The sequence below is a fragment of the Cryobacterium glaciale genome (genome assembly GCF_004402535.1).
In the GTDB taxonomy this organism is placed as follows: domain Bacteria; phylum Actinomycetota; class Actinomycetes; order Actinomycetales; family Microbacteriaceae; genus Cryobacterium; species Cryobacterium glaciale.
In genome coordinates this window covers 346029-403573 of sequence record NZ_SOEY01000006.1, presented here as the reverse complement: position 1 = coordinate 403573, position 57545 = coordinate 346029, and the positions used below count along the sequence as shown (strand labels likewise).

51 protein-coding genes, 2 tRNA genes and 3 pseudogenes (2 of these 56 cut by a window edge) are annotated in these 57545 nt (G+C 65.8%); 28 read left to right on the top strand and 28 right to left on the bottom strand.

Annotated elements, in window-relative coordinates:
* On the top strand, positions 1-68 hold the final stretch of the coding sequence (locus tag E3O06_RS03650; RefSeq protein ID WP_134501611.1) for an FMN-dependent NADH-azoreductase. 580 nt of this gene lie to the left of the window's left edge; only the last 68 of its 648 coding nucleotides appear in the window; its start codon lies off the left edge, out of view; its stop codon occupies positions 66-68.
* A gap of 668 nt (positions 69-736) precedes the next feature.
* On the opposite strand, the gene E3O06_RS03645 is transcribed toward E3O06_RS03650, so the two are convergent.
* The gene (locus tag E3O06_RS03645; protein WP_241979849.1) at positions 737-1339 is read right to left on the bottom strand and encodes a tyrosine-type recombinase/integrase; all 603 of its coding nucleotides are present in this window, start codon (positions 1337-1339) and stop codon (positions 737-739) included.
* A gap of 330 nt (positions 1340-1669) precedes the next feature.
* Here E3O06_RS03645 and E3O06_RS03640 point away from each other — a divergent pair, with 330 nt between their 5' ends.
* Positions 1670-2212 carry a hypothetical protein gene (locus tag E3O06_RS03640; protein WP_134501609.1) on the top strand — a complete coding sequence of 181 codons (543 nt, stop codon included), beginning with the start codon at positions 1670-1672 and terminating at the stop codon, positions 2210-2212.
* A 49-nt stretch (positions 2213-2261) separates the two neighbouring features.
* Here the strand turns inward: E3O06_RS03640 and E3O06_RS17885 are convergent, their stop codons facing one another.
* The 4 genes from E3O06_RS17885 to E3O06_RS03625 form a co-directional block, all read right to left on the bottom strand.
* Positions 2262-2636, bottom strand: coding sequence for a dihydrofolate reductase family protein (locus E3O06_RS17885; RefSeq protein WP_241979842.1), 375 nt, complete (start codon positions 2634-2636; stop codon positions 2262-2264).
* Positions 2636-2887 carry a dihydrofolate reductase family protein gene (locus E3O06_RS17880; RefSeq protein WP_241979841.1) on the bottom strand — a complete coding sequence of 84 codons (252 nt, stop codon included), beginning with the start codon at positions 2885-2887 and terminating at the stop codon, positions 2636-2638. The genes E3O06_RS17885 and E3O06_RS17880 overlap by 1 nt, the downstream gene beginning before the upstream one ends.
* Before the next feature lie 11 nt (positions 2888-2898).
* Positions 2899-3609: a class I SAM-dependent methyltransferase gene (locus tag E3O06_RS03630; RefSeq protein ID WP_134501608.1), complete on the bottom strand. Its 711-nt coding sequence runs from the start codon at positions 3607-3609 to the stop codon at positions 2899-2901.
* A 128-nt stretch (positions 3610-3737) separates the two neighbouring features.
* Entirely contained in the window at positions 3738-4208 is a 471-nt protein-coding gene (locus E3O06_RS03625; protein ID WP_241979840.1) for an anthrone oxygenase family protein, read from the bottom strand.
* A 283-nt stretch (positions 4209-4491) separates the two neighbouring features.
* Between E3O06_RS03625 and E3O06_RS03620 the strand changes: the two genes are divergently transcribed.
* On the top strand, positions 4492-5133 hold the full coding sequence (locus E3O06_RS03620) for a DNA-3-methyladenine glycosylase (protein WP_134501607.1): 642 nt from the start codon (positions 4492-4494) through the stop codon (positions 5131-5133).
* A gap of 12 nt (positions 5134-5145) precedes the next feature.
* Here E3O06_RS03620 and E3O06_RS03615 read toward each other — a convergent pair whose 3' ends face one another.
* From E3O06_RS03615 to E3O06_RS03605, 3 genes are all read right to left on the bottom strand, one after another.
* A complete protein-coding gene (locus tag E3O06_RS03615; protein ID WP_241979839.1) occupies positions 5146-5664 on the bottom strand; it encodes a DUF488 domain-containing protein in 519 nt (172 codons plus the stop codon).
* A gap of 67 nt (positions 5665-5731) precedes the next feature.
* On the bottom strand, positions 5732-6787 hold the full coding sequence (locus E3O06_RS03610) for an LLM class flavin-dependent oxidoreductase (RefSeq protein ID WP_134501605.1): 1056 nt from the start codon (positions 6785-6787) through the stop codon (positions 5732-5734).
* Between the two features lie 14 nt (positions 6788-6801).
* Positions 6802-7464 (bottom strand): NADPH-dependent F420 reductase, encoded by a 663-nt coding sequence (locus E3O06_RS03605; protein ID WP_134501604.1) that lies wholly within the window; start codon positions 7462-7464, stop codon positions 6802-6804.
* Positions 7465-7555: 91 nt separating this feature from the next.
* Here E3O06_RS03605 and E3O06_RS03600 point away from each other — a divergent pair, with 91 nt between their 5' ends.
* Positions 7556-8053 carry a MarR family winged helix-turn-helix transcriptional regulator gene (locus tag E3O06_RS03600; protein ID WP_166788084.1) on the top strand — a complete coding sequence of 166 codons (498 nt, stop codon included), beginning with the start codon at positions 7556-7558 and terminating at the stop codon, positions 8051-8053.
* A gap of 36 nt (positions 8054-8089) precedes the next feature.
* Here E3O06_RS03600 and E3O06_RS03595 read toward each other — a convergent pair.
* From E3O06_RS03595 to pepN, 6 genes and pseudogenes are all read right to left on the bottom strand, one after another.
* Positions 8090-8596: pseudogene (locus tag E3O06_RS03595) on the bottom strand (DUF1731 domain-containing protein); the annotation flags it as partial.
* A gap of 7 nt (positions 8597-8603) precedes the next feature.
* Positions 8604-8705 (bottom strand): annotated as a pseudogene (locus E3O06_RS03590) (mycothiol transferase); the annotation flags it as partial.
* Between the two features lie 143 nt (positions 8706-8848).
* Positions 8849-11701, bottom strand: coding sequence for a cation-translocating P-type ATPase (locus tag E3O06_RS03585; RefSeq protein ID WP_134501601.1), 2853 nt, complete (start codon positions 11699-11701; stop codon positions 8849-8851).
* 85 nt (positions 11702-11786) lie between these two features.
* Positions 11787-12194, bottom strand: a complete 408-nt coding sequence (locus E3O06_RS03580) for a globin (protein ID WP_134501687.1) — start codon at positions 12192-12194, stop codon at positions 11787-11789.
* Between the two features lie 83 nt (positions 12195-12277).
* Positions 12278-13408 carry a mechanosensitive ion channel family protein gene (locus tag E3O06_RS03575; RefSeq protein WP_134501600.1) on the bottom strand — a complete coding sequence of 377 codons (1131 nt, stop codon included), beginning with the start codon at positions 13406-13408 and terminating at the stop codon, positions 12278-12280.
* A gap of 212 nt (positions 13409-13620) precedes the next feature.
* Entirely contained in the window at positions 13621-16167 is a 2547-nt protein-coding gene (gene pepN, locus E3O06_RS03570) for an aminopeptidase N (protein ID WP_134501599.1), read from the bottom strand.
* A gap of 91 nt (positions 16168-16258) precedes the next feature.
* On the opposite strand from pepN, the gene E3O06_RS03565 reads away from it, so the two are divergent.
* From E3O06_RS03565 to E3O06_RS18235, 3 genes and pseudogenes are all read left to right on the top strand, one after another.
* The gene (locus tag E3O06_RS03565; RefSeq protein WP_198415770.1) at positions 16259-16840 is read left to right on the top strand and encodes a DUF2332 family protein; all 582 of its coding nucleotides are present in this window, start codon (positions 16259-16261) and stop codon (positions 16838-16840) included.
* A 74-nt stretch (positions 16841-16914) separates the two neighbouring features.
* A pseudogene (locus E3O06_RS18355) lies at positions 16915-16986 on the top strand (hypothetical protein); the annotation flags it as partial.
* 202 nt (positions 16987-17188) lie between these two features.
* Entirely contained in the window at positions 17189-17311 is a 123-nt protein-coding gene (locus tag E3O06_RS18235; RefSeq protein WP_277612237.1) for a hypothetical protein, read from the top strand.
* A 292-nt stretch (positions 17312-17603) separates the two neighbouring features.
* Here the strand turns inward: E3O06_RS18235 and E3O06_RS03550 are convergent, their stop codons facing one another.
* Together E3O06_RS03550 and E3O06_RS03545 are read right to left on the bottom strand one after the other, a co-directional pair.
* Positions 17604-19166, bottom strand: a complete 1563-nt coding sequence (locus E3O06_RS03550; RefSeq protein ID WP_134501597.1) for an SDR family oxidoreductase — start codon at positions 19164-19166, stop codon at positions 17604-17606.
* Positions 19167-19281: 115 nt separating this feature from the next.
* Positions 19282-20847 carry an MFS transporter gene (locus E3O06_RS03545; protein WP_134501596.1) on the bottom strand — a complete coding sequence of 522 codons (1566 nt, stop codon included), beginning with the start codon at positions 20845-20847 and terminating at the stop codon, positions 19282-19284.
* Between the two features lie 160 nt (positions 20848-21007).
* Between E3O06_RS03545 and E3O06_RS03540 the strand changes: the two genes are divergently transcribed.
* Genes E3O06_RS03540 through E3O06_RS03525 form a run of 4 tightly spaced genes read left to right on the top strand, consistent with a single transcriptional unit; the run spans position 21008 to position 24793 of the window.
* Complete coding sequence (locus E3O06_RS03540) at positions 21008-21649, top strand: mycothiol-dependent nitroreductase Rv2466c family protein (RefSeq protein WP_134501595.1); 642 nt, start codon at positions 21008-21010, stop codon at positions 21647-21649.
* Between the two features lie 13 nt (positions 21650-21662).
* Positions 21663-22154 carry a ribose-5-phosphate isomerase gene (locus tag E3O06_RS03535; protein WP_134501594.1) on the top strand — a complete coding sequence of 164 codons (492 nt, stop codon included), beginning with the start codon at positions 21663-21665 and terminating at the stop codon, positions 22152-22154.
* Positions 22155-22160: 6 nt separating this feature from the next.
* Positions 22161-23156 carry an Fpg/Nei family DNA glycosylase gene (locus E3O06_RS03530; protein ID WP_134501593.1) on the top strand — a complete coding sequence of 332 codons (996 nt, stop codon included), beginning with the start codon at positions 22161-22163 and terminating at the stop codon, positions 23154-23156.
* Positions 23157-23206: 50 nt separating this feature from the next.
* The gene (locus tag E3O06_RS03525) at positions 23207-24793 is read left to right on the top strand and encodes a multicopper oxidase family protein (RefSeq protein ID WP_134501592.1); all 1587 of its coding nucleotides are present in this window, start codon (positions 23207-23209) and stop codon (positions 24791-24793) included.
* A gap of 125 nt (positions 24794-24918) precedes the next feature.
* On the opposite strand, the gene E3O06_RS03520 is transcribed toward E3O06_RS03525, so the two are convergent.
* Positions 24919-24989, bottom strand: a tRNA-Gly gene (locus tag E3O06_RS03520).
* A 185-nt stretch (positions 24990-25174) separates the two neighbouring features.
* Between E3O06_RS03520 and E3O06_RS03515 the strand changes: the two genes are divergently transcribed.
* The 6 genes from E3O06_RS03515 (at position 25175) to E3O06_RS03490 (ending at position 30881) form a co-directional block, all read left to right on the top strand.
* Positions 25175-25248 (top strand) — tRNA-Pro (locus E3O06_RS03515).
* A 43-nt stretch (positions 25249-25291) separates the two neighbouring features.
* Positions 25292-26719 (top strand): trigger factor, encoded by a 1428-nt coding sequence (gene tig / locus E3O06_RS03510; protein ID WP_166788082.1) that lies wholly within the window; start codon positions 25292-25294, stop codon positions 26717-26719.
* 164 nt (positions 26720-26883) lie between these two features.
* Positions 26884-27486, top strand: a complete 603-nt coding sequence (locus E3O06_RS03505) for an ATP-dependent Clp protease proteolytic subunit (protein ID WP_092110813.1) — start codon at positions 26884-26886, stop codon at positions 27484-27486.
* 27 nt (positions 27487-27513) lie between these two features.
* A complete protein-coding gene (locus E3O06_RS03500) occupies positions 27514-28212 on the top strand; it encodes an ATP-dependent Clp protease proteolytic subunit (protein ID WP_134501591.1) in 699 nt (232 codons plus the stop codon).
* 133 nt (positions 28213-28345) lie between these two features.
* Positions 28346-29623, top strand: coding sequence for an ATP-dependent Clp protease ATP-binding subunit ClpX (clpX, locus tag E3O06_RS03495; RefSeq protein WP_134501590.1), 1278 nt, complete (start codon positions 28346-28348; stop codon positions 29621-29623).
* Between the two features lie 49 nt (positions 29624-29672).
* Positions 29673-30881: a benzoate/H(+) symporter BenE family transporter gene (locus E3O06_RS03490; protein WP_134501589.1), complete on the top strand. Its 1209-nt coding sequence runs from the start codon at positions 29673-29675 to the stop codon at positions 30879-30881.
* On the opposite strand, the gene E3O06_RS03485 is transcribed toward E3O06_RS03490, so the two are convergent.
* Both E3O06_RS03485 and E3O06_RS03480 read right to left on the bottom strand, forming a co-directional pair.
* The gene (locus E3O06_RS03485; protein ID WP_134501588.1) at positions 30878-31579 is read right to left on the bottom strand and encodes a hypothetical protein; all 702 of its coding nucleotides are present in this window, start codon (positions 31577-31579) and stop codon (positions 30878-30880) included. The two genes, E3O06_RS03490 and E3O06_RS03485, sit on opposite strands and share 4 nt — an antisense overlap.
* Positions 31580-31721: 142 nt before the next feature.
* A complete protein-coding gene (locus E3O06_RS03480) occupies positions 31722-33785 on the bottom strand; it encodes a M3 family metallopeptidase (protein ID WP_134501587.1) in 2064 nt (687 codons plus the stop codon).
* A 50-nt stretch (positions 33786-33835) separates the two neighbouring features.
* Between E3O06_RS03480 and E3O06_RS03475 the strand changes: the two genes are divergently transcribed.
* Positions 33836-34669 (top strand): methyltransferase domain-containing protein, encoded by an 834-nt coding sequence (locus E3O06_RS03475; RefSeq protein ID WP_134501586.1) that lies wholly within the window; start codon positions 33836-33838, stop codon positions 34667-34669.
* Between the two features lie 37 nt (positions 34670-34706).
* On the opposite strand, the gene E3O06_RS03470 is transcribed toward E3O06_RS03475, so the two are convergent.
* The 7 genes from E3O06_RS03470 to E3O06_RS03440 form a co-directional block, all read right to left on the bottom strand.
* Positions 34707-34976 (bottom strand): hypothetical protein, encoded by a 270-nt coding sequence (locus tag E3O06_RS03470; protein WP_134501585.1) that lies wholly within the window; start codon positions 34974-34976, stop codon positions 34707-34709.
* A 3-nt stretch (positions 34977-34979) separates the two neighbouring features.
* On the bottom strand, positions 34980-35426 hold the full coding sequence (locus E3O06_RS03465) for a GNAT family N-acetyltransferase (protein ID WP_134501584.1): 447 nt from the start codon (positions 35424-35426) through the stop codon (positions 34980-34982).
* Positions 35427-35434: 8 nt separating this feature from the next.
* Positions 35435-38029: a valine--tRNA ligase gene (gene valS / locus E3O06_RS03460; protein ID WP_194087782.1), complete on the bottom strand. Its 2595-nt coding sequence runs from the start codon at positions 38027-38029 to the stop codon at positions 35435-35437.
* 123 nt (positions 38030-38152) lie between these two features.
* On the bottom strand, positions 38153-39802 hold the full coding sequence (locus tag E3O06_RS03455) for a dipeptide ABC transporter ATP-binding protein (protein WP_338144795.1): 1650 nt from the start codon (positions 39800-39802) through the stop codon (positions 38153-38155).
* Complete coding sequence (locus E3O06_RS03450) at positions 39799-40668, bottom strand: ABC transporter permease (RefSeq protein ID WP_134501582.1); 870 nt, start codon at positions 40666-40668, stop codon at positions 39799-39801. The genes E3O06_RS03455 and E3O06_RS03450 overlap by 4 nt, the downstream gene beginning before the upstream one ends.
* The gene (locus tag E3O06_RS03445) at positions 40665-41630 is read right to left on the bottom strand and encodes an ABC transporter permease (protein ID WP_198415769.1); all 966 of its coding nucleotides are present in this window, start codon (positions 41628-41630) and stop codon (positions 40665-40667) included. Before E3O06_RS03445 ends, E3O06_RS03450 begins: the two co-directional genes overlap by 4 nt.
* Positions 41615-43267 (bottom strand): ABC transporter substrate-binding protein, encoded by a 1653-nt coding sequence (locus tag E3O06_RS03440; RefSeq protein ID WP_134501682.1) that lies wholly within the window; start codon positions 43265-43267, stop codon positions 41615-41617. Before E3O06_RS03440 ends, E3O06_RS03445 begins: the two co-directional genes overlap by 16 nt.
* A gap of 281 nt (positions 43268-43548) precedes the next feature.
* Between E3O06_RS03440 and ileS the strand changes: the two genes are divergently transcribed.
* The 4 genes from ileS to ndk all read left to right on the top strand — a co-directional run bounded on the left by ileS (position 43549) and on the right by ndk (position 49199).
* Positions 43549-46956, top strand: coding sequence for an isoleucine--tRNA ligase (ileS, locus tag E3O06_RS03435; protein WP_134501681.1), 3408 nt, complete (start codon positions 43549-43551; stop codon positions 46954-46956).
* Positions 46957-47035: 79 nt separating this feature from the next.
* A complete protein-coding gene (locus E3O06_RS03430) occupies positions 47036-48406 on the top strand; it encodes a bifunctional folylpolyglutamate synthase/dihydrofolate synthase (RefSeq protein ID WP_134501680.1) in 1371 nt (456 codons plus the stop codon).
* Positions 48403-48780 carry a DUF4233 domain-containing protein gene (locus E3O06_RS03425; protein ID WP_166788081.1) on the top strand — a complete coding sequence of 126 codons (378 nt, stop codon included), beginning with the start codon at positions 48403-48405 and terminating at the stop codon, positions 48778-48780. Before E3O06_RS03430 ends, E3O06_RS03425 begins: the two co-directional genes overlap by 4 nt.
* Positions 48777-49199 (top strand): nucleoside-diphosphate kinase, encoded by a 423-nt coding sequence (gene ndk / locus E3O06_RS03420; RefSeq protein ID WP_134501580.1) that lies wholly within the window; start codon positions 48777-48779, stop codon positions 49197-49199. The genes E3O06_RS03425 and ndk overlap by 4 nt, the downstream gene beginning before the upstream one ends.
* A 55-nt stretch (positions 49200-49254) precedes the next feature.
* On the opposite strand, the gene E3O06_RS03415 is transcribed toward ndk, so the two are convergent.
* Complete coding sequence (locus E3O06_RS03415; protein ID WP_241979838.1) at positions 49255-49818, bottom strand: vitamin K epoxide reductase family protein; 564 nt, start codon at positions 49816-49818, stop codon at positions 49255-49257.
* Between the two features lie 413 nt (positions 49819-50231).
* Between E3O06_RS03415 and E3O06_RS03410 the strand changes: the two genes are divergently transcribed.
* The 4 genes from E3O06_RS03410 (at position 50232) to E3O06_RS03395 (ending at position 56472) form a co-directional block, all read left to right on the top strand.
* Positions 50232-53159: an Rne/Rng family ribonuclease gene (locus tag E3O06_RS03410; protein WP_134501678.1), complete on the top strand. Its 2928-nt coding sequence runs from the start codon at positions 50232-50234 to the stop codon at positions 53157-53159.
* A gap of 92 nt (positions 53160-53251) precedes the next feature.
* Positions 53252-54226 carry a permease gene (locus tag E3O06_RS03405; protein ID WP_241979837.1) on the top strand — a complete coding sequence of 325 codons (975 nt, stop codon included), beginning with the start codon at positions 53252-53254 and terminating at the stop codon, positions 54224-54226.
* Positions 54216-54995, top strand: a complete 780-nt coding sequence (locus E3O06_RS03400; protein ID WP_241979836.1) for a TIGR03943 family putative permease subunit — start codon at positions 54216-54218, stop codon at positions 54993-54995. The genes E3O06_RS03405 and E3O06_RS03400 overlap by 11 nt, the downstream gene beginning before the upstream one ends.
* Complete coding sequence (locus tag E3O06_RS03395; protein ID WP_134501578.1) at positions 54985-56472, top strand: hypothetical protein; 1488 nt, start codon at positions 54985-54987, stop codon at positions 56470-56472. Before E3O06_RS03400 ends, E3O06_RS03395 begins: the two co-directional genes overlap by 11 nt.
* Positions 56473-56484: 12 nt before the next feature.
* Here the strand turns inward: E3O06_RS03395 and E3O06_RS03390 are convergent, their stop codons facing one another.
* The gene (locus tag E3O06_RS03390) at positions 56485-56757 is read right to left on the bottom strand and encodes a DUF4031 domain-containing protein (RefSeq protein WP_134501577.1); all 273 of its coding nucleotides are present in this window, start codon (positions 56755-56757) and stop codon (positions 56485-56487) included.
* A gap of 248 nt (positions 56758-57005) precedes the next feature.
* Here E3O06_RS03390 and rplU point away from each other — a divergent pair, with 248 nt between their 5' ends.
* A complete protein-coding gene (rplU, locus tag E3O06_RS03385; RefSeq protein WP_104081810.1) occupies positions 57006-57314 on the top strand; it encodes a 50S ribosomal protein L21 in 309 nt (102 codons plus the stop codon).
* Positions 57315-57332: 18 nt separating this feature from the next.
* On the top strand, positions 57333-57545 hold the 5' portion of the coding sequence (gene rpmA, locus E3O06_RS03380; protein WP_035836705.1) for a 50S ribosomal protein L27. It continues 45 nt past the right edge of the window; 213 of the gene's 258 nt are visible here — the first part of the coding sequence; the start codon lies at positions 57333-57335; the stop codon falls past the right edge of the window.

The following is a 57545-nucleotide window of genomic DNA, read 5'->3' as shown; positions in this document are numbered from 1 at the left end:
CCAAGCAACACGAAGAGTTGGCCGCGGCAAACGAGTCCGCAACGCGGGCCGCGCGTCGCCTGGGCTGAGGGCGCCGTTTTGGCCATCCCGGCTCACGGTGGGCTCACCATGGCTGCGTTGACAATCTCAGACAGTACTGGGGCGTCGCGCCAGTCGATAGACGCAATAGGCGAGTGCAGAGAGGCTGAGGATCCCCACTACCCACGCAGCGGAGATGCCCAAGAGGAGACCGGTGGTGCACTTACTCGTAACCCGCGATTCTGCGGTGTAGTCAGCGCACTCACCCGACCGATACCCGACCAGCACCAGATTGGCGGCGACGAGGAGCAAGCTCGCGATTACCCATCGGAGCTTCGGTTTATCCCTTCGTTTTCTGGTTGACCTGCCAAGAGAGCAACGGTTGAATTTCGAAGCTCTGGGTCATGGATTTCGGCGCGGGTCACATCGCGGTTGGCGACTCAATCCGACTACAGACGGTGTGATTCACTGCGACGGATCGAGCGGCAGGGGCTCCTGCATCAGTGGGCTGTTGCTGGGCAGGGCGATCAGGGTCTGCTCTGGGTCGATCTCGACCGCGGGCTGGAGCCAGTACTGGCCGCCTCGGAGAAGGATGTTCCAGTGCCGGTTATGGAGCAACAGATGGTGCCGGGCGCATTATGCCGATGTCCGGATTATGCCGATGTTGACGGTGGATCCCTTGTCTGTGCTGGCATTGGCGTAGGTGTTGTCGGCATAATCACAGAGCTTCGAGGAAGGCCATGAGTTTGTCGCCGGGCGCATATCGGCCGGGTTGGATCCCGGTGGGACGGACGCGTTCAAGAGCTCGCTCCTTCAGTGCGAGGTCGGCGTGGAAATAGATCAGGGTCGTCTCTGGAGACTCGTGGCCGAGCCAGAGCGCGATAACTGTGGTGTCGATGCCCGCGTGGAGGAGTCGCATCGCGGCGGTGTGCCGCAGCAGGTGGGGCTGACGGTCTTCGTTTTCAACGTCGGTGCGCGGCCGGTCGCGGCAGCGACGTGGAGCTTGAGCCGTTGGGCGACGGCATCGGTGCTCATCCGGGTGCCGTCCCGGGTGGGGAAAACTACGGTGTGATCGGTGGGCCTCTCTGGCGATCGTGCCCGCCAGCAACGCCGCCGCCGTGTTGCTCAGCCGCAACAGCGCGGCAGTGGGCCCGCGGGCCGCGAACTCCTCCGCATCCGACAGGGGGCGAACTCGGCACTGGAACCACCGAGCGCCGCCACGGTGGCCGCCGCCCGGGTCAGCTCCATCGCCAAATTGTTCATGATTCAACCCAACACCCGACCACCGACATTCCCGAGGAAAAATCACGCTTACAAGCATTAAACCGAGCACAGCCACCAAAGGATAGTTAAAAGGATGTTTCCAGGGACGACGGCACCCTAATGATGGCCCTGGTGGAAGCTCCGTAGAGGTGTGCGACGGCAGGTCAGTCGAACGCCACCAGACTGGAGTCGAATTCGCCGCTGAGTTACCAGCGCTGTTGGGTTCTTCACGAGGCGCCCTATGAAATGCGCTCGTATTGCTACGGAACCGGAGTCTGCGACCGCTTTGAGTACGCTGGGGAGCATGGTCGAGGCAAGGGAGTCACATCACTCAGAGTCTGATGCATCGAGCGCGTGGTTGATCGGTGGAGCATTGTTGCTCGCCACGGTGACTATTGGCGTCGCACAGCCTGCGCTCTCCCTGATTCCCCTCGGAGCGAGTCTCAGGCCGGCACTCTTCTCTACGGCCCTGCTCGTGTTCGCATTCGGCATCCGCGGTTTTGGGAGCGTGACGGCACGCCGTCCGCTCGGGACCATCGCCCTGACGCTGTTGGCCGCGTGGCTGCTTCTCGGGTCGGTGCTGCAGGACATCATCGCATCCAGCTTTTCGAATGACTCCTTACCGGCCGGTCTGATGGCGTTCGGCTACGTCGACTCCTACGTGAAGTTCGCGTTGGCGCTCGTTGCGGTCGTGCAAATCGCTCGCGCCGGCGTCGTGCCGGCGCGGTGGAAGTGGGTACCGGCGGGTGTAGTGGGTGTGGCATCCGTTTCGTGGCTGCTGATCGAGATTGTGTCCGTGGGCAACACGGAGGGCTTCGGTCTCGGGACCGTGGCCCTGTTGAGTGTCGATGCCCTGGCGCGCGTTGGCGGCACAGTACTGCTCGGGGTGCTTGCGATCGTTCTGGCGGATCGATTACGTAACGGGTCATGACGCCTACCCTAGGCTCACTGATCCCAACGAGGCAGTGGCGAAGCGAACGTCAAAGCAGGTCGGTGGCACCGGTGTACGTGGCGCTCTCGGGAAGCCCGACATATTCGTAGACCTGGAGTGCGAGTCCGCCCGGCGTCGTGTCGTTGCTGACCAGACGAAGTCCCGCGGGCGCGCCTTCGGGTGGAAACAGGCGGCGCCCGTGGCCGAGAATCACCGGGGCGACGACGAGCCGCAGCTCATCGATGAGCCCGGCGGCCAACAGCGACCCCGCGAGCCGGGCGCTTCCGTGGATCTGTAACTCCCGCCCGGGCCGCTGCTTGAGTTCTGCGACCTGGGCTGCGATGTTGCCGGAGAGGATCGTGGTCGGGTTCCAGGCACCGGCCGTCAGAGTCTGGGAGGCGACGTATTTCGGCAGCGTGTTCATCAAATGGGTGAAGGGGTCGTTCGGGTCAGGGACTGGGGCCAGTCCCGCGCAAAGGCTTTGTAGGTGCGGCGGCCGAACAGGAGCGCGTCGGCTTGACCGAGCCAGCCCGCAGCATGGCGGATGAACGTGTCGTCCATGTGGGGCACGAACCATCCGCCCTGCGTGAACCCGTCGCTCGTGTCCTCCTCGGGCGATCCAGGCCCCTGGGACACGCCATCAAGGGTGACGAACTCGGTCAATGTCAGCTTCACGGTCGTTGCCTTCAGGCCGCGGCGCGGCGCAGTTTCAGAACGCTGTCGGCGATGGTTGACTCTGACCCATCGGGAGCGGTGATCGGGCGTTCGACCAGGCTCTTCGTGAGCACGGTCCAATCGGCACGATCGAGACTGTCGTTGTCGTGGAACAGAGCCGTGAGTACGTCCTCCGCTGTTGGCAGGTCGGCGTTATCGTGCTCGTGTTCCTTGGCGTCTTCGTGCTGGTGCTGGTGCTCCTGCTCGTTGGCGTGAGGCTGGTCGTCATCGTTCGCGGTCAGCCAGTGCGGGGCGCCCGAGTGACCGACGATGAGGAGCAGCCCTCCGGGCGCGACCGCGGCGGCGGCCCGGCGCAGGATCGCCTCGCGCGGGAGCTCGACGAACGAGTGCAGAAAGCAGGACGTGACCAGATCATAGGTTCCGGGCGGCGACCATTCGGCGAGATCCGCGGCCACCCAGGTCACGTCGTCCTCGGGGCCCTGGGCCGCAGCGCCGATGGCCAAGGCTGTCGGTGAGATATCGACTGCGGTCACGAACCAGCCATTGTGCGCCAGCCACAGTGCGTCCCCGCCCTCGCCGCTGCCGATGTCGAGTGCCGTTCCCGGGGCGACTCCGGCAACTTCGCGTTCGAGCGCGGCGTTGACATTCCCGCTCCAGGACTTGCCGTTCTCCCGGTATCGGTTCTCCCAGTATTCGGCCGGGGTGGGTGCTGACTGATTCACTGGGCAACCTTCGTTCGGGTGGGTGTGTCTGTCAATTTTCCCGCACCAGTCCACGGCAGGCAAATTCGGGGAGCCCCATCGCGAGATGCTCACCAGCCCGCCGGCGCGCGACAGCAGGTGCCGAGGGGTCAGATGATCGACAGCATGAGCAGTATGGCGCCCGCGGCGGATATGACCGCTCGCGCATGGTTGGCGAGGGTCCAGCTGCGGGCGAAGGAGTGCCACGCCGTCGACACATTCGGTGAGTCGGGACCGACCCGCACGAGGGCGTTGTTGAGTGGCACGTTGCGCACCACGGTGATCGCCACGGCCGCCAGGGCGAGCACTGCGCCAACAATCCGGGCGGGTCCGGCCGGCACCGCCGACGTGAGTTGCAGCACGATCACAGCAGCGGATGCCGCTGCCCCACCAAAAAAGACCACCATGAACGGAGGCCGCAGCGCGCGCACATTTATGCGCTGCATAGCGGCGACGGCGGCAGCGGCGGGAACGGCGCGGAACGCCGGCATGATCAACAGTGAGAAGGCCAGGTAGACGCCGCCGACCAGCGCGGCGCCGAGTGCGGCCGTGATGGTGACGACAACTTCAAGGGTGCTCATCGGAGCTGGCGTCCCTGGTGTGGTGACTGGTCGGCGCGCGTGACAGCATCCTGTGTGGTCATTCATCCAGTAAACCGCACGCTGGACACGCGAAAGCGGGGCGAGCTACTTCGCCGCGAGGAGGCGCGCTCGGGACAATTTCACCGCCTCCGACGCGTTCCCTGTTGCGGTAGCGGAGTCGTTGGGTCTGCCCGGCTCACCGATGACCGCAAGTTCGCCACGGCCCCCGGCCACTCTGCCGTTATCGAAACTTGGCTTTAGGAGTAGTCGATACACTGTTTGAGTGAATGTGCTGGAGGGATTTCATCTTGCAGATCGGGGATTTTTTGCCCGTGAGGTACTCGATCTCGCACCCGAAGTTCTCGGCTGCATCCTGCAACGCACGGATGACGATGGGACTGTGTCCATTCGAATAACCGAGGTCGAGGCGTATGCCGGTGAACGCGACCCCGGCGCGCATTCCTATCGGGGTATGACGAATCGGAATAAGACAATGTTCGGTCCCGCCGGGCACCTCTACTGCTACTTCACCTACGGAATGCACCACGCACTGAACCTCGTCGCCGGACGACCAGGCCAGCCCTACGGTTGTCTCATCAGGGCAGGAGACGTGCTGGAAGGAGCCGATATCGCCCGCGGCCGTCGAGAAAGCAGACCACGAAAGGTTCCCCTTCTCGATAGGAGTTTGGCGCGAGGCCCTGGCTGCGTCGCCCAATGCTTCCGGGCGTCTCTGGCCAACGATGGTGATGATCTTTTCGGCGGACAGTGGCAGTTTTTCGTACCGGATGACGGCGTCGTCGTCCCGTATCTCACCGGGCCACGCGTTGGCGTCAGCGGGCCCGGCGGCAGTGCGACGAACTTCCCCTGGCGATTTTGGACAGCGGATGCCTCGTCGGTCTCGGCCTACAAACCGGGCCGCCCGTAACCCGGCCCAGGATCAGTCTTCGGGCGGGTACCAGACGCGGTCACCATCGACCTTCGCGAAACTGGTCAGGGTGTGCGGCTTGGTCGAGGTCAGGCTCATCACGTTGGCAACCTGCAGTCCGCGAGCGATCAGCGCGTCTCCGATCAGCGATCGGTGACAACGCCAGGGCACGGCTTCGGCACACATGATTGCCATCGTCTGCTTCCCCGCCAACGCAATCAACTCGTCGATGCCGCCGACGAACTCGGTGGTTTGCATGTAATCGGCGTAGTCACGAAAGCTCTTGTTGCGCCACGCTCCGTTGATCGTTGCCTCTGCCACCGCGGTGTGCCGTAACCCGCCGAGCGCTGTGATTCGCTGGTAGTCGACGCCAGCCTCAGCCATGCTGGTGACGAGTTCGCTTTCGCCGAATTGTGGGTTGTGACGAGACCCCGGCACGGTACGCACGTCGATGAGACGTTCGATACCATTTGCCTTCAACATTCCAATGAACTCATCAATGGGATGAGTTGAATGCCCGATCGTGTACACACAGGTTCCGGCCATGTTCCCATTCAACCGCATGTCTATTCACTCGCTTTCGCGAGGAGGCATGGGACTATTTCGCGGCGAGGAGGCGGTCCACGCGGGGCTTGACCTCGGTGGCGAGCAGAGTGAGGGACTCGAGCAGGTGTTCCTGGGGGAGCCCGCCGTGATCGCCCTGCAGAAAGTGACGCATGTGGCCGAGGTGCCCGTGCAGCGCGACAATGCGTTCCGCGACATCGTCGGGGTCACCCACGAAGTAGGCGCTGGGGGCGTCGACCTGAGCCAGATAGGAACTACGCTGCGGTACCGGCCAGCCGCGCAGCCGACCCATCTCCACGTTGAGGTTGACCCACCCCGGATACATCCGCTCGACGGCTTCCTTCTTGGTCGGGGCCACCAGCCCGAAGGTCGCCACCGAGACCTTGATGTTGTCGCCCGTGTGGCCAGCTTGCGCAGCTGATTGCCGGTACAGGTTGGCGAGCGGCGCGAACCGGTGCGGCTGGCCGCCGATGATGCCGTAGGAGATTGGCAGGCCGAGGCGTCCGGCGCGGGCCGACGACGGCGCACTGCCTCCGGTGGCGATCCAGATGGGAAGCGAACCGTTGATCGGGCGTGGCACCACGGCCAGGTCTGGAATCGGCGGGCGCGTGCGGCCCGACCAGGTCACGTGCTCGGTCGTGGTGTTATTCAGCGTCAGAAGCAGGTCGAGCTTCTGGGCGTACAACTCGTCGTAGTCGTTCAGATCAAATCCGAACAGCGGAAACGTCTCGACCGACGAGCCGCGGCCGGCGGTGATCTCGATGCGGCCGCCGCCTGAGATGGCGTCTGCTGTGGCGAACTGCTGGAACACCCGCACCGGGTCATCCGTTGAGATAATGCTGGCCGCACTGCCGAGCGTGATCTGCGTCGTTGCGGCTGCGGCGGCCGCGATCAGGGCTCCCGGCGACGACGCCGGCATCGATACGGTGTGGTGCTCACCGACTCCGAAATAGTCGAGACCCACCCGGTCGGCATGCACGATGGCGTCGAACAGGTTCTTGATCGCCTCTGCGGTGGAGCGCGAGCTGCCATCGGGGCCCCGCTGGGTGTCGCCGAAGCTGTAGGCGCCGATTTCCAAGGTGTTCTCCATGTGCATGTGCGGGTTTAGGCAGCGTCCACGAGCGGACGGACCTTCTGAATGAGGGCGACCAGCTGGTTCGCCGTGTGGCTGCCGGTGAAGATCTCGGTGGCCGGCTGAAAGGAGCGGCCGGCGGCCAGCGGTCCGGCATCGACGGCGTCGTAGCCGAGGCGGTCGATGAAGTTCGCGACCAACGCCTTCGCCCGGGCGTCGTCACCGGCCAGTGCGAGCGCTCGCCGCGTCGCTGTACCCGCTGGCTGGTCGTCTTCCTCGAGCTCGTGGTAGCCAATGTGGTTGAGGGACTTCACCACGCGAGCGTCGCGCAGAAATTCTTCGACGACTTCGCTCGTGGTGCGCGAGTCGCTCTCGAAGTCATCGAAGACGCCGTCGACCGGCGCCCAATAATTCATCGCGTCGATGACGATTCGGCCGGCCAGGTCGCTTTGGTTGAGCGTGCGGTACTTGTGCAGGGGAATGGCCAACACCACCAGATCGGATGCCGCGGCCTGGCTTGATTCCACGGCCACCGCCCCCGGGGTCACGATGTCGACGAGCAGCGCGTTCTCGGCCGCGGGCGCAGTGGTTGCGATGCGCACCTGGTACCCAGCCTTCACTGCCTGCCGGGCCAGGGCTGTTCCCGCTCGCCCAGCTCCCAGGATACCGATGGTGGTGGCCTGCTGACTGCTCATGGCGTTACTCCCGTTGAAATATGATGTTGTACAGATCATATATGGAGACGAATATCTATGCAACTGCATGGTTTGAGGTACGATGGCTTGCATGACTTCCGAATCGATTCTGCCGGCCACGGTGCCGGGAGACCTCGGGTGGAACCTCGCGATGGTGCTGCGCGGGTATCAGCGACAGGTCGAGACCGCGGTCGAAGGGCTGCCAGGGGGAGTGCGCTGCTACCAGGTGCTGTCCACCGTCATTCACCGTGACCTGCCGTCCCAGCAGGCTATCGGAGCGCATCTGGCCATCGATCGCACCGTGCTCACCTACCTGCTCGACGGCATGGTGGACGCCACGCTCGTGGAACGCATTCCCGACCCCGCTGATCGCCGGGCGCGAAAGATTCGAGCCACAGCAGAGGGAGTGAGCGTTCTCGCCCGCTACGAGCAGCGCGTGGCCGACGTGGAAACCAGCATCCTCTCGGGAATGGCAGCGGATGACGCCCACCGGCTCGCGGGTCTCCTGGGGATGCTGGCCACGAGCGTGCACCGAGCGGATCCAACGGCCAGCCCCTGCGAGGCGGTCGGGACCCTCACCGCGCCCTGAAGTCGGGCCAGCGGTGTTCCAACGTAGAAAGGCAGATTATCGCTTCACAACATCGTTGATCGCAGGTCCGAGATCGGGCCAGGTGAATGTGTATCCAGCCTGAAGCAGACGTTCCGGCGTGACCCAGCGGCTTTTCAGTACCAATTCTGGTTCGGTGCGCAGTATCAACATGGCCGGCTCGAGCATCCACCTGAATGCTGGCAGCCCGACGGCGGCTCCGACTCGCCGCCGAAGCGTCGCCATGAGGGTGCGGTTGTCACTGATTCGCGGTGCCGACAGGTTGACCGGCCCGTCAAGCGCGTCGTTCTCGACGATGAACTTGACCGCTTTGACGACATCGTCGATGTGAATCCAGCTGAACTTCTGGCGTCCGCGGGAATGGTGTGTTCGAGTCCCACTCCCTGTCGGGTTCGCGCCGATCCCGTGATACCGCCGATGCGGGAACCACCAGCCGTCGACCTGAGGACCGCCGAGCCCGATGCGCGCGAGCCGGACCAAGGTCGCAGTTGCGGGGCCGTCACCCAGCACGATCGCCATTCGCAGCTGCCGACTATTCGCCGACGATTCCGTCGATGGCCTCGCGGAGCAGGTCGGCGTGGCCGTTGTGCCTGGCCGTCTCCTCGATCAGGTGGGTGAGGATCCAGCGCAGGTTCCATTACTGACCGTCACGGTCCGTTCCGACAGAGAGTGTCTCGCGGCGGGCTGGGGATCGATGCGGTCCATGAAGTCAGCCTCGCACAGCCCTCTCATCGACACTAGATGCCAGCCACTTTCAGGACGCAGGAACCGCGTCACCTAGGCGACCTGGTGGCGCCTGCTGCGAAGCAGCCGTCCGGCCTCGCGTACGGTGAGGTAGATCAGGGCGGCGAGGAGTACGAAGCCCCAGTCGGTGAAGCCGAGCGGGCCGGTCGAGAACAGCACGTTGACGAACGGTACGTAGACGATCACGAGCATCACCGCCACGCCGAAGGCGCAGGCGAGCCAGAAGGTGGGGTTCGAGAACTGGTAGCGGCTGAACGCACCCAGCTCGCTGCGACGCTGGATGATGTTGACCAGCTGACAGACCAAAATAGTGACGTAGGTCATGGTGGTGGCCTGGGCCACGATCGCCGCGGTGGGCGTGCCGTCGAACGGGTCGACGCCGGCCCGCCCGTAGAACAGCAGGTAGTTGCCGATCGCGAGCAGGCCGATGAGGGACCCCGCATAGACCACGTCGAGGATGCTGCGCCGGTTGACGATGTGCGATAAAGGGTCGCGCGGCCCACGCTTCATGATCCGGCCCGATTCCGGGTCCTTCCCGAGCGCGGCGATGGGCAACAACTCGCCGAGCAGGTCGATCGCGAGAATCTGCAGCACGTTGAGCGCGAGCGGAACGCCGGCGATCGTGGCAAGCAGCAGGCTCGCGACGTTGACCACGAGTTCGGCCACGTTGGACGTGAGACAGGCGAGCACACCCTTGGCGATGTTCGCGTAGATCACCCGCCCCTTCTCGATGGCGCCGACCAGGGTGGAGAAGCTGTCATCGAGCAGCACGACCTCGGCGGCTTCCTTGGCGACATCCGTGCCCGACGCTCCCATCGCGACGCCGATGCTGGCATGCCGCAGAGCCGGCGCATCGTTGATGCCGTCACCGGTGACGGCGACGACGTGACCCGACTTCTTCACCAGGTCGACGATGCGGGTCTTGTCCTCCGGGTCGACCCGGCTGAAAACGGTGTAGCCCTTGAGCGCGTGCGCGAGCACCTCATCGTCGGGCATCGAGCGCAGTTCGTCGGCCGTGACGACGGTCAGTTGGTCCGTGCTGTCCAGGCCGGCCTGCCGGGCTATGGCCTCGGCGGTGCGCGAGAAGTCACCGGTGATGATGTTCACCCTGATTTTCGCGTCCAGCGCGGTGCGCATGGCGCCTGGTACCGACTGGCGAATCGGGTCGACCATCGATACCAGACCGAGCAGCACGAGATCGCGTTCGACGGTCTGCGGGTCGATGACGTCGGCATCCGCTCTGCTGATCTCGCGGGTGGCGAAGGCGAGGTTGCGCAGACAACGATCGGACTTCTCGGCGTGCCGGTCGAGAAAGGCTTCGCGGTCGGCGTCGGTGATCGGCCGCAGGGTGCCGTCGTCGTCGATGCGTGAGCAGCGCTGCACAATGCTCTCCGGCGCGCCTTTCACGTGCGCCACAAGCGTGCCGTCCGGGCTTTCACGAATGGAGGTCATGAGTTTGCGCGCCGAGTCGAACGGAAACTCCCGCACTTCGCGCTCAGCCGTGGTGAGGTTGATTCCGACCTTCGCCGCGACGGTGACGAGCGCGCCCTCGGTGGGGTCGCCCAGAATGTGCCACCCGGCATGGGAATCGTCGGGGGCGAGCAGTCGGGCATTGCTCGCGAGAAAGCCCGTGCGCAGAAGCGCCGTGAGCCGCGCCAGATCAGCGGATGCCGCGCCCGGGCCAGCCGCGCCCGCCCGCTCGATGCTGCCCGTCGGAACAATCGTGCCTTCTGGCGCATAGCCGATGCCGTTCACGACGTAATCGCGGCCGGCCACGACCAATTCGGTCACCGTCATCTCGTTCTTGGTGAGGGTTCCGGTCTTGTCGGTACAGATCACCTCGGTGGCGCCGAGGGTCTCGACCGCGCTCAGCCGCTTGACCAGAGCCTGGCGCTGTGCGAGCGCCCCGGCCGCCTGCGCGAGGGCTGTGTTGACTTCGGCGGGCAGTCCCTGCGGAATAACGGCGCTCGCGAACCCCACCGCGAACAGCAGCGCCTCGTGGAACGGCAGGTCCGCCTGCACCGCGACGACCAGCAGCACGAGGGCGAGGGCTACCGCGACATAGGTGATGTTGCGGGCGAGATAGCCCATCTCGCGCTGCAACGGGCTCACGGTGCGCGGCGCCGACTGGGTGAGCCGGGCGATGCGCCCGAGCTCGGTATGGGCTCCGGTAGCCACGACGACACCGATCGCCTCACCCGTCGCCACGGTCGTTCCGGCATGCGCGGTGTTGTGCCGCTCCGCCACCGCGACCTCGCGCATGATGGCGTGCGTGTACTTGCGGGTGGGATCGCTCTCGCCGGTGAGGGCGAATTCATTGGTCGAGAACGCGGTCGCCTCGATCAGGCGGATGTCCGCCGGCACCGCCGCGCCCTCCTCCAGGCGCACCACGTCGCCCACGACCAGTTCGGCGGAATCGACCTGATTGAACACGTTTTCCCGCAGCACCTGGGTCAGCGACTGCGCAAGGTGCTGCAGGGCATCCATTGTCTTGCCGGCCCGATATTCCTGCACGAACCCGATGGAGGTGTTCAACAGCACCAGCAGCACGAGCACGCCCGAGGTCAGTGTGTCACCGAGATAGCCGGTGATCGCCGCGCACGCGAGCAGCAGCACGATCATCCAGTCCTTGAACTGGCGCAGGTACCGAAGCAGCATCGATTCCTGCAGCACCTGCACGATCACGTTGTCGCCGTAGCGGGCCCGGTTCAGCGCGACTTCGGGGTTGGTCAGGCCGGAGCGACGAGCTGCGAAACGCTCGAGCACCTCCGGTTCGGAGAACCGATAGGCGTCTCCGGCCTCGATGGCGGCTACGACGGGGTCGGTTTGCGGGGGCGTCACGGTGACGGAAGGGTTTTCGCCGTGTGCGGCGGTACTCTCGTGCATGCGAACTCTCCGGATCACGAGGTTGTTCGATCCACGTGTCTAGCTGAGCCTAGCGACCGCCGATCACCGGTCGTGCCCGCGCGAGCTACTCTTCGAAGCTGTTCACCATCGCGAAAGCTGCGCGCTCGAGATAATCCCAGAGGATGCCCCGCTGCAGCGGCGGTAGGTTGGCCGCGTCCACGGCGACGCGCATGTGGCCGAGCCACCGGTCGCGGGCATCCGGATTGACCTTGAACGGCACGTGGCGCTGGCGCAGACGCGGGTGACCGCGCTGCTCGCTGTAGGTACCCGGACCACCCCAGAACTGCTCGAGGAACATGACCAGCCGGTGTTCGGCCGGCCCGAGGTCGTCTTCCGGGTACATCGGCTTCAACACCGGGTCGGTGGCCACACCCACGTAGAAGTCGTGCACGAGCTTTTCAAAGAACGGTGTTCCGCCGACCTCGTCGAAGAACGTGGGGACCGCGGCCTGACCGTTCTCGTTCTCGCGCAGGTGCACGGCGGCGGGGGCGCTCGGCTGGTCGGTGGGGTGTCGTTCAGAGGTCACGTGGTGCAGCTTTCTCTTCGGGTACGGGGTCAGTCGAGGCCGTCGCCACGAACTTCGGGGTCTGGCGTCTTCAGCGGAGCCGGAACGTCCTTGGGTTTGGCCTTGCGCGGTCCGCGGGGCTTCCGCACCGACACGGGACCGGTGCGCACGCCGGCGACGACATCGGGTACGGCGGCGGCGGCTTCTTCGGCCGCGTCGAGGGCGCCCTCCATGGGCTCAATGGCCGAGCCGTCGATGGTGCCGTCGCCGGTGGTCATGACCACGCTGTTGAGCGGGGTGAGCGGCACGCCCATGCCGTCGAGGGCTTTCTTCATGTGCAGGCGCAGGTCGCGGGCGAAGTCCCACTTGGCCGAGACCCGGGTCTTGACCACGAGCCGGGTGACGAGGGCTTCCGCGGTGATTGACTCGAGGCCCCAGATCTCGGGCTTCTCGAGGATGAACGCGCGCCATTTGCGGCTCGAGGCGAGGGCACTCGCCACCCGCAGCAGTTCGTCCTGCACGGCCTCGACGTCGGAACTGTACGGGATGGCGAGGTCGATGATGACGCGCGCCCAGCCCTGCGACATATTGCCGACCCGCAGAATCTCGCCGTTGCGCACGAACCACAGCGTGCCGTCGACATCGCGCACCTGAGTGATGCGAATTCCCACCGTTTCGACGACACCGGATGCGAATCCCACGTCGACGATATCGCCCACACCGATCTGGTCCTCCACGACCATGAACAGGCCGTTGAGAATGTCCTTGACGATGTTCTGCGCGCCGAAACCGAGGCCGGCACCGATCGCTGCGGTCAGCAGCGCGAAAGAACCGAGAATGTCGGGGTTCAGGGTCGTGACGATGAGCAGCAGCGCGGTGATCAGAATGAACACGTTCACGATGTTCGCCAGCACGGCACCGAGCGTGCGCGAGCGCTGCACGACTCGCACCGCGGCCAGCGGTGACACGTTCAGCGCCTGGGTATCATCGACCTTCTGGTTCTTCTTGACGCCGGAGACGATCTGCTGTACGACCCGGCGAATCACGAATTGCAGGGCCCAGCGCAGGGCGAAAGCGATGACGATGATCATCGCGACGGCGAAGATCTTCTCCAGATAGACGGTCCACGGAATTTGCGCGAAGTAGGCGCCGAGGTCGGCCCAGAATGTTTCCCAGTTCATATCAGAGCCAGTCTATCGAGGGGCTTCGGCGGCGCCCGGGAAGCGGCCCCGGCCGGGGTCGCCGAGCCCGGCCGTGCGGCCGGCGCGACCCGGTGCCTGCAACGCGGGCAGCCTGTCCGCTCGGTTTGCGTGGAGTTTGCTGTGAACCGCGCGATGCACGAAACCCCGCGACCAGCCTGAAGCCGATCGCGGGGTCGTGTGCAGGCTGCGAACTACTCGGCGTCGCGCGCCTGCACCTGGAGTGAACGCTCGACTCCGGCCAGGTTCTCGACCACGAGGCGGCGCAGCGCGGCCGGCTCCGGGTTGGCGTCGAGCCAGGCCTGCGTCGCGTCGGCGAGGGCCTGGTTGTTCAGCGGCGCCGGGTAGAGGCCGATCACGAGCTTCTCACCGATCGAGAAGCTGCGCGCCTCCCACACCGACTGCAGCATGTCAAAGTAGGTTGCGACGAACGGCTCGAGCAGCTTCGCGTCATTCACCCGGAGGAATCCGGCGGCCGTCGTTCGCACGATGGTCGTCGCGGCCGTGTCCACGTCGATGAGCGACGACCACGCAGCCTGCTTTCCCTCGGTGGTGGGGAGGGCGGCCCGGGCCAGGGCGGCCGACTGGGCGCCGGTGGCCGTGTTGTCGGCCGCGAGCGCCGCGTCGATCACGTCGGCGTCGGCGCGGCCACCGGCCACGAGGGCGGTGAGGAGCTCCCAGGCGAGGTCGGTATCGACCGTAAGGCCGTCCAGCACTGTCTCGCCCGAGCGCAGGGCGGTCACGTGGTCGAGCTGCGCCGTGGTGGCCGCGACCGCGGCGAAGAACTTCACGAACTGGAACTGCGCGTCGCTGCCGGCCGCTGCATTCTGGGCGAGCGTCCACAGAGCGTCGGCGACCTCGGTGGTGACGGTCGCGCGGTGCTGTTCGGCCACGTAGTAGCTGGCAGTGAGCACGACCTGGCCGAGCACGGTGCGCAGCGTGGTCGACTCGGTTTCGGTGGCCACGTTGTTCAGCACCAGCCGTACGAAGTCGCGTGCCGAGGTTTCGGCGTCGCGGGTGGCGTCCCAGACCGAACCCCAGACCAGGGCTCGGGCGAGCGGGCTCTCAATGGCGGCGAGGTGTTCGAGGGCCACCGCCTGCGAGGCCGGGTCGAGGCGTACCTTGGCGTAGCTCAGGTCGTCGTCGTTGAGCAAAATCAGGTCCGCGCGCTCGCGGCCGACGAGGGCGGGGACATCCGTTCGTGGGCCGTCGACGTCGAGCTCGACCCGGTGCATGCGCACAAGCTTGTGGGCGTCGTTGAAGGTGTAGAAGCCGATCGCGAGGCGGTGCGGGCGAATGGTGGGGTAATCGGCGGCGGCGGTCTGCAGCACGGCGAAGCCGGTGATACGGCCCGCCTCGTCGACCGTGATCTCGGGGCGCAGGGTGTTGACGCCCGCGGTCTCCAGCCAGAGCGCAGCCCATTCGCCGAGGTCGCGGCCGCTCGCCAGTTCGAGTTCGATCAGCAGGTCGCGCAGCTCGGTGTTGCCCCACTGGTGCTTCTGAAAGTAGGAGCCGACGCCGGTGAAGAACGCGTCGATGCCCACCCAGGCGGCGAGCTGCTTGAGTACGGAGCCGCCCTTGGCGTAGGTGATGCCGTCGAAGTTGACGAGCACGTCGTCGAGGTCGCGGATGGTCGCGACGACCGGGTGGGTCGACGGTAGTTGGTCTTGCTTGTAGGCCCAGCTCTTCTCCATCACGGCGAAGGTGGTCCAGGCTTCGTGCCACTCGGTGGCTTCGGCGGTGGCGATCGTCGACGCCCACTCGGCAAAGCTCTCGTTGAGCCAGAGGTCGTTCCACCAGGTCATGGTGACGAGGTCGCCGAACCACATGTGCGCGAGCTCGTGCAGAATCGTCACGACGCGGCGTTCCTTGATGGCGTCGGTCACCTTGGAGCGAAAGATATAGGTTTCGGTGAAGGTGACGGCGCCGGCGTTCTCCATGGCGCCGGCGTTGAACTCCGGCACGAACAGCTGGTCGTACTTGTCGAACGGGTAGGCGTAGCCGAACTTCTCCTCGTAGTAAGCGAAGCCCTGGCGGGTCTTCTCGAGGATGTAGTCGGCGTCGAGGTATTCACTGAGGCTCTTGCGGCTGAACACCCCGAGCGGAATGGTGCGTCCGTCGCTCGACGTGAGTTCACTGCGCACGACGGCGTATGGGCCGGCGATGAGCGCGGTGATGTAGCTCGAGATGGTGTGGGTCGGCTCGAACGCCCAGGTGCTGGCACCGTTGCCGGCATCGATGGGTTCGGGCGTGGTGGAGTTGGAGACGACCTGCCACTGGCTCGGCGCGGTGACGGTGAAGGAGAACTTCGCCTTGAGGTCGGGCTGCTCGAACACCGCGAAGACGCGGCGGGAGTCGGGGACCTCGAACTGGCTGTACAGGTAGACCTCGTCGTCGACCGGGTCGACGAAGCGGTGCAGGCCCTCACCGGTGTTGGTATAGAGCGCGTCGGCGACAACGAGCAGCTCGTTCTCGGCCTGCAGGCCGTCCAACTGAATGCGGATGCCGTCACTCACGACTGCCGGGTCGAGCGCGGCACCGTTGAGGGTCACCGAATAAACCTTGGCCGTGATGGCGTCGATGAAGGTCGAGGCGCCGGGGGTTGCGGTGAAGCGAACCGCCGTGGTGCTGCCGAACGTGGTGGGGCCGGTGGTGAGGTCGAGCACGACGTTGTAGCTTGCTACGGTGACGAGCGCTGCGCGCTCGCTCGCTTCGATGCGGGTGAGGTTTTCTCCAGGCAACTTAGATCTCCAATTCGATTCACGCTTGTGAAGCTCTGGCACTCGTGGCGCCATCGCACCCCGCAAGCCTAACCATGATTATGATGTGCCCATGAGAGAGAGCACGGATCCTTCGATCGCCACGAGCGAGCGCTACCGAGCCTTCGCCTTGCGTGAAGCGCGCGGCATGAGCGCCTGCTACGAACGCTGGGCCGCCGGGGTAGCGGACGATCCCGAGACCGTCGCGTTGATCGAGCAGCTGCCAGCGGTGAAGCGACAACCGAACCTGGTGTTCAGCGCGGCCCGGCTGCACGGGGCAGCGGTGGGGGAGTACCCGGCGCTCGCGGCCTGGTTGCGCGAGCACTGGGCCGTCGTAGCGGCGACCTGCCTGGCCCATGCGACCCAGACCAACGAGCCCGGGCGGTGCGCCGTGCTGTTGCCGGCCCTGGCGGCCCTCGCCGGGCCGCTCGCGCTCATCGAGGTGGGGGCATCCGCTGGTCTCTGCCTGCACCCCGACCGGTACAGCTACCGGTACCGGAGCGCAGAAAATGACGGCGAGCGGATGCTGCACCCCGCCGACGGCCCCAGCCCGGTGCTGCTGGACTGCTCCCTGAGCGGCCCGGTTCCCGTGCCCGATAACCAGGGTGCGGCGCAGCATCCGGTCGGCCTAGCAGCGACGCTTTTTGCCACATGACCTGTGGTTTCCTCGAGAATTCGCTATTCCCTGGAGCTATACCGAGATGAATCCCATGATGGTATGTTCCCGACATGAGCCGACAAATTGTGGTGCGCCTGCCCGACGAGATAGTGGAATACCTCGACCAGGCGGTGGGTGAAGGGCGGGAAAGCAGCCGTGCTGCCGTGATCATTCGCGCCCTCGAACGAGAACGGCGGCGCGAGATTGCCCTGCGCGACGTGCGCGTTCTGACCGCCCGTTTCACGCAAGCCGACGATCTGGACGAACTCGCCCAACAGTACCATGCGGGGACTCTCGACCGAAGTATCGGTCGGTCCCGCGAACGGCCTCGACCAGGATTGTGTGGTGAGCTGCGACAACGTGGTCACCATCCCGGTCGCCAACCTCGGCCGCCAAATCGGCTTCTTGCTCCCGAGCCAGGAGTCACAACTCAGCGCCGCCATTCACACGGCGTTCGATCTCGACTGATTGCCTTGACCGGCGCGGCCCGGCTGCCCATCCGGCACGATGTCTCCGAACGACGCTGACTTTCGTGCTGTGCTGTGCCGTGCTGGCGCGGGCGGTTGCTGCACCCGCGCCGATGAGCTGCGGCTGCGGCATCCACTGGGCGCTGTCGAATGCTGCACGCGCGGCCTCGAGCTGCTGACGCGGCTGGCGTGCCGGGGGCGCGTGCAGCTTCCGGGGGCGCGGGCAGCAAGTACCCGCGCGAGAGGCGGCCCGGCGACCAGAGAGGCGGCCCGGCTTCCAGGGGGGCCTGCGGCTACCAGGCGCCCGGCTGGTAATCCTTGAGAAAGACCCCGTACAGGTCTTCGCCGGCCTCGCCGCGCACGATCGGGTCGTACACCCGGGCTGCGCCGTCGACCAGGTCGAGCGGGGCGTGAAAGCCCTCCTCGGCCAGGCGCACCTTGGTCGGGTGCGGGCGTTCGTCGGTGATCCACCCGGTGTCGACGCTCGTCATGAGAATGCCGTCTTCCAGCATCTCCTTCGCGCTCGTGCGGGTGAGCATATTGAGCGCGGCCTTGGCCATGTTGGTGTGCGGGTGGCCGGGCCCCTTGTAGCCGCGACCGAACACACCTTCCATCGCTGACACGTTGACAATATAGGTGCGGCGGGCAGCGGATGCCATGAGCGAGGCCCGCAGGCGGCTCACCAGCAAAAATGGTGCCGTTGTGTTGCACAGCTGCACTTCGAGCATCTCGAGTGGATCGACGTCCTCCACGTTCGCGGTCCAGCTGTTCCGGGAGTGCAGGTCGGGCACGAGCCCGCCGGCGTCGATCGCGGTACCGGCGGCGAGCCGCTCGAGCGACGACGACCCGGCGGCGAGGGCGAGGCGGGTGAGGTCATCCGCTGTGAGCGCGGCGGCACCGGAGCCAGCAGCGAGCAGCGGGTGGCCGGAGACCGACGCGGCGAGGGCGAGCGGATGCGCGTCGTTGGTATGCCCGAACGACACGATCTCGGGCAGCGGGCCGTCGGGCAGCGGAGAATCCTCGGCTTCGACCAGAGGGGAGTACGAGCCGCGCGAGCGCCGCACGGTCTGCGCGGCGTTGTTGATCAGAATGTCGAGCGGGCCCTGGGCGGCGACCGAGTCGGCGAGGGCGATCACCTGGGCCGGGTCGCGCAGGTCGATGCCGACGATGCGCAGGCGGTGCAGCCAGTCCCTGGAGTCGGGCATGGCAGCGAAGCGGCGCACCGCGTCGCGCGGAAACCGGGTGGTGACGGTGGTGTGGGCGCCGTCACGCAGCAGCCGCAGGGCGATGTACATGCCGATCTTGGCGCGGCCGCCGGTGAGCAGGGCGCGCTTGCCCGTGAGGTCGGTGCGGGCATCGCGTTTGGCGTGGCTCGACAGGGCGCAGCTCGGGCAGAGCTGGTGGTAGAACGCGTCGACCACGGTGTACTTCTGCTTGCAGATATAGCAGGCGCGCGGCACCAGCAGTTCGCCGGCCGTGGCCGCGCTCGTGCCGAGTGAGAGCTGGGCGCCCCGGGTCTCATCGTCGATGCGGGTGGGGGCGCCGGTGGCCGTGGCGGCGATGACGCTGCGGTCGGCGTCGGCGATGACGGCACGCTTCTCCAAGCGCCGCGATATCTTGACCGACTTGAACATCTTGGCTGTGGCCTGCCGCACGGTGACGAAGTCGGCGCTGTCCGGGTCGATATCACTGAGCGAGGCGAGCACTCGCAGGGTCACCTCGAGGTCGTGCGGGTCGATTCCGGCGAAGTCGGCAGAAGGCGCCTCGGTGGCCGGCGCGCTGGATTCGGCTGGGCCGGGCTCAGTGCTGGTGGAATCAGTGCTGGTGGGCGCAGTGGTGGGGGGCGCGGTGGTCATCAGCGAATTCTACGCGGGCCGACTGGGAGCATCCGTTTGGGGGGATTTGCGTGAACGGACACAAAGAAGCGGGCGTGCGCGGCCGAAGCCGCACACGCCCGTTGCAGCTGCCGGACTACAGCCGGGCCGGTTCCTGAATGGGGATGGCATTCGTGGGCGGCTCGAAGGTGTGGTCGAACGGCATCTCGTCGGTGTCGAGCAGGGGGTTGTCGTCCTGCGTCTTGACCAACTCGTGCGCTTCCTCGTCGGTGTTCACGCTCGGCATCGAACCCGGAAGCGGGCGGTTGGCCGATTCCCGCAGGAAGAAGATAGCGATGGCTCCGATCAGTGAGGTGCCCATCAGGTAGAACGCCGGCATCAGGTCGTTGCCGGTGCCCACGATGAGCGCCGCGATGATGAACGGGGTGGTGCCGCCGAAGATGGCGACGGCGAAGTTGTACGAGATGCCCATGGCGCCGTAGCGGCTCGCTGTCGGGAACAGGGCCGGCAGGGCCGAGGCAAGGTTGGAGACGTAGAAGGTGACCGGGAACGCGATGAATGCGAGGCCGAGCAGGGTCGACCAGATCTCACCGATGCCGATCAGCAGGAATGCCGGATAGGCCAGCACGACCGTGCTGACGGCTCCGATCCACAGCACCGGGCGACGCCCGATGCGGTCGGACAGCCGACCGGCGAGCGGGATGCACAGAGCCATGACCACGAGAATCGGGATCGTCAGCGCCGTTCCGTGCAGCTCGTCATAGCCCTTGTTCTCGGTGAGATAGGTGGGCATGTACGAGGTCAGCGCGTAGCCGACGGTGTTCGCGGCGGCGACGAGGATCATCGCGATGATGATGTTGCGCCAGTACGCCTTGAAAATATTGATCGGGCCCTTGGGAGTTTCGGCCGTGGCGCCGACCGGGTTCTTCTGCGCTGCCTCCTGGGCGTCGAGGGTGGCCTGGAAGGCGGGCGATTCGTCGATCTTCATGCGGAAATAGATGGCGATCAGGCCGAGGGGCCCGGCGATGAGGAACGGGACGCGCCAGCCCCAGTCCTCCATGACCTCCTGGCCGAGCGTGAGCTGCAGCACCGAGACCAGCGAGGCGCCGATGGCGAACCCGAGGTAGCTGCCCATGTCGAGAAAGCTCGCGAAGTAGCCGCGCTGCTTGTCGGGAGCGTGCTCGCTCACGAACGTCGTCGCACCGGCGTACTCGCCACCGGTCGAGAAACCCTGCACGAGCTTGACGAACACGAGCAACACGGCGGCCCAGACGCCGATCTGCGCGTAGCCGGGCAGCAGCCCGACCGCGAAGGTCGAGGCGGCCATCAGGATCAGGGTGGTGGCGAGCACCTTCTGGCGGCCGATCCGGTCACCGAGCCAGCCGAAGAAAACCCCGCCGAGGGGGCGGGCGAAGAAGGTCGCGGCAAAGGTTCCGAGCAGGAACAACGTTTGAACGGATGCGTCCGCTTCCGGCAGAAAGACCGGCCCCATGGTGGTGATGAGGTAGCCGAAGATTCCGACGTCGTACCACTCCATGGTGTTTCCCACGATGGTGCCGCCGAGGGCACGCTTCATGATCGGTTTGTCGACGACGTTGACGTCGGAGACGGCGATGCGGCGGCGGCGCAGGGACTTCGTGGGCTTCAGTGCGGCGCTCGTGGCGCCGGAATTCTGGTTGGACGTGCTTCGGTCAGTGGGCATGTGAATTTCTCCCGGGGAGATATTGTGCTGCGAAGACAAAGCTGTACTGCGTGGTGCAGATTTTTTCAACCCATCCACAATACCCCCTCATGGGGGGCATTGCGCAAATGGCGTCGTTCAAATTGGGGAGAACCCCGCCGCTTCTGCTTAGGCTGGGGACATGACTGATTCCGTAGATTTCTGGTTTGATCCATCCTGCCCCTGGGCCTGGATGACCTCCCGCTGGGTGGACGAAGTCGCCCGCCTTCGCGATTTCGAGGTGACCTGGCATGTGATGAGCCTCGCCGTTCTCAACGAAGACCAGCAGGTGAGCGAGGAGTACGCGGCGTTCTTTCCGCGGGCACTCAAATACACTCGCCTCGTGGCGGCCGCCGGTGAGTTGCACGGCGAGCAGATGGTCAAGGCGCTCTACGACGCCCTCGGCACCCAGATTCATCCCGGAGGCAATAGCAATCCCGACGAGGTCATCCCCGCCGCGCTCGCCGAGGTGGGCCTGCCCGCGAGCTTCGCCGCTTTCGCGGACAGCGATGAGTACGACCTCGAAATGCGAGCCAGCCACTTCGACGGCATCAACCGTGTCGGTCAGGATGTTGGCACCCCGGTGATCTCCGTCAACGGAGTCGCCTTCTTCGGCCCGGTCATCTCCCCGGCGCCCATGGGCGATGCCGCTCTCGCCCTCTGGGACGGCGTCGTGGCCCTGGCCGGTTATGACGGATTCTTCGAGCTGAAGCGCAGCCGCACCCGCGAGCCGATCTTCGAGCCGATCGGTCAGCCGGTCGGTCATCACACCCCCCAGCACTAAATAGACTGCTCACATGCGCATCCATATCGCCACGGACCATGCTGGCCTCGACCTCAGCCACCACCTGATCACGCACCTGCGCAAGGCCGGTCACGAGGTCATCGACCACGGGCCCAAGGCTTATGACGCCCTCGACGATTACCCCGCCTTCTGCATCAACGCAGCGCAGGCCACCGTCGACGACCTGGAAAGCGGCATTGAGGCACTTGGCGTCGTGTTCGGCGGTTCGGGCAACGGCGAGCAGATGGCCGCGAACAAGGTGTCCGGTGTCCGGGCCGCCCTGGTCTGGAACCTCAGCACCGCCCGACTGGCCCGTGAGCATAACGACGCCAACGTCATCTCGATCGGTGCCCGCGAGCACACAATCGCGGAGGCCACCGGCTTTATCGACGCTTTCATCGCCGAGCCGTTCAGTGACGAGGAGCGTCACACGCGGCGCATCCGCCAGCTTGGTGAGTACGAACGAACCGGAACCATCGCCGGAAAAGACGTCGACGGACGGTGAACTGAGGTGCCAGAGGGTCATTCCGTCCACCGCATCACCCGCCAGTTCCAACGCAACTTCATCGGCCACCGGGTCGCGGTCAGTTCGCCGCAGGGCCGGTTCGTGACCGGTGCCCAGCAGCTCAGCGGGCACACGGTGACGGATGCCCGCGCCGTCGGCAAGCAGATGTTCCTGGAGTTCGACCACGGACTGTGGTTGCGCATCCACCTGGGTATGTACGGTGCCTGGGATTTCAGCGGCGAAATTCAGATGGATGCCACGATGGCGTCGGCCAACGGGCGGATGGGTCAAACCAACCAGCACGGGACCGATCTACCCGCCGATGCGCCGACGTTCGATAAGGACGGGGAGAACTCGATCTTCAGCATCGGGGCACCGCGCCGCACCCGGGTGCGCATGTCGGAGCAGGAAAAAGAGATCGACCTCGCCGACACTTTTCCGCCGGAGCCGGTCGGCCAGGTGCGCGTGCGCCTGCTCAGCGACACGGTCTGCGCCGACCTGCGCGGCCCGACCGCGTGTGAGGTGCTCGACCCGGCCCAGGTCGACGCCGTCATCGCCAAGCTCGGACCAGACCCCGAGCTGGACAACACGCCGGAAGCCGAAGAGCGCTTCGTGGCCGTCGTGCGCAAGAAGCCCACACCGATCGGTCGGCTGCTGATGGACCAAACCGTGGTCAGCGGCATCGGAAACGTCTATCGAGCCGAGATGCTCTTTCGAGCCGGGCTCAACCCGCACGCTCCCGGCAAAACGCTCAGCGACGAGACCGTGCGCGACCTCTGGCGCGACTGGGCCCACCTGCTGCACCTGGGAGTGGCGACCGGTCAGATGATGACCATGGACGGCCTGGAAGGCGAGCCCTACCGGCTCGCCATGAGAAATCGGGCCGACCGGCACTGGGTCTACAAGCGGGAGGGGCTGCCGTGCCGGGTCTGCGGCACCCACATCGTGCTCGAGGAGATGGCAGCCCGCAAGCTGTACTGGTGCCCGCGCTGCCAGGCCTGAGCAGAGACTGTGTGGTGTGATCCCGTCGGGCGAACTGCGAAAATAGACCCATGATCCGAATTGCCAGGCCCCGCCGTCGTGTCGCAACCATCGTGAGTGGCGCGGTCGTCGGTGCGGTGGTAGTGGCCCTCGGCCTGACCGCGTGTTCCGGTGAGAACGGGGCCGGCGTGATCGACACGGTCGGAACCATTGATTTTGTGAACCCGCTCGCGATCCCGCCGCTGGCCGAATCAACCGTTGACGCTTCCGGTCACCGGGTGTTCGACCTCGTAGCCCAGGCCGGAACGACCGAGTTCGTGCCGGGGGTCGCGACCGACACCTGGGGCTACAACGGCAGCTACCTCGGACCGACCCTCGTCGCCGAGCGCGGCGAGAACGTGCGCATCAACGTCGGCAACGCCCTCGACGAAGCCACGACCGTGCACTGGCACGGCATGAGCCTGCCCGCCGAGATGGATGGCGGCCCGCACCAGATGGTCGAGCCGGGTGCCACCTGGAGCCCGAACTTCACCATCGACCAGCCCGCAGCGACCCTGTGGTACCACCCGCACCCAGACGGCAACACCGAGCATCAGGTCGAAATGGGCCTGGCCGGACTCTTTCTCGTGCAGGATGACGAGGAAGCGGCCCTCACCCTGCCCCGCACCTACGGTGTCGACGACATTCCGGTGGTGGTGCAGGACCGTCGGTTCGACGACAACGGCCAGTTCGTCACCGACGTGCGCGGCTACATCGGGCCGATCGGCGACCAGCTGCTCGTCAACGGCACCCTCGCGCCCTACCTCGACGTCACCTCCGAGGTGGTGCGGCTGCGCCTGGTCAACGGGTCCACGTCCCGAATGTACGACTTCGGGTTCAGCGACGGCCGGTCCTTCGACCTGATCGGCACCGACGGGGGGCTGCTGGCGGAGGCGGCGCCGATGGACGGCATCCGCTTGTCACCGGGGGAGCGCGCCGAGATCCTCGTGCAACTCACCCCGGGCGAGACGGTGAACCTGCAGTCCACCCCGCCGGACCTCGGCACATCGGCCAGCGCAGCCACCCGCAACGCCGGCGACGACACGCTCGACGTGCTGGAGCTGCGCGCTGCCGCCACGCTCAGCAGCATTGGCGTCCCGTCGGCCACCCTCGCCTCCATCGAACCGCTGCAGAAAGCGGATGCCACCACCGACCGCTCCTTCACCCTCAACGGCTACACGATCAACAACAAGCTGATGGACATGACCCGCATCGACGAGACCGTCGAGGCGGGCGCCACCGAGGTGTGGACCGTCGACAACGCCATGCCGTTGCCACACAACTTTCACGTGCACGCCGTGCAATTCCAGGTGCTGCGGGTCGGTACCGAGGCGCCCCCGGCCGAACTCTCGGGCTGGAAAGACACGATCTATCTGGAGCCCGGGGTGCGCTACGAACTGATTATGCGTTTCGCCGAATACACCGATACGGACTTTCCGTACATGTTCCACTGCCACATGCTCTCGCACGAGGACGCCGGAATGATGGGTCAATTCGTCGTGGTGAAGCCCGGCGAACAAGCCGGCACGCCACCGACCGCTCACGACGCCATCGTTCCCCGGTCGAACCTGGCCGTCGGTAGCGGGCCTCGAGTGCTGTCTCGGGCCCACGGGCATTGATTGCCGCCGGTCGAGCGCGAGCGAAGCGAGCAGTCGAGACCCAGTGAGCCGCTCGCGACACGCGTTCACCGGGGTCTTGACGCGCGGGCCCTGGCGGGCCCGCGGCTCGACCAGCGACTAAACAGAGGGGTCGACGGGAATCGAACCCGCGTCATAAGTTTGGAAAACTCAGGCTCTACCATTGAGCTACGACCCCAGGCCCAGGCAACTGGGCACTCGAATATCTTAGTACAGCAAACCGGGGGTCGTTTGCCACGGCGGGCGCATCCGCTCGAAAGGCGTGCATTAGACTGGCTGAGGTCAATCCGCCTGTCGTGAGCTAACGCCACGCCAACAGATTGATTCCCCAACAAAAGTAGTACCGACGGGTCGAAGCAGATCCGGGGCGTAGCTCAGCTTGGTAGAGCGCTCGTTTTGGGGGCGAGAAGTCGCAGGTTCAATTCCTGTCGCCCCGACATTACCCGCAGCACACCGTTTCAATACACAGGAGAGTCTCGAGTGAAGTCCACGGTCGAAAAACTGAGCCCCACGCGCGCCAAGCTCACCATCACGGTGAGCCCCGACGAGCTGAAGCCAGCCATCACCCACGCCTACGGCCACATTGCCGAGGACATCAACATCCCCGGTTTCCGTAAGGGAAAAATCCCGCCGGCCATCATCGACCAGCGCGTCGGCAAAGCTGCCGTACTGGAACACGCCGTCAACGAGGGGCTCGACGGTTTCTACCGTGCGGCCGTTGAAGAGAACAAGCTCCGCCCGCTGGGCCGCCCCGAGGCTGACATCGTCGAATGGCCGAGCAACACCGACTTCTCCGGTGACCTGCTCCTCGCCATCGAGGTCGACGTGCGCCCCGAGATCGACCTGCCCGACTACGCCGGCCTCAAGCTCACCGTCGACGCCGTCGAGGTTTCTGACGACGAGGTCGCCGAAGAACTCGACAAGCTGCGCAGCCGCTTCGGCACGCTCATCACGGTCGACCGCCCCGCCAAGACCGGCGACTTCGCCCAGATCGACCTGAACGCCGCGATCGACGGCGAAGAGGTCGACACCGCGAGCGGCATCTCCTATGAGGTCGGCTCCGGCGATCTCATCGACGGCATCGACGAGGCCCTCGATTCGCTCAGCGCCGGCGAGACCACCACCTTCAACTCCGACCTCATGGGCGGGGACCACGAGGGTGAGACGGCCGAGATCACGATCACGGTCATCGCCGTCAAGGAGCGCGAGCTTCCCGCCGCCGACGACGACTTCGCTCAGATCTCCAGCGAGTTCGACACCATCGCCGAGCTCACCGAGAGCCTCAAGGGTCAGGTCGAGAAGTCCAAGGCGTTCGGCCAGGGCAGCCAGGCCCGCGAGCGTCTCATCGAGACGCTCCTCGGCTCGGTCGAAGTTCCGATCCCCGCCGCGATCATCCTCGACGAGGTTAACCGTCACCTCGAAGGCGAAAGCCGTCTCGAAGACGACACGCACCGCGCCGAGGTCACCGAGGCCAGCGAGAAGACGTTCCGTCAGCAGATTCTGCTCGACACGATCGCCGAAGCCGAGCAGGTCAAGGTCAGCCAGGACGAGCTCACCCAGTACCTCATTCAGGGTGCCAGCCAGTACGGCATGGACCCGAGCGAGTTCGTGCAGACGCTCAACACCAACGGCCAGATCCCGTCGATGGTGGCCGAGGTCGCCCGCAACAAGGCCCTCGCCATTGCCCTGGGCAAGGCCGAGGTCGTTGACTCCAACGGCAAGCCGGTCGACCTGAGCGCCTTCACCGGCCCGGTTGACGATGACACCGCTGCTGACGATGACACCGCTGCTGACGATGACACCGCAGCGAATGCCGCTGCCGGCGATGACGAGGCAGCTCCGGCTGCCGAGGCTGACGCTGAGGTTGAAGAGAAGCCCAAGAAGAAGAAGGCTGCTGCCAAGAAGTAGCGCCTGTTTTCGTGCACGGGCCGGCTGGATTCTTCCAGCCGGCCTTGTGCATGCTGCGGGGGACGTGTGCGGGGCCCGGTAATCTGCCGAGGGCGAACAGAGCCGTTTTCGCTCGCGCGCTCCGATAGATTCATTGAGAAGCGACAACTGAAACGGAGCACGACATGGCCGACCCGACACCCACCAACGGTGTATTTGACCGACTGCTGAAGGACCGCATCATCTGGCTCGGCTCAGAGGTCCGTGACGAAAACGCGAACGAGATCTGCGCGAAGATCCTCTTGCTGGCAGCGGAAGATTCCAAACGCGACATCTACCTCTACATCAACTCTCCCGGCGGATCGATCACCGCCGGCATGGCGATCTACGACACGATGCAGTTCGTACCCAACGACATCGTCACCGTCGGCATCGGCATGGCAGCCTCGATGGGCCAGTTCCTGCTCACCTCGGGCACCAAGGGCAAGCGGTATATCACCCCGAACGCGCGTGTGCTCCTGCACCAGCCGTCCGGCGGTTTCGGTGGCACGGCCGCCGACATCCAGACCCAGGCCCGCCTCATCCTCGACATGAAGCAGCGCCTCTCCGAGATCACGGCCGCGCAGACCGGCAAGACCCCGGAGCAGATCAACGCCGACGGTGACCGCGACAACTGGTTCAGCGCCCAGGAAGCCCTCGAATACGGTTTCGTCGACCACCTTCGCGCATCCGCTTCGGACGTCATCGGCGGCGGCGGCACCGACCCCGACGCCGACGTGTCCAAGTAGTCCACCGAAACTGAACAGGAAGAAATCATGACTATCCCCACATTCGGTGGAACGGCCTACAGCTCGATGGGCGGCTCGACCAAGCACTTGACTAACAACGGCGCGCCCGAATCTCGCTACATCCTCCCCACCTTCGAGGAGCGCACCGCCTACGGGTACAAGCGCCAGGACCCGTACGCCAAGCTGTTCGAAGACCGCATCATCTTTCTCGGCGTGCAGGTTGACGACGCCTCGGCCGATGACGTCATGGCCCAGCTTCTCGTGCTCGAGAGCCAGGACCCGGACCGCGACATCACGATGTACATCAATTCGCCCGGTGGATCGTTCACCGCCATGACGGCGATCTACGACACCATGCAGTACATTCGCCCGCACGTGATGACGGTCTGCCTCGGCCAGGCGGCATCCGCCGCGGCCGTGCTGCTTGCCGGCGGCACCGCCGGCAAGCGTCTCGCCCTGCCGAACGCGCGCATCCTGATCCACCAGCCCTCGGTGGGCGGCCAGGGCGGCGGCCAGGCCTCGGACATCGAGATTCAGGCGGCCGAGATTCTGCGCATGCGGGTCTGGCTCGAAGAGACCCTCGCTCACCACTCCAACCGGAGCGTGGAGCAGGTCAACAAGGACATCGACCGCGACAAGATCATGAGTGCCGCGGATGCCCTCGAGTACGGTCTCATCGACCAGGTTCTGACCAGCCGCAAGAACCTTCCAATGTTGGTCAAATAGCCTGCTGCCTGAACCGCGCTGACCGGCGCGTCGCCTGCGGGCGGCGCGCCGTTTCGGTTTATGGCGTGCTGCACGTAACTGTCACACGCACAGGCTAGGCTCAATTGCAGCGAGACCAATGGAGGAGGCTGACATGGCCCGAATCGGTGAAAGTGCCGACCTGCTCAAGTGTTCCTTCTGCGGAAAGAGCCAGAAGCAGGTACAACAGCTCATCGCCGGCCCCGGCGTGTATATCTGTGACGAATGCGTCGAGCTGTGCAACGAAATCATCGAAGAGCGTCTGGCTGAGGCCGGCTCTGAAGCCACCGCCGGTGAATTCGACCTCCCCAAGCCCAAAGAAATCTTCGGCTTCCTCGAGGAATACGTGATCGGCCAGGAACCCGCCAAGCGTGCTCTCGCCGTTGCCGTGTACAACCACTACAAGCGCGTGCGGTCCCGGGCCACACTCACCGCTGCCGAAGCCATTCACGATGATGTCGAGATCGCCAAGTCCAACATCCTGCTGATCGGCCCGACCGGCTGCGGCAAGACCTATCTGGCCCAGACCCTCGCGAAGCGTCTCAACGTACCTTTCGCCGTAGCGGATGCGACGGCCCTCACCGAGGCCGGTTACGTCGGCGAAGACGTTGAGAACATTCTGCTCAAGCTCATTCAGGCTGCCGACTACGACGTCAAGCGGGCTGAGACCGGAATCATCTACATCGACGAGATCGACAAGATCGCCCGCAAGGCCGAAAACCCCTCGATCACCCGCGATGTGTCGGGCGAGGGCGTGCAGCAGGCGCTGTTGAAGATCCTCGAGGGCACGATTGCGTCGGTGCCGCCGCAGGGTGGGCGCAAGCATCCGCATCAGGAATTCATTCAGATCGACACCACGAACGTTCTCTTCATCGTGGCCGGCGCTTTTGCCGGGCTCGAAGACATCATCTCGTCCCGCGCCGGCAAGAAGGGTATCGGCTTCGGGGCGCCGCTCCACATCAAGGGCGACGACATCAACCTGTTCAGCGAGGTGTTGCCAGAAGACCTGCACAAATTCGGGCTGATTCCTGAGTTCATCGGTCGCCTTCCCGTAGTCACGACGGTCACCCAGCTCGACCAGGTGGCTCTCATGCAGATTTTGACCGTGCCGAAGAATGCCCTGGTGCGGCAGTATCAGCGCATGTTCGAGCTCGACGGCGTTGAACTCGAGTTCGAACAGCCGGCACTCGAGGCCATTGCCGATCTCGCCGTGCTGCGCAAGACCGGCGCCCGCGGACTGCGGGCCATCCTCGAAGAGGTGCTCGGCCCGGTCATGTTCGAGGTGCCGTCCACCACCGACGTGGAGCGTGTCGTCATCACGCGCGACACGGTGCTGAACAATGCGCCCGCCGAAATGGTGCTGCACAAGACTCGCCAGGTGAAATCGGCCTGAGTCGTCCGCGCTCTCGGGCGGGCACAGGTGGGCCGGGGGAGCCACAAACATGAGTGCAGGGGCGTTGAAGGAGAGCGCGACCGGCGGCGGGCGCGAACTGGTGCAGCCGATTTCGACCGGTATCGTCGCTGCCATCACGGGGTTCGCGAGTTCGTTCGTGCTGGTCATCGCGGGTCTGCGCGCGGTCGGTGCCTCCGAGGCGCAGGCATCCTCGGGACTGCTGACCCTGTGCATCCTGGTGGGGGTGGCCTGCATCGCCCTGCCCTGGTATTTTCGAATGCCCATTTCGTTTGCCTGGTCCACTCCCGGCGCCGCACTCCTGGTCGCGGCGGGTGCCACGACCGATGATTTCGGCGCGGCCGTCGGTGCTTTTCTGGTCTGCGGTGCGCTCATCGCCCTGTGCGGCTTGTGGCCGGCGCTCGGTCGGGCCATCACCAGCATCCCGAAGCCCCTGGCCGGGTCGATGCTGGCGGGCATCCTTTTTCCCATCTGCCTGGCTCCCATTCAAGCGTCCATCGAGCAACCGCTCCTGGCTCTGCCCGTGGTGCTGGTCTGGCTGATGCTCTACCGGCTGGCCCCGCGCTGGGCGGTTCCGGCCGCGATGGTCGTTGCGGCGGTCGGCATTGGCCTGACGGCCGGAACTGACTGGCTGAGCGCGCCGACATCCGCTCCCGCTGCGGTTTTCGTCGCTCCACTCTTCGACCCGCTGGTGATCGTGAGCCTGGGACTGCCGTTGTTCGTCGTGACGATGGCGGGCCAGAACGTTCCCGGTTTCGCCGTGTTGTCGACCTTCGGCTATCGGCCGCCGCCGCGTTCGGTTTTGGTCTGGTCAGGGGCTGGAACCATGGTCGGCTCCGTATTCGGCGCGCACAATATCAACCTCGCGGCGATCACGGCGGCGCTCATGGCCAGCCCGGATGCCCACCGCGACCCGTCCAAACGTTGGATCGCGACGGTCGCGTCGGGATTCGGCTATCTGGTGCTCGGTCTCGGTGCCGGCCTCGCGACGGCGCTTGTGGCGGCGTCACCGCCGATCCTCATCATCGCCGTGGCCGGCCTCGCGCTTCTCGGCGCCCTGGTCACGAGCGTCACGGGTGCGCTGGAGCAACCCGAGCATCGCATCAGCGCGATTGCGACGTTCCTGGTTACGGCCTCCGGCATCACCATCGTCGGTATCGGGTCGGCGTTCTGGGGCCTCGTTGTCGGGGGAGCGTTCATGCTCTGGCTGGGTTGGCGCACGCCCCGCGCAGTGAGCTAACCTTTTTTCTCGGGAGAATGTGATTGCCGCATCGCATTTTCGCTCGCGCGGCCGAGTGCCGTGCGCACGAGGATTCCGGAAGCGGTGCGCTCAAAGGTCAGCACCGACAACGCTGCGGCGAGTGCCATGATAGCGCCCGTAGCCTCGAGACCCTCCTCGAGGCCCAGCAGAAGATGGTACGGCAGGCTGGCCCGGTCAGTATCGTCAACGTGCCCGCCGACCGCCAGACCGCCAAGGGTTTCGAAGCCGACCGCTCCGAGCAGGTAGAGCAGGCCGGCGACAATCAGACGCCGGCGCAGTCGCCGATCGATCCGGCGGGAAATCCACAGCACGGTCAGGCCGATGACGACGGCCAGTGGTACGCCGACGGAGAGCCAGGCGAAAGTCAGTCCGGTGCCGAGATCGAATCGTGCGAGCTTCTCATGGAGTTGAGCGACCTCATCGGCTGACATCAGCAGGGTGATGGCAGCCAGAATGAAGTATGCCGCCCCCCGTTCTGCGTCGTTCCGGGTGGCAAACCCGATGACAGAGAGCGTCAGCCCAATACTGGCCAGGAGCAGGCCCGAACTCCACGCCCACAGGTTCGCCTCCGCGTCCGCGTAGAGCAGACTGCCCAGACCGCTCAGAATCCGCCAGCCTGGCGCCTCCCTGTCGATGTTCTCGCGCAGGTAATGAAAGACCAACCCAGCGATCAGCATCAGAGCGAAGACGGCAGCTGTGCACCAAAGAAGCCACCGCGACCCCGTGCCCGGTATGAGACCTGTCGGAACGTCCATGGCCCCGTAGCCTACGGCGGGCACACCGTGCGCACATCCTCCATGCTGAGGGTGTGCGGGACCTCTAGTTCAGCCCGCGTCGGTTTAGCAGCGGTTGCAGATCGGCGTCGCGGCCGCGCCAGTGGCGGTAGGCCTCCAAGGGATCTTTCGTGCCACCGACTCCGAGCAGGCGATCACGAAAAAGATCGCCGTTCGCGCGGTTCAGGCCGCCATTCTCCTTGAACCATTCGACGGTGTCGGCGTCGAGTACCTCGCTCCAGATGTAGGAGTAGTAGCCGGCGTCGTAGCCCCCCGAGAACGTGTGCGCGAAGTAGCTGCTCGCGTAGCGGGTGGGAACGGCCGGATTGTCGAGACCGACGGAGGTGAGGACATCCGCTTCGAACCGGGCGACGTCGGTGACGATCGTGTCGGCGTCGATGCGGTGCCAGGCCTGATCCAGCAGTGCGGCGGCGAGGTATTCGCTGGTCAGGAAACCCTCGTTGAAGGCCGACGACGCCTGGATGCGGTCGACGAGTTGCTGCGGCATCGCTTCATTGGTCTCGTAGTGGCGGGCGTAGTTGGCGAGCACTTCGGGCCAGAGCATCCACATCTCGTTGACCTGGCTCGGGAATTCCACAAAGTCGCGGTAGACGTTGGTGCCGGAGAACTTGGGGTAGGTGGCGCGGGCGAGCAACCCGTGCAGGGCATGGCCGAACTCGTGGAACAGGGTGGTGACCTGGTCGTAGGTGAGCAGGGTGGGCTGGCCGGCAGCCGGTTTGGACACGTTGAGGTTATTGCAGACCACGGTCGTCTCGGTTCCAAGCAGCGTCGACTGTGAGACCAGGGCGTTCATCCAGGCCCCGCCGCGCTTGGAATCACGGGTGTAGAAGTCGCCGATATACAGCCCGACGGCAGAGCCGTCCTCGGCGGTGACCTCGAAGACGCGCGATTCGGGGTGCCAGCCGACCAGGTCGGGCCGAGCGGTGAAGGTGAGGCCGTACAGCCGGTTGGCCGCAAAGAACACTCCGTTCTGCAGCACGCTCTCCAGCTCGAAGTAGGGGCGCATGGCGGCGGTGTCGACGTCATACTTCGCCCGGCGCACCTTCTCGGTGTAGAACGCCCAGTCCCACGCTGCCAGCTCGAAACCGCCGCCCTCGGTGTCGATCACGGCCTGCAGGTCGGCCTGCTCGGCGAGGGCATTGCGGGCGGCGGCCGGGACAAGACGCCCGAGCAGATCCCAGACAGCACCGGGCGTCTGGGCGGTCTCATCGGCGGTCACATAGGCAGCATGGCTGTCGAACCCGAGCAGGCGGGCCCGTCGGGCGCGCAGATGCGTGATCTCGATCACGAGGGGCCGGTTGTCGTTGGCGTTGCCTGAAACAGCAGAGCGGATGCCGCGAGCCCGGCTCGCCGCGAGCAACCGTTCGCGCACCCCTCGATTGGTCAGGCTCGCGAGGTACGGGTGGGACGTGGGGAGCACCAGGCTGATCAGGTATTTGCCGTCGATCTGGCGTTCCCGGGCAGCCTCGGCGGCCGCCGAGATCTCGCCCTCGGTCAGGCCGTCGAGCTCGGCCACGTCGTTGAGAACGAGCGCGAGGTCATTGGTCTCGGCCAGCAGATTCTTTTCAAACCGTGTGGTGAGGGTCGACAGCCGCGAGTTGAATTCACGTAGCGCCTGCTTGTCGTCGTCGCTCAGGCCGGCCCCGGCCAGTGTGAACTCGGTGAAATATCGATCGATCAGGTAGAGCGACTCGGCATCGAGATCAAGGCGTGACCGCTCGGCGTGCAGGGCGGTGATGCGCGCGTAGAGGAGGGGATCGAGCCGGATGGCGTCGGCGTGGGCGGCGAGCAGCGGTGCGAGTTCTTCTTCCAAGTCAGTGGTGAATTCACTGGAGTCGGAGGAACTCTGGTTGAAGAAGACCTCGGCGACCCGCGCCAGCGTCTGCCCGCTGCGCTCGAGGGCGACGAGCGTGTTCTCGAAGGTGGGAGCATCCGCTGTGGCGGTGATGGCGTCGATCTCGGCGCGCTGCTCGGTCATGCCTTGCAGAAAAGCGGGCCGGTAGTGCTCGTCGGTAATGGCGGCGAAGGGCGGCAGCTGGTAGGGCAGCGTGCTGCGGGCGAAGAATGGATTGTTCGCGGAGGAGGCCATGCCTCCACCCTAACCACCGCGGTCGCTCCGGCGGCGCGTAGGATCTGACCATGACACACCTGACCGGCAATTCTGAGTCCGCCCCACGCGACGAATACATCCACGGTCACCACGAGAGCGTGCTCCGCTCCCACACCTGGCGCACGGTCGCGAACTCGGCGGCCTACCTCATTCCGGAATTGCGCATCGGGGGTGTGTTGCTCGATGTGGGCTGCGGCCCGGGCACGATCACGGTCGATCTGGCCCGGCGACTCGCTCCCGGACGGGTCGTCGGCATCGACGCGTCAACCGAGATCGTTGAGCGTGCAGCCGGCCTGGCCGCCGACGAACGGGTGCACAACGCGAGTTTTCAGGTCGGTGACGTCTATGCGCTCGACTTCGCCGACGCAACCTTCGACATCGTGCACGCCCACCAGGTTCTGCAGCACCTGGCTGATCCGGTCGCAGCGATGGCCGAGATTCACCGGGTGCTGCGGCCCGGGGGTGTGTTCGCCGCCCGCGACGTGGACTATGGGGGCGTCATGATCGCGCCGACCATCGACGGCCTGGTCGACTGGATGCGGGTCTACCGCGAGGTGCACTACTGGAACGGCGGCGACCCGGACGCCGGGCGGTCGCTCAAGGCCTGGGCACGGCGGGCCGGTTTCACCGACGTGACCAGCAGCGCATCCGTCTGGTGTTTCGCGTCTGATGCGCAGCGCGAGTGGTGGGGGGAATCGTGGGCGGTGCGGGTGACCGAATCCAGCTTTGCGGCCCACGCCATCGAATCGGGGGTGGCTGATCTGGCCGATCTCAAGCGAATGGCGGCGGCCTGGCGGGAGTGGGTGCGTGACCCCGACGGTTGGTTCGGCATGCCGCACGGCGAGATCCTGGCTCGCGCCTGAGATCGACGCGCCGGCCGGCACAGCTACCTCTTAAAGGTCAGATCCAGTCCTCGTCGTCGTCATCGCTGCTCGTTGACGGCTGCGTGATGGTCGCGCTGTCGTCCACCGGGTTGAAGCGGATGACGGTGCCGTCGTCGAGCTCGATCACCGGCTTGGCCTCCAGCCAGGTCAGCGTCCAGCGCCAGGTGCTGGTGTCGACGGCGAGAGCAGTGAGGTCGTCTTCGACGGCCTTGACGGCGATCTCGACGACGTGTGGAAGTCCGGTCGGCAGTGTGCCGCCGAGGGTCCACCGGGTGCCCAGCTGCATGGTCTAGACGTCGATCTCGTAGGTGACCCAGTCGGTGCGCGTACCGAGCTGGTCGTAGAGTACCTGCGCGGTCGCATTGTCGGCCGCGGTCAACAGCTGCACCTGGGCCAGCTTGTGCTGACGCGCATAGGCCTTGGTGAATTCCATCAACAGGGTGCCGACGCCCTTGCCGCGGGCATCTTCGGCAACGAAGAGGTCGTCGAGGAACAGGGCGAGGTCACCGCTGAGGGTGCGCGGTACGGTGCGGTAGTGCGCGAAGCCGACGAAATCACCCGCGTCGTTGATCGCGACGGCACCGTCGAGGGAGTTGTTCGCGTCGATGATCCAGCTCCAGACCTGCAGGGCTTTCTGATCGGTCAGTTCGCTCTCGTAGAACGCGCTGTAGCCCTCGAACAGGCCCAGCCAGGCGAAAAAGTCTTTGTCGCCCAACGGGCGCACGGTTACTGACATCTGGTCTCCTAACTTTCCAACACTGTGGCGAACACGATGTCGGTCACAGCGAGTTCGCTGCCGTCGATAAAGGTCAATTCGTGAATCCGGCCGACCGCTTTGAGATCCGCGGCGGCCAGGGTGAGTAGTGCGATCTCGGCGGGTGCACCGCATATTACTGCGGAATCCACCTCGGATTTCTGCGATGCCTTCGCATCCGTCTTGGCGCGACGGATGCCGGTCAGCGCACGGCTGGCCAGATCGAGCAGGGCGATGTTGCCGGTGGCCACCGCATCGCTGCCGAGCAGGTCGGCCGCGACCGGCCACGGCGCGGTGTGCACCGAACCCTCGTTCGACCACGACCAGGCCTCTTCGGTCGCGAACGGAACGAACGGTGCGAACAGGCGCAGCAGGGTGGCCAGAGCGGTGCGCAGCGCCGCGACAGCGGATGCCTGCTCCGGTCCAGGCTCACCGTAGGCGCGCTCCTTGACGAGCTCGAGGTAGTCGTCGCAGAAAGTCCAGAAGAAGCTCTCCGTGGTTTCCAGCGCACGAGCGTGGTCGTAGTTCTCGAAGGCTGTCGTGGCCTGGGCGACGACCGCGGTGAGTCCCGCCAGCATGCTCTGGTCGACCGGTTCGGTGATCGGAGCCGTGCGGCTGCCCTGCGACATGGAAACGAACTTGCTCGCGTTGAGGATCTTGATGGCGAGGCGACGCCCGATCTTGATCTGCGTCGGGTTCTTCGGGTCGAAGGCCGCGTCGGTACCCAGACGAGAGGATGCCGCCCAGTAGCGCACCGCATCGGAACCGTGCAGCTCGAGCATGTCGGCCGGGGTGACCACGTTGCCCTTGGACTTCGACATCTTCTTGCGGTCGGGGTCCACGATGAAGCCGCTGAGCGCGGCGTGCTGCCACGGCGACGTGCCGTGCTGCTGCTCGGCGCGCAGCAGGGTCGAGAACAACCAGGTGCGAATGATGTCCTGGCCCTGCGGTCGCAGCGAATACGGGAAGACCAGGTTGAACAGCTCCGGGTCGCGCTCCCAGCCGCCGGCGAGCTGCGGGGTGAGTGAGGAAGTGGCCCAGGTATCCATGACGTCGACCTCGCCGACGAAGCCGCCGGCCTGGCCGCGCTGGCTTTCGGTGAAGCCGGGCGCGGCATCCGAGGAGGGGTCGACCGGCAGCAGGTCGCGGGTCGCCACGATCGGCTGGTCGAAGACCGGGTTGGCGTCGGCGTCGAGCGGGTACCAGACCGGCAGCGGCACGCCGAAGAAACGCTGGCGGGAGACGAGCCAGTCACCGGTGAGACCGTTGACCCAGTTCTCGTAGCGCACCTTCATGAATTCGGGGTGCCAGGCCAGTTCGGTGCCGTGCTCGAGCAGGCGCGCGCGCAGCTTCTCGTCGCGAGCGCCGTTGCGGATGTACCACTGCCGGGTGGAGACGATTTCGAGTGGCTTATCGCCCTTTTCGAAGAATTTGACCGCGTGCACGATCGGTTTCGGGTCGCCGATCAGGTTGCCGCTGCTGCGGAGCAGCTCCACGACGGCCTGCTTGGCCGAGAAGACGGTCTTTCCGGCGAGCTGCGCGTACGCGGCCCGGCCGGCGTCTGAGGTGATGGCGCCTGGAACCTCGGCGATGATGCGGCCGTCGAAACCCATGATGGCGCGGTTGGGCAGGTCGAGTTCCCGCCACCAGACCACGTCGGTCACGTCGCCGAAGGTGCAGATCATGGCGATTCCTGAGCCCTTGTCTTTCTGGGCGAGGTGGTGGGCGAGCACGGGGACCTCGACGCCGAACACCGGGGTCGTCACCGTGGTGCCGAACAGGTGCTTATAGCGCTCGTCATCGGGATGCGCGACGAGGGCGACGCAGGCCGGCAGCAGTTCGGGCCGGGTGGTCTCGATCTCGATGGTCGAACCGTCGGGCTTTGCGAATGACACCCGGTGGTACGCGGCGGGCATGTCCTTGTCTTCGAGCTCGGCCTGGGCGACAGCGGTGCGGAAGGTGACGTCCCACAGGGTGGGGGCCATGGCCTGGTAGGCCTCACCGCGTTCGACGTTGCCGAGAAACGCGAGCTGCGAGGTGAACAGGGCTTCCTGGCCGATGGTGCGGTAGGTCTGGGTCCAGTCGACGCTCAGGCCGAGGGTGCGCCAGAGCGCTTCGAACTGCTTCTCATCTTCTTTGGTGAGGGTTTCACACAGTTCGATGAAGTTGCGGCGGCTGATCGGCAGCTGGTCGGCGGCCTTGGAACTCTTGCCGTCGCCGCCCTCGAACGGTGGGACGAAATTCTCGGTATAGCCGAGCGACGGGTCGCAGCGCACGCCGTAGTAGTTCTGAACGCGCCGCTCGGTGGGCAGGCCGTTATCGTCCCAACCCATCGGGTAGAAGACGTTCTTGCCGCGCATCCGCTGAAATCGCGCCACAACATCGGTGTGGGTGTACGAGAACACGTGGCCGATGTGCAGCGAGCCCGATGCGGTCGGCGGGGGAGTGTCAATCGAGTAGATCGTTTCGCGGGTGGCGTTTTCGCGAGCGAACCGGTAGGTTCCGTCGCTCTCCCAACGGGTTTCCCATTTGGCTTCGAGCCCTTCGAGGGCGGGCTTTTCAGGGACGCGGTCAGCGTGGGTCATCATTCTCCGGTTCGGTATCCGGCACCGTGTCGATGGTGAGGTGCCTGAGTGTGCCTCTCTAATCTACCCGATCGGCCCTTTTCCCCCGAACGGGGGCTTCCGGCACGTTCGTCGGCGTGCTCTTCAGGCCGACAGACGGGGTACTGCGGCAAGCAACTGCATCGAATACGGATGCTGCGGCGCGGCGAACACGCGCGCCGCCGGCCCGCTTTCCACGAGGCATCCGGCTCGCATGACCGCAATCTCGTCGCTCACGTGCTGCACCACACCGAGGTCGTGCGAGATGAAGATCAGGCTGAGCCCGCGCTCCCTCTGCAGGTCGTCGAGCAGGTCGAGCACCTGTGCCTGCACGCTCACGTCGAGCGACGACACTGGTTCGTCACAGATGAGAATCTCGGGTCTGGCGGCCAGCGCTCGAGCGATGCCGACCCGTTGACGTTGCCCACCGGAGAGTTCGAGCGGGCGGCGGGGCAGCACGGCGGCGGCGAGGCCGACCTCGTCGAGCAGGGTCACGAGTCGAGCCGTGGTCAGCGGCGCGCGGCGCCGCTGAAGGAGCCCCAGCGCGTCGGTGAGGATCTCGGCGACGCTCCAGCGCGGATCGAACGAGCCGAGGGCATCCTGGTAGATGGCGCCGACGCTGGGACGGAGCCCGCGCCGGGTCTTCTCGCTCGCCGCGCTCCAGGGCTCGCCGAATACGCGCACCTCACCCCGCTCGGGCGCCAGGAGAGCGAGCAGCAGGCGTGCGGTCGTGGTCTTGCCGGAGCCGGACTCGCCCACGATTCCGAGGGTGGTCCCGCGCTGCAGCGCGAAGGAGACGTCGTCGACGGCGAGGTGCCGGCTGCCGTCCGGCCGGCGAAAACTCCTGGACAGGCCGATAGCTTCGAGCACGGCCGTGCTGGCGGGGGGAACGGCGCTCGGTATCGGGACTCGGGGCGGTGACGGGGCATCCGCTGCACGAAGGGTCAGGGACAGCCGAGTGCCGCGCGGCTTGTCGGCCGGGATCGCCGCGACCATGCGTCGGGTCTGCTCCCGTCGGGGCGACCCGAGAACCTGCCTGCTGCTTCCGGTCTCTACGAGCAGGCCGTCATGCATCACCGCGACCCGGTCGGCGATGCGGCTCACCACGGCGAGGTCATGACTGATCAGCAGCACGGCGGTGCCGGCCCTGGTGATCTGCTCGAGCAACGCCAGAATCTGTGCCTGCACGGTCACATCGAGCGCCGTTGTCGGCTCGTCGGCGATGAGCAGCGGCGGGTCCAGCGCGATCGCCGCGGCGATCAGGGCGCGTTGGCGTTCCCCGCCGGAGAGCTGCCCGGAGAGCTTCTGCACCTGCCGTGCGGGGTCGGGCAGGCCGACCGCGTCGAGCAGCTCGAGCACGCGACGTGCCCGGGCGGCGGCACCGAGGGTGGTGTGCAGGCGCAGCGAGTCGGCGATCTCCCGGCCGATCGGTCGCAGCGGGTCGAGCGAGACCAGGGCATCCTGCAGCACCAGGCCCACGTCCTTGCCCCGGCGGGCGCGCCAGGCACGGTCGGTCAGGCCCAGTACGTTCCGCCCGGCGAGTTCGAGCCGGTCGGCGCTGACCCGGGCGTTCGCCCCTGCGAGCCCGAGCAGGCTGCGCGCGGTCACGCTCTTGCCCGAGCCGGATTCGCCGACGATGGCGAGGCACTCGCCCCGGGCGATCTCAAACGAGACACCGCGAACGACCGGGTCGGCGCGGAAGCCGACCCGCAGATTGCGCACGGTCAGTGCGGCTGCGGGCTCGGTCATGCTCATGCGTGCCTCATTCGCCGGTCGATGCTGCGGCCGAGTACCGTGGCCGTCACGATGGTCAGCACGATGAACAGGCCCGGAAAGAAGCTCATCCACCAGGCCGAGGTGATGTAGGTGCGACCGGCCGAGAGCATGGCGCCCCACTCGGCGGTCGGCGGTTCGGCGCCCAGGCCAAGGTAACTGAGCGTCGCCGCCCAGACGATGGCCTGGCCGATGCCGAGAGTGGCCAGCACGAACAGCGGCGCGAGGGTGTTCGGCAGGATGTGGCGCAGCAGAATCTGCCAGCGGGTGCGGCCGAGCACGGTCGCCGCCTCGACGAAGGCTGTCGATCGCACCGAGATCAGCTGCGCGCGAATGATGCGGGCATAGCCGGGCGCGGTCGACAGGCCCACGGCTATTGTGGCGGTCACCACGCCGGGACCGTAGATGACGATGATCAGCAGCGCCAGGAGCAGCCCGGGAAACGCGAACAGCACCTCGAGGAAGCGGTTCACGGTGAAGTCCACGACGCGGCCAAGCATTCCGGCGAGGGTGCCGAGCACGATGCCGAGCCCCAACCCGATCGCCGTCGCGGCGGCGCCGATCAGGAGCGAGTACTGGGTGCCGTGCAGGATCCGGGTGTAAATATCCCGGCCCGACTCGTCGGTGCCGAAACCGTGCGCGAGCGTCGGCGGTTGAAACGCCGAGAGCGGATCGATGCCGAGTGGGTCCCCGGGGGCGAGAAGTTGCGGCCAGGCTGCCGCTACGACCAGGAACAGGGCGAGCACGCCCGCCACACCCTCGGCCGCTCCGATTCGGCGTGGCCGGCCGGGCTGGCTGGAGCGTGCTGCCCGGTCGGACAGTTCGGCCTGCACTTCGAGATCGCTCATGAAAGCCGCAATCGGGGATCGGCCAGGCGAGTGGCGGCATCCGTCAGCAGCGTCATGAGGATGTAGACGACCGCGACGATCATGACCACGCCGATCACCATCGGAACGTCTCGCAGGGTGACCGCGTTCAGCAGCGTGCGACCGAGCCCGGGGCGAGCGAAGATAGTCTCGACGACGACCGCGCCGCTGATCAACGAGCCGAACGCCCACCCGGAGAGGCTGATCGCCGGTAGCGAGGCGTGGCGCAGCGCGTGGGTCCAGAGCACTCCGCGCTCACTTTCGCCACGGGAACGGGCCGAGAGCACGAACGGGCTCTCCAGGGCCAGGAGCAGTGATTCGCGCATGATCTGGCCGAGAAAACCGGCCAGCGGTATGGCGAGGGTGAGCACCGGAAGTACCAGCCCGGTGGCACCGCCGGTGCTGACCGGCGGGAACACTCCGAGCCAGATGCTGAACACGACGATCAGCGAGGTCGCGAGCCAGAAATGCGGCAGGGCGGCCGCGACGGTCTCAAGGCCGGACCCCACCCGGGCCGCAACCGTGCCGCCGCGCGTCGACCAGGCGGCCAACGCGAGGGCCAGCAACCAGGCCAGGGCCAGGGCGAGAACGGCCAGCAGCAGGGTACCGCCGAGCTGACTGAGCACGAGCGGGCCGACGTCCTGATTGAGGGCGTAGGACCGGCCGAGGTCGCCGGTCGCGAGCCGACCGAGCTGGGCCAGATACTGCACCAGGACGGGCTGGTCGAAACCATATTCGTTGCGCACCATTGCGAGGGCTTCGGGCGAGGCCTGCGATCCGGGGCCGCCGAGCACCGCCTGGGCCGGATCGCCCGGAATGAGGCGCACCGCAAAGAAGGTGATCGAGGCCACCGCCCACAGCACGAAGACCGCCCCGCCGAGGCGGGCCGCCACCCGACCGATCACGCGCAGCGCGGCCCGGCGTGGGCCTACCGGTTCAGCCACGCGTCGTACAGTGTGGGAACGGCCACGGTCGGCAGGGTACGGAGGCCCACCACGTCGCCGCGCAGCAGGTAGTGATTCTGCTGGTCGTAGAGCGGCAGGAGGTAGAAACCCTCCAGGATGCGGTTCTGGGCGTCGGTGTAGAGGTCGCGGCGCTCGTCGGCATCCGTTGTGCGTGCCGCCGTCGTGAGCAGCGCATCGATTTCCGGGTCACTGACCTGGGCGAGATTGGCGAAGTACCCACTCGGCGCCGGCACGATGCTGTCGGAGTGATACAGGATGCGCAGCACGTCGGGGCCGACCTTGGTGTACGGCGCGCTCACGGCGTCGTAGTCGTTGGACGCGAGGGCGGCGTACCAGCTGGAGAGGTCCAGGGGAGCGAGTTTCACCTCGAAGCCGGTCTCCTTCGCGGTCGCCTGGATCTGTTCGAACACGCTCTGCTCGGCCGGAATGGACTGGTTTGTGCTCACCGGAAACTCCACCGACAGCCGCACGCCGTCTTTGACGCGGTACCCGTCGGCATCCGTTTCATTCCAGCCGGCGTCGTCGAGGAGTTCCGCGGCAGCAGCCGGGTCGTAGTCGAAGACGGCGGCGTTCGAGACGGCGGTGGCCTCAACGCTCGACAGCGCCGAGTACGACCGCGTGGCCGTGCCCTGGAACAGGCTCGAGACGGCGTCGTCGACGTTCGCCGTGCGGATGAACGCCTCGCGCACGCGCACATCGTCGAAGGGGGCCTGACCGGAGTTCAGTTCGATGCGGTTGGCGGCGCCGGGCCGGGGCGAGTCGAGATGGTCGATCGAATCGCTCTGCTCGGCCTGCACGATCGTGTCGGGCTGGGCGTTGTCGATCACGTCGACCTCGCCGGACTGCAGGGCGGCGTAGCGCGACGCCGAGTCGGGAATGAACCGCCAGATGACCTCGTCGAGGTAAGCGGGGCCGTCGTGGGCGGCATCCGCTGGCGGGGACGTGTAGTCGTCGTTCCGCACGAGGGTGATCGCGTTCTGCTTCACCCAGCTCTCCACGATGAATGGGCCGGTGCCAACGGGGCTCGCGCAGTTCTCGTCCTGGCTGCGTTCGAGGGCCGTCGGTGATTCCATCGCGAGCCAGGGCTGGGACAGGGACTCGAGCAGTGCGCTGTCCGGTTCGCTCAACGTGAAGCGCACGACGGTGGGGGAGACCGCCTCGACCGAGGCGACCTTGCCGAGGGCGAGGTATCCGGTGGACGAGAGCGTCGTCGGGTCCTGCAGGTGCGCGATGTTGGCCTGCACGGCTGCGGCGTCGAACACCGTACCGTCGGTGAAGGTCACGTCGTCCCGCAGGGTGAAGTCCCAGGTCAGGGCATCTCCGCTCGGGGTCCAGGACTCGGCCAGCCAGGGAATGATCTGGCCGGCGTCGTCGCGGGAAACGAGTGATTCGAGGTACTGGGCACTGACCAGCGCCTGGGGAAAGTTTCCGCCGACGTGCGGGTCGAGGCAGCTCGGTTCGGCGTCGCCCGAGGCGTAGGTGAGCGTGCCGCCGTCTTGCGGTTCACCGATGGGTTCGTTGGAGCCGGTCGGGGTGCAGCCGGCGACCAGCAGGCCAAGGGCGACGATGCCGGTCGTGGCGGCGAGCAGGCGGTGGGTACGGGCTGGGTGCCGCATTTGATTCTTCACCCCTCAACGTTAGGCCACGGCGGTCGATCGTCCGGTACGATTGAGTCGAATGACAGTGACTCGGCCATCACCGGGAAGTCTTCGGAAGAACAGATGCCTCCCTCGGGCGGCATTCCAGTAGAACCGAACGGGTCGGGCCCGTCACAGCCTCTGAACAAGCGGTCGCCCAGCGGTTTCGGGCGGCAAGCGAGGTGGTACCGCGGCGATTTCTACAGAATCGTTCGTCCTCGTGGAGCAGGGCCCCAGCGACCCGTCCCGGTAGGAGAAGCATTTTGTATCCCAAGAGCCGCACCACGACCCCCCATGGCACACGCGCCGAGGCCATCGTTCCCTCCCCGAACTTTCCCGCCCTCGAAAACGAGGTGCTCGAATTCTGGAAGAACGACGACACCTTCCAGGCCTCGATCGACGCACGCGCCGGCGCCGAGGAATGGACCTTCTACGACGGCCCGCCCTTCGCCAACGGCCTGCCCCACTACGGCCACCTGCTCACCGGCTACGCCAAGGACCTGTTCCCGAGATTCCAGACCATGCGCGGCAAGCAGGTGCACCGCCGCTTCGGCTGGGACACCCACGGCCTGCCCGCCGAGCTCGAAGCCGAACGCAAGCTCGGCATCACCGACAAGAGCCAGATCGAAGAGATGGGCCTCGCGGCGTTCAACGCGGTCGCCCGCGAATCCGTACTCGAGTACACCAAGGACTGGGAAGAGTACGTCACCCGCCAGGCCCGCTGGGTCGACTTCGAGAACGACTACAAGACCCTCGACATCACCTTCATGGAGTCGGTGATCTGGGCGTTCAAGCAACTGCACACCAAGGGGCTGGCCTACGAGGGCTACCGAGTGCTGCCCTATTGCTGGCGTGACCAGACCCCGCTCTCCAACCACGAACTGCGCATGGACGACGACGTCTACAAGATGCGCCAGGACCAGACCGTCACGGTCACCTTCCCGCTGATCGGCGCCAGGGCCGAGGCGCTCGGCCTCACCGCCGTGCGCGCCCTGGCCTGGACCACGACCCCGTGGACGCTCCCGACGAACTTCGCGCTCGCCGTGGGCCCCGAGATCGTCTATGCCGTCGTGCCGGCCGGTCCGAACGGCACGCCAGACGCCGAGGTGCTGCGTGAGGGCGCCGACTCGTCCGCTGAAGTACTCGGTGCCGAATACCTCATCGCGATCGACCTGGTCGGCAACTACGCCAAGGACCTCGGCTACGAGAGCGCAGCCGAGGCATCCGCTGCCGTGTCCCGCACCGTACTCGGCAGTGAGCTCGAGGGTGTCAGCTACGACCGCCTGTTCGACCACTACGCCGACGAATCAGTCTGGGGCACCCAGAACGCCTGGCGCATCCTCGTCGCGGACTACGTGACAACGAGCGACGGTACCGGCATCGTGCACCAGGCTCCCGCCTACGGCGAGGAGGACCAGAAGGTCTGTGAGGCCGCCGGGATCCCGGTCATCCTCTCGCTCGATGACGGTGGAAAGTTTCTCAGCGACATTCCCGAGGTGGCCGGCCAGCTCTGGAGCGACGCCAATAAGCCGCTCACCGCGCTGCTGAAGGCCAACGGCCGGCTCATCCGCCAGGCCAGCTACGAGCACTCCTACCCGCACTGCTGGCGCTGCCGCAACCCGCTCATCTACAAGGCCGTGTCGAGCTGGTTCGTGCGCGTCACCGATTTTCGCCCGCGCATGGTCGAGCTCAACCAGGAGGTGAACTGGGTTCCGGAGAACGTGAAGGACGGCCAGTTCGGCAAGTGGATCGGTAACGCACGCGACTGGTCGATCAGCCGCAACCGGTACTGGGGTTCACCCATCCCGGTCTGGAAAAGCGACGACCCCGATTACCCCCGCACGGATGTCTACGGCTCGCTCGACGAGTTGGCCGCCGACTTCGGGGTGCGCCCGACCGACCTGCACCGCCCGTACATCGACGAGCTGACCCGCCCGAACCCCGACGACCCCACCGGCCAGTCCACGATGCGCCGCATCACCGACGTGCTCGACGTCTGGTTCGATTCCGGCTCAATGCCGTTCGCACAGGTGCACTACCCCTTCGAGAACCGGGAATGGTTCGAAGCGCACAACCCGGCCGACTTCATCGTGGAATATATTGGCCAGACCCGCGGTTGGTTCTACCTGCTGCACGTGCTCTCCACCGCCCTGTTCGACCGGCCGGCGTTCAAGAACGTGATCAGCCACGGCATCGTGCTCGGCAACGACGGCCAGAAGATGAGCAAGTCGCTGCGCAACTATCCCGACGTCAACGAGGTCTTCGACCGTGACGGCGCCGACGCCATGCGCTGGTTCCTGATGAGCTCGCCGGTCCTGCGCGGCGGCAACCTCGTCGTTACAGAGGAGGGAATCCGTGAGGGCGCCCGGCAGGTCATGCTGCCGCTGTGGAGCACGTACTACTTTTTCTCCCTCTACGCCAACGCCTCCGGCCCCGACGGTGCCAGTGGCTACGAGGCCACCTGGCGCACCGACTCCACCGACGTGCTCGACCGCTACCTGCTCGCCAAGACCCGCGACCTCGTCGTCGGGGTCACGAACGACCTCGAAACCTTCGACAGCACCGTCGCCGCAGCGCGACTGCGTGACTTCGCCGACGTGCTCACCAACTGGTACGTGCGCCGGTCGCGTGACCGGTTCTGGGGCGGCGCCGCCGAAGGAGCTACCGCCCACGAAGCCTTCGACACCCTCTATACCGTGCTGGAAACCGTCTGCCGTGTTGCCGCTCCGCTGCTGCCGCTCGTCACCGAGCGCATCTGGCAGGGCCTCACCGGGGGCCGCAGCGTGCACCTCGAAGACTGGCCGGACGCCACCCTGTTCCCCGCCGACGACGAACTCGTCACCGCGATGGACCAGGTGCGTCTGATCAGCTCTACCGTGCTCTCGCTCCGCAAGCAGGCCGGCTTGCGGGTGCGCCTGCCGCTGACCAACCTCACCGTCGTTACCGGCAACACCGCAGCCTTGGCAGCGTTCGTCGCCATTCTCCGCGACGAGCTCAACGTGAAAACGGTCACGCTGATCGAACTCGAAGACGACAGCGCCGCCGCCTACGGTGTCACGAGCAAGCTCGTCGTCAACGCCCGCGCCGCCGGCCCCCGCCTCGGCAAGCAGGTGCAGCAGGTCATCAAGGCCGCTCGCGCCGGCGACTGGACCGAGACCGACGGCGTCGTCACAGCCGGCGGCATCGCCCTTGAACCGAGCGAGTACGAGCTGACCCTCGAAGCCAACAGCGACGCCGGGGACGGTGCAGCCGCCCTCGCGCTGCTGCCCGGCGGCGGTTTCGCGCTTCTCGCGACCGCCACAACGCCCGAGCTCGAGGCTGAGGGCTTCGCCCGCGACCTCATTCGGGCCGTGCAGGACACCCGCAAGTCGGCCGGTTTCCAGGTGAGCGACCGCATCCGTCTGGATCTGGTCTTTCAAAGCGAAGCGGATGCCGATTCCTTCGACCGCGCCCGGGGAGTCGACGTTGCGGCGGAAACCCTCGCCACGAATTTCACCACGCACCGCCCGTCGACCGGCGAATTCGCCGCCGAATTGCCGTCGGAGTGGCTGGAAGCGCGCATCGGCGCTCCGGTGGAACATTACGTTCGTTTTGAAGCCGACCACTATGTCAATCTGGGCGCCGTCATCGTGGCCGTCGCACGCGTGAACGGAGCAATCCTTGTCTGATAACACCCCCGCTGATAACCCCACTGACGACAGCTCCGACTGGAAGAACATCACCGGGCGCGGCGATGACGAGGAGCCGATGAACCAGCCGGCTCCCCTGGACGCCTTCCGCGAAGCCGGGGACGCCGTCTTCGCCGAGCTGCTGCTGCGGGTGGGGGAGGCCCAGCCGCAGCCGCGCCTCGCGCCGACCCGTCGCGCCCTCGACTTTCTCGGCGATCCGCAGACCTCGTACCCGATCATTCACGTGGCCGGCACCAACGGCAAGACCAGCACGAGCCGCCTGGTCGAGAGCATCGTGCGCGCCTACGGACTGCGCACCGGCCTGTTGACCAGCCCGCACCTGGTGCGGCTGAACGAGCGCATCGTCATCGACGGTGCACCGATCAGCGATCAGATCCTGGCCGCGAACTGGGCCGACATCCAGCCGTACCTGGGTCTCGTCGACAAAGAGCTTGAGGCCGCCGGCGAGGTGCCGCTGACCTTCTTCGAAGCCCTCACCGTGCTCGCCTTCGCCTGTTTCGCCGACGCGCCGGTTGATGTGGCCGTGATCGAGGTCGGGATGGGCGGCGAGTGGGATTCCACCAACGTCGCCGACGGCCAGGTCGCCGTCTTCACGCCGATCGCACTCGACCACACGCTGCGCCTGGGCACCACCGTAGCCGAGATCGCCCGCACCAAGAGCGGCATCATCAAGCCGGCAGCATCCGTGGTCTCGGCCGCCCAGAGCCCGGAAGTTCAGGCCGAACTCGACCGTGCTGCCGAGCTGAGCGAGTCGACACTCGCCCGCGAGAACGAGGGCTTCGAACTGCTCTCGAGCACCATCGCCGTCGGCGGCCAGGTCATCTCCGTGCGCGGCCTAGCCGGCACCTACAACGAGTTGTTCCTGCCGCTCTACGGCACCCACCAGGCCCAGAATGCGGCGCTGGCCATCGCCGCCGTCGAGTCGTTCCTCGGCGCTGGCAGCCAGGCCCTGGTCAGCGACCTGCTTGCCGAGGGGCTCGGCAGCGCGACCTCGCCCGGACGCCTGCAACTCGTCGGGATCGAACCGACCGTGCTCGTGGACGCCGCGCACAACCCGCACGGTGCCACGGCACTCGCCGCGGCGCTCGAGGCGTACTTCGACTTCGATGAGATCGCCGTGGTCGTCGGAATCCTCGCCGATAAGGACGCGCAGGGCATCGTCGCCGCCCTCGCCCCCCAGGTCGACCGGTTCTACGTCACCGAGCCGCACTCCGAGCGGGCCGTGCGCATGGACGACCTCGCCGACAATATCGCCGAGTGGACCAGCGACCAGGTCACCTTCCGCTTCGACGACCTGGCCGGCGCCCTCGACAGCGCCCGCGAGTGGGCCGCCGAGGCACCCAAACGGGCTGTGCTGGTCACCGGGTCCATCGTGCTCGTCGGCGAAGCGATCACCCTCGCCGCCGCCGGCGAATGGATGGAGAAGTGAGGGGGCCGCGCTCGGTCACACGCTCGCTCGCGACCATCCTGCTCGGCTTTGAAACCATCGTCGTCTTCCTGGGCGCAGTGGTCACCCTCGGGCTCGTGTCCGTGGCGACCGAGCCCGGCCCGGTCTCACCCCTCGCCGTGGTCATCGGCGGCGTGCTGCTCTGCCTCGCCATGGTCGCCCTGATCGCACTGCTGCGCTATCGCTGGTCCTATGCGATCGGCTGGCTGCTGCAGGCAGTCATCATCGCCACCGGGTTCGTCACCCCGGCCATGTTTTTCGTCGGCGCCCTGTTTGCCGCCATGTGGACCTACTGCATGATCACCGGCTCGAGAATAGATCACCCGCATCCGGATCAACACAAGGAGATTGAATGAACACCCCGATTGAAGAAACCCTCGTCTTGGTCAAGCCCGACGGCGTTGCCCGCAACCTGACCGGCGAGATTCTGCGCCGCATCGAGACCAAAGGCTACTCCCTGGTCGACGTGAAGCTCGTCGAACCCGACCGCTCGCTGCTCGCCGCGCACTATGCCGAGCACGAGGGCAAGCCGTTCTACGAGCCCCTCGTCGAATTCATGGAGAGCGGCCCCATCGTCGCGTTCCGCGTCGCGGGCAACCGGGTCATCGAGGGCTTCCGTGCCCTCGCCGGCACGACGGACCCCACGACCGCCGCGCCCGGCACCATCCGCGGTGACCTCGGCCGCGACTGGGGTTCCAAAGTGCAGCAGAATCTCGTGCACGGTTCGGATTCGCCCGAGTCCGCCGCACGCGAACTCGCGCTCTGGTTCGACTGATCACCGCCTAAAAAGCCCCCGTCTCGGTTCCGAGGCGGGGGTTTTCTGGTTCTGGCTACAGTCGGTTCACGACGTCCATGTTGACCTGCGCGACGATGAAGAACACGATGTAGCAGACGATCGTAATGACGAACATCCACGAGTAGGCAGCCTCCGCCAGGCGGCGAACGGATGCCCCACCCGGCAGATTGCCCACCGTGAAATTGTAGAGGGTCACGGCCAGGAAGGCCGGAATGGTCACCGCCCAGGTCACCATGCACCACGGGCAGAGCACGTCGAGCACGAAGATGCTCTGGCCGATCAACCAGATCACGAAGGTGATCGCGGCGAGCATGCCGACGTTCAGCCCCACCCAGAACCAGCGGGCGAATCGCGCCCCGGCCAATATCGCCATGCCGATCGTGATGACCACGCTCCAGGCGGCGAGCCCGATCAGCGGATTGGGAAAGCCCAGAATCGCGCCCTGCGGGGAGGAGAGATTGGTCGCGCAGCCGATGAGAACACTGAAGCTGCAGCTGAGCTGAGCGTTCGGATCCTCCAGCAGGTGGATCTTGTCGAGCGTGAGGGCGAAGGCCGCTGCAAACGCAATGATCCCGGCGATGATCAGGAAAATAGCCAAGCCGGTTGGACGTTGTGAACGGTCTGTCTGTGGCACTCTTGCGATTATGCCACGCGGGCGGCGTGGCTTTGTGCGATTACATGCGATAATCGTTGATAGTCGTTGAGCCGCGCTCAAGCAGACGCCACAGAGCTTAATGAGTACAGAGCTTAATGATTACAGGGCTTAATGATTACAGGGCTTGCCTGGGCAACAGTCGCCCAGAATTAGGGTCCCACGACCCGAAGTATTAGCAGCCAGAGCACAGCCCCCAGCACAGTTTCGACTGGCAACAGTTTCGAGTGACGCCAGGGGGCAAAGCCGGTTGCCGTAGTAAAAAATTCGCGGGGTTTGTCACGAAGGTGACAATCTCGCACGAGAGAGTAACCGGTGGGTGGCGCGGTCACCCACAGCGGTCAAGGAGCGCACCAGTGATGGTGGAAGACAACGAAAACAAGAAACGCAAGAGCCTGTTCGGCACTCGCAAATCAACCCGGAAGGCGCCGGTCTCTGCACCGACCGTGCAACCGGCAATCGAGGCGCCCGCTGTGCCGGTGGCCGAGGCCCCCGCGAAGGTGACCATCGCAGAGTACAACAACGTCACCGGAGCCCAGCAGATGATCGACGCCACGCCAGACGCCACGGCCGACGACCCGGCAGCCGCGCCGGTGCGCTCGTCCTTCTCCCTGCTTTTCCAGGCGCCGGAGATCCTGCCGATGCCGGCGCGTACCGGCATCCGCTCGTCGCAGCAGCAGTCGCACCAGGAACAGCACGAACTGGACGACGACGACGTGGAGGCCACGACGGTTCGTCGCCGGGCCCGTCGTCGCACCGGCGACGAGAACCGATCGGGAACCGACGACCCCGCCAACACGGTCGTCAAGGTGCGCGCACCGCGTGAACCCGAACTCATCACCGAACCCCAGCGCATCAAGGGGTCAACAAGGCTCGAAGCCAAGAAGCAGCGCCGCCGCGACGGCCGCGACGCCGGTCGCCGCCGCCCCGTCATCACGGAGGCCGAGTTCCTCGCCCGCCGTGAGTCCGTCGACCGCCTCATGGTCGTGCGTGCCAAGCACAACAAGATCCAGATCGGTGTGCTCGAAGACGGTGTGCTGGTCGAGCACTACGTCGCGAAGAACCAGGACGCCTCGCTCATCGGCAACGTCTACCTCGGCCGGGTGCAGAACGTGCTGCCGAGCATGGAAGCCGCGTTCGTCGACATCGGACGCGGCCGCAATGCCGTGCTGTACTCCGGTGAGGTCGACTGGGACGCCGCCGCCGAGAACTCCGGCACCAGCAACCAGGCCCGCCGCATCGAGCTCGCGCTCAAGCCCGGCGACAAGGTACTCGTGCAGGTGACCAAGGACCCGATCGGTCACAAGGGCGCCCGCCTCACCAGCCAGGTCTCCCTGCCCGGTCGCTACCTCGTCTACGTGCCCAACGGCTCGATGAACGGCATCAGCCGCAAACTCCCCGACACCGAACGGGCTCGCCTGAAGAAGATCCTCAAGGAGGTTCTGCCCGACAATGTGGGCGTCATCGTGCGCACCGCCGCCGAGGGCGCCACCGACGAGCAGCTCACCGTGGACGTCAACCGGCTGCGTGAACAGTGGGCGAGCATCGCCGAACAGGTCGAGTCGGCGCAGGCGCCGGCCGAACTGCACAGCGAGCCCGACCTGCTGGTAAAAATCGTGCGCGACGTCTTCAACGAAGACTTCCAGCGCATGGTCGTGGCAGGTCCCGACGTGCGCGCCACGATCGAGACCTACCTCAGCCAGGTCGCACCCGACCTGCTCGAGCGGGTTGAAACCTACGAGGGCGAGGTCGATGCCTTCGACGAGTTCCGCATCTCGGAACAGATCGAGAAGGCCCTCGACCGCAAGGTCTGGCTGCCGTCCGGCGGATCCCTCGTGATCGACCGCACCGAGGCCATGACCGTCGTCGACGTCAATACCGGCAAGTTCGTCGGCAGCGGCGGAAACCTCGAAGAGACCGTCACCAAGAACAACCTCGAAGCGGCCGAAGAAATCGTGCGTCAGCTGCGACTGCGTGACATCGGCGGAATCATCGTCGTCGACTTCATCGACATGGTGCTCGAAACCAACCGCGACCTCGTGTCGCGTCGCTTGATCGAGTGTCTCAGCCGCGACCGCACCAAGCACCAGGTGGCTGAGGTCACCTCGCTCGGACTCGTGCAGATGACTCGTAAGAAGCTCGGCCTGGGCCTGCTGGAATCGTTCAGCGAGAACTGTGAGGCCTGCGCCGGCCGCGGCATTATTGTTCACCACGATCCGGTCGTGAAGCACCGCCAAACCGCGCAGCCGCCGCAGGAACGCCGCCCGCGCGCCAAGACCGGCAGTAGCGCGGCCAGCAACGGGTCCGGCAACTCCGGTTCCAGCAGCAATGGTGGTTCCAGTAACGGCTCGAACAACAGCCGGGACAGTTCCGGTCAGCGTGACGGTGGCCACCGTGACGCCCACTTCGGCGGGTCCGACGCACCGAAGAGCGGCCAGGGCACCCACGGCATCACCGAGGACGCCAAGCAGGCCCTCGCGCTCATCGCCGCCCGTACCATCACTCGTACCGGTTCCATCGCGATCGTCCCGGCGGCCGCTACCCGGGCAGCGGATGCCGACGCAACGGCCGTACCGCCGGTCACGGCTGCTCACACCGCCACCGAGCAGGCCGGAACCGAGCAAGCCAAGACCGAGCAAGCCAAGACCGAGCAGGCCGGCACCGAGCAACCGAGTGTCGAGCAGCCGAGTGCGGAACCGACCGGCCCCGAGCACCCCAGCACCGAGCGTTCGCGCGGCCGCCAGTCGCGTTCACGTGGTCAGAATGGGCGCGGCCAGCAGTCGCGGTCTGAACTGGCCCGCGCACGTCAGGCCAGCGTGGAACAGGCCAGCGTAGAACAGGCCAGCGTGCAGCAGGCCGAGCCGGCGGCATCCGCTGCCCGGGTTAGCGATCCGGTCAGCGAGCCAGTCGTTGACAGCCCCCCCGCCCCGGTAGCGGATGCCGCACCCCGCACCCGCGCCGGCCGCAGCACCCTCGCAGCCGGCGCACCGGCAGTTGGAACCTCGGCGGTCCAGGTGCCAGCGCCTGAACAGTCCGAGTCCGTCGACATCCTCGACATTCCGGTGAAGAAGTCGACACGCACCGCACGGCGCCCCAGCAAGCAGGTCACCGACCAGCTGCTGGACTCCGTGCTGGACTCGCTGCCCGAACCGAAACTGCCCGGCCAGGGACGCGGGCGCAGCCGCCGGGTCACGACCGCGGGCGGTGCCACCGGCCAGGCCATCCTGACCGCAACGGGCACGGCGACCGCTGCGTCATCATCCAGCCAGCCGCCGCACGGCGACTAGGCCCCGGCAACAAGTCAGACGGTAACGTAATCGGCGGGCAGCTCCCTCTCCTGCGGCGATGGCCACTCGGCCTCACCGCGGGGGTGTTGGTGGTGCTCGCCGTTTTCGTGCTGCGGGCGCTGTCACCGGCCTTCGTCGATGAGCAGCTGAGCGATTTCTCGCTGCCGGACCGGGTGCAGGACACCCTCACCCTCGCGATCAGCGTCATCATCGAATCGGTGCCCTTCGTCTTCCTGGGCATTCTGCTCTCGGCGGTCGTGCAGGTCTGGCTGCCGCACGGCGTGCTGGCGCGGCACCTGCCGCGCAACCCGATTCTACGCCGCGCGTCGATCTCACTGCTCGGCATGTTTTTTCCGGTCTGCGAGTGCGGCAACGTTCCGCTGGCCCGGGGATTCATGGTCGGCGGGTTCACCGTGTCGGAATCGATCACCTTTCTGCTCGCCGCGCCTATCTTGAACCCGATCACGATCATCACGACGCACCAGGCCTTCGGCTGGGACGGCCACATCCTGGTCGCCCGCCTGCTCGGCGGATTCCTCATCGCCAACGTGGTCGGCTGGCTGTTCAGCAAGCACCCCGACCCGCAAAGCCTGTTGACGAGCCGGTTCGCCGCAGCCTGCGCGATCGGCTCAACCAGTGGGCACGATCACCAGCACGACCGGGAGAGCCGGTTCAGCCGCACCACCGAGATTTTCATTCGTGAAACCTCGGTCATCATGCCGGCCCTGTTCATCGGTTCCGCCGTCGCCGCCCTCACCCAGGTGTTCGTTCCGCGATCGGTTTTGCTCGCCCTCGGCAGCAACCCGGTCTGGTCGGTGTTGGCCATGATGGCCCTGGCCTTCATCGTGGCGGTGTGCTCCAACGTCGACGCCTTCTTCGTGTTGTCCTTCGGCAGTACCTTCCTGCCCGGCGGCATCGTGGCGTTCCTGGTGTTCGGCGCCCTGATCGACGTCAAGATGCTCGCCCTCATGCGCACGACCTTCACGAGCCGCACCCTCCTGCAGATCACCGTCGTGGTGGGCCTGATGAGTGCGGCGCTCGGATTGCTGGTGAACTATGCTGCCTGACCAACGGATGCCGCCAGCCGCCGCCCTGCGCTACTGGGCCGAACGCTGGCAGGGCGTCGTGCTCAGTCTCGTAGTGGTCGTGGCGACCCTCTGGCTGGGTCTGAGCGGCCAGCTCGGGCTGTATATCCACCCGCGCTACTTCGTGTTCACGATCGCCATGGCCGTCATCGGGCTCGTGCTCGTGGGCGCCGGGTTCGCCCGGCGCCGCCACTTCGAGGTCGGGCACACCGGACGGTTCGAGACGACCCTGACCGGGGTGGGAGTCGTGCTGCTCCTGGTCATGGGAGTCGCCATGGTCGTCGTCCCGCCGACCACCCTGACCAGCGCGACGGCCACCCAGCGTGAGGTGAATTCCGGCGGACTGGGCACCGATGATGACGCCGAGCAGGCAGCGACGCTCATCGGCACCGGCGACTTCGAACAGCTCAGCGTGCGGGAGTGGGTGTCCCTGCTCGCTCAGTCGTCCGATCCTGCCTTCTACGCCGACAAGACCGCCCAGGTGATCGGATTTGTGACCCCCGACGCCCAGGACCCCGACAACGTCTTCTACGTCGCCCGGTTCGTGGTGACCTGTTGCGCCGTCGACGCGCAGCCGATCGGCGTTCCGGTCTACCTGCCGGGCTGGCAGGCCGAGTACGAGGTCGACGATTGGGTGCAGGTTACCGGCCGGTTCGACCCGAGCGTGAGTGCCACGGCGAGCGACCCGCTCGCGATCACCCCGGTCGAGATCGTCCCGGTGGACCAGCCGAATGATCCCTATGTCTACTGACCTGAACACTGATCTGCTCACGGGACAGCCGCTCCCGGCACGGTCGATGCGCCCCTTCCTCCGGTCCCTCTGGATGCTCGTTGGCGGTCTGGTCGTCGCTTGCCTCGCGCTCGTCGCCGTCAACCTGCTGAGCGGTCCGCGGCTCAGCGACGTCGAGGTCGACGCGACTGCCGTGGTCTCGTCCGCGAACGCGCGCCTGGTGCTGACGACTAACCGACAACTGGCCGACGTCACTCCGGAGCAGGTCGGTATTGAGCCCGCAGCACCGTTTCAGGTGACGACGAGCGGAAACTCCATCGTGATCTCCTTTCCGCAGCCGCTCGCCTACAACACCGACTATGCGGTCTCCGTGCGGGGGATCACCGGCACGGCCGTCGACCGACAATCGACCCTCAAGGCGTCGTTCAGTACGAGCGAACCGTCGCTGTACTACCTGAGCCGCGCGCAGCCGCCCGCCGAGGCCAGCACTCGAGGTGCCGACCGCATCCTGCGCACCACGACCGGTTCCACTGACACGGAGGTAGCGTTCGAGTCGGCGAACATCCAGCAGTTCGTCCCGATCGGCAGCGAACTCGCCGTCGTAACGGTCAACGCAGACCTGGCCAACACGTTCTACCGCGTCGACGCCGACGGCACCGCCGAAGTGCTCAACCTGCCGGGGACAGGCCTCGTGCACGACCTGCAGGCCGCGCCCGGCCAGTCTCTGCTCGGCTTTCGATTCACCAGCGCAGCGGATGCCGCCGGCCCGCACTACGACAACGTGCTGTTCGTGCTCGACCTGCGCACCAATGCCGCCAAGGCTGTTCCTGATCTCGACGGCGATCCCCTCAGCGTGACGACCTGGGGATTCATGGCCAATCGCGCCGACATCGTCGCGCGGCAATACGATTCGACGCTGCTGCTGATCAATCCGCTCGACCAGTCCGGCGGCAACCCGCTCGAGACCGAACCAGAACTCGAGCCAGCGGTTCCGCTCGGGCAATTCGCCAACCTCACCGCGTTCGCGCCCGACGGCGTGCGCATCGCCGTCTCCGACCGCGACGGCCAGTATGTGCTCGACCTGTCGCAGGGTACGGAGTCCGCCATCGTGCCGCAGAGCGTGGCCGGCACCACCCAGTACACGGCGGAACTGCGTTTCCTCGCCGGGGGAGCCGGCACGGACTCCGCCGGGTACGTGCAGCGTATCGCCGAGTTCGATGCCGCCACCGGTTCGGTGCGGCAGTATCTCTCGCTGGTGCAGGGTGGTGAGGCGCGCACCGTCTATGCGCCGGCATCCGCTTCAGAAACGATCGTCGGTTTCGAACTCTCCCCGAACGACCAGTTCCTGGCCGTGCAGATCGTGCCGAACCGCGACACCGAACTCTCCGACGGGTACCCGGTCAATACTCAGGCGACGGATGTGACCACCCTGTTCGTGAACGTGGCGACCGGTGAGGTGCGCCGCAGCGTGCTCGGGTTCGGCGCCACCTGGCACTAGGTGGCGACCGGTTTAGAGACCTCGCCGTTCCCGGGCGCTCACCCGCAGGCCACTGGAGCGCAACCGCACGATCATCTCGCGAAAGCTCACCGGCAGTGCCCCGGCGGCGACCAGGTCGGCGTAGCGCGCTTCGGGCACGTCGTAGTGGTCCAGGTCGAAACCTCGCCGTGGAATATCTGCGGCGGCCGCGAAAGCGTGCAATTCCTCGAGATCTGAGTCGCTCACGAGGTGCGCCCACACCGTTCCGTGCGCCGGCCAGCTAGGCTGGTCGATAAGTATTGCCATGATCGAAGTCTACGAGCCACACTGTGTTTGAGATGTGGTTCGGACACGCCGTGCCGTTGGTTTGACCACGGGTAGCGGATCAGGTAAAGTCAACCCTTGGTGTGCGTTAGAAAAATAAACGCCAATACCAAGGTTTTCTGAGTGCGCTGGGCCAGCCGGTTCGTGTACTGCAGTGAATACAGCAGTCAAGTCAGAGCAGTGAGTTTCCAAAATCGGAGCCTCAGGCTCCCCAGAGATTGGTACGTAAAGTGGTTTACGCAGTTGTGCGCGCCGGAGGGCGGCAGGAGAAGGTAGAGGTCGGTACCATCGTGACGATGGACCGAATCAAGGCTGACAAGGACGGCAACGTCGAGCTGGCCGCCGTGCTTCTCGTCGACGGCGACAAGATCACCTCTGACTCTACGTCGCTGGCCAAGATCAAGGTCACCGCCGAGGTTTTGAACAACCTTCGCGGTCCGAAGATCGTCATCCAGAAGTTCAAGAACAAGACCGGGTACAAGAAGCGTCAGGGGCACCGTCAGGAGCTCACTCGCGTTCAGGTTACCGGCATCGCCTAGGCCTGAGGAGATAGACAGATGGCACACAAAAAAGGTGCGAGTTCCACTCGCAACGGTCGTGACTCGAACGCTCAGCGCCTCGGCGTAAAGCGTTTCGGTGGTCAGGTTGTCGGCGCGGGCGAGATCATCGTTCGTCAGCGCGGCACGCACTTCCACCCCGGCGTCAACGTCGGCCGTGGCGGCGACGACACGCTCTTCGCCCTCGAAGCCGGCTCAGTGCAGTTCGGCGCC

Coding starts and splice junctions, on each gene's coding strand:
- E3O06_RS03645 (WP_241979849.1), bottom strand. CDS start 1,339: ATGCTTGTAAGCGTGATTTTTCCTCGGGAATGTCGGTGGTCGGGTGTT.
- E3O06_RS03450 (WP_134501582.1), bottom strand. CDS start 40,668: ATGAGCGATCTCGAAGTGCAGGCCGAACTGTCCGACCGGGCAGCACGC.
- E3O06_RS03390 (WP_134501577.1), bottom strand. CDS start 56,757: ATGGCAATACTTATCGACCAGCCTAGCTGGCCGGCGCACGGAACGGTG.
- E3O06_RS03545 (WP_134501596.1), bottom strand. CDS start 20,847: ATGCCCACTGACCGAAGCACGTCCAACCAGAATTCCGGCGCCACGAGC.
- E3O06_RS03475 (WP_134501586.1), top strand. CDS start 33,836: ATGACACACCTGACCGGCAATTCTGAGTCCGCCCCACGCGACGAATAC.
- E3O06_RS03585 (WP_134501601.1), bottom strand. CDS start 11,701: ATGCACGAGAGTACCGCCGCACACGGCGAAAACCCTTCCGTCACCGTG.
- E3O06_RS03455 (WP_338144795.1), bottom strand. CDS start 39,802: ATGAGCATGACCGAGCCCGCAGCCGCACTGACCGTGCGCAATCTGCGG.
- E3O06_RS03400 (WP_241979836.1), top strand. CDS start 54,216: ATGCTGCCTGACCAACGGATGCCGCCAGCCGCCGCCCTGCGCTACTGG.
- E3O06_RS03550 (WP_134501597.1), bottom strand. CDS start 19,166: ATGACCACCGCGCCCCCCACCACTGCGCCCACCAGCACTGATTCCACC.
- E3O06_RS03490 (WP_134501589.1), top strand. CDS start 29,673: ATGAGTGCAGGGGCGTTGAAGGAGAGCGCGACCGGCGGCGGGCGCGAA.
- E3O06_RS03440 (WP_134501682.1), bottom strand. CDS start 43,267: ATGCGGCACCCAGCCCGTACCCACCGCCTGCTCGCCGCCACGACCGGC.
- E3O06_RS03465 (WP_134501584.1), bottom strand. CDS start 35,426: ATGTCAGTAACCGTGCGCCCGTTGGGCGACAAAGACTTTTTCGCCTGG.
- ndk (WP_134501580.1), top strand. CDS start 48,777: ATGAACACCCCGATTGAAGAAACCCTCGTCTTGGTCAAGCCCGACGGC.
- E3O06_RS03505 (WP_092110813.1), top strand. CDS start 26,884: ATGGCCGACCCGACACCCACCAACGGTGTATTTGACCGACTGCTGAAG.
- E3O06_RS03605 (WP_134501604.1), bottom strand. CDS start 7,464: ATGAGCAGTCAGCAGGCCACCACCATCGGTATCCTGGGAGCTGGGCGA.
- E3O06_RS03485 (WP_134501588.1), bottom strand. CDS start 31,579: ATGCTGATCGCTGGGTTGGTCTTTCATTACCTGCGCGAGAACATCGAC.
- E3O06_RS03535 (WP_134501594.1), top strand. CDS start 21,663: ATGCGCATCCATATCGCCACGGACCATGCTGGCCTCGACCTCAGCCAC.
- clpX (WP_134501590.1), top strand. CDS start 28,346: ATGGCCCGAATCGGTGAAAGTGCCGACCTGCTCAAGTGTTCCTTCTGC.
- E3O06_RS03470 (WP_134501585.1), bottom strand. CDS start 34,976: ATGCAGCTGGGCACCCGGTGGACCCTCGGCGGCACACTGCCGACCGGA.
- valS (WP_194087782.1), bottom strand. CDS start 38,029: ATGACCCACGCTGACCGCGTCCCTGAAAAGCCCGCCCTCGAAGGGCTC.
- E3O06_RS03395 (WP_134501578.1), top strand. CDS start 54,985: ATGTCTACTGACCTGAACACTGATCTGCTCACGGGACAGCCGCTCCCG.
- E3O06_RS03565 (WP_198415770.1), top strand. CDS start 16,259: ATGAGAGAGAGCACGGATCCTTCGATCGCCACGAGCGAGCGCTACCGA.
- E3O06_RS03430 (WP_134501680.1), top strand. CDS start 47,036: ATGAACCAGCCGGCTCCCCTGGACGCCTTCCGCGAAGCCGGGGACGCC.
- E3O06_RS03625 (WP_241979840.1), bottom strand. CDS start 4,208: ATGAGCACCCTTGAAGTTGTCGTCACCATCACGGCCGCACTCGGCGCC.
- E3O06_RS03610 (WP_134501605.1), bottom strand. CDS start 6,787: ATGGAGAACACCTTGGAAATCGGCGCCTACAGCTTCGGCGACACCCAG.
- E3O06_RS03410 (WP_134501678.1), top strand. CDS start 50,232: ATGGTGGAAGACAACGAAAACAAGAAACGCAAGAGCCTGTTCGGCACT.
- E3O06_RS03525 (WP_134501592.1), top strand. CDS start 23,207: ATGATCCGAATTGCCAGGCCCCGCCGTCGTGTCGCAACCATCGTGAGT.
- E3O06_RS03540 (WP_134501595.1), top strand. CDS start 21,008: ATGACTGATTCCGTAGATTTCTGGTTTGATCCATCCTGCCCCTGGGCC.
- E3O06_RS03480 (WP_134501587.1), bottom strand. CDS start 33,785: ATGGCCTCCTCCGCGAACAATCCATTCTTCGCCCGCAGCACGCTGCCC.
- E3O06_RS03600 (WP_166788084.1), top strand. CDS start 7,556: ATGACTTCCGAATCGATTCTGCCGGCCACGGTGCCGGGAGACCTCGGG.
- E3O06_RS03575 (WP_134501600.1), bottom strand. CDS start 13,408: ATGAACTGGGAAACATTCTGGGCCGACCTCGGCGCCTACTTCGCGCAA.
- E3O06_RS03500 (WP_134501591.1), top strand. CDS start 27,514: ATGACTATCCCCACATTCGGTGGAACGGCCTACAGCTCGATGGGCGGC.
- E3O06_RS17885 (WP_241979842.1), bottom strand. CDS start 2,636: ATGAACACGCTGCCGAAATACGTCGCCTCCCAGACTCTGACGGCCGGT.